The organism is Psychrobacter sp. CLB018 (genome assembly GCF_041222815.1).
GTDB lineage: Bacteria > Pseudomonadota > Gammaproteobacteria > Pseudomonadales > Moraxellaceae > Psychrobacter > Psychrobacter faecalis.
This window is the reverse complement of record NZ_CP166085.1, coordinates 3056587-3114257: the sequence shown is the minus strand read 5'-3', so window position 1 is coordinate 3114257 and position 57671 is coordinate 3056587. Positions and strand designations below refer to the sequence as shown.

The window sequence follows — 57671 nt, the reverse complement described above, 5'->3', positions numbered from 1 at the left end:
GATATTAGCGCAAATCGTTTATTACTTTAAAGCCTATTTTGCCGTTACTACAAGCAACGATGAAAAAGTCAGCTTTAGCGTGCCATCAGGTAACTTTGGCAATATCTGTGCCGGTCATATCGCTCGCGAAATGGGATTGCCAATCGAGCGTCTAATCGTTGCGACCAATGAAAACGATGTGCTTAACGATTTCTTTAATCAAGGGGCCTATCAGCCGCGTCCGACTGATAAAACTTACGTCACCTCAAGTCCGTCGATGGACATCTCTAAAGCTTCCAACTTTGAGCGCTTTGTCTATCTACTACTCGACAAAGACAGTGCCCGTGTCAGTGAATTATTTGAAGGGGTGAAATCTGGCCAAGGGTTTGATTTGTCTGACTTGATGAAGGTGGTCAATACCCGTTATGGCTTTGCTGCGGGCAAGTCCACCCATAGCGACCGCCTACAAACTATTAAGGTACTTTATGAGCAGCATGGTGAGCTAGTTGATCCGCACACGGCTGACGGTATTAAAGTTGCTAAAGAATTACAGCGCGAAGGTGAAGTGATTGTTTGTGCCGAAACAGCATTACCGGTGAAATTTGCTGATACTATCTTTGAGGCGGTTGGAGAGATAGAAATTGCGCGTCCTGCGCATACCGATGGCTTAGAAGCCTTACCGCAGCATGTAGTAGTATTAGATAATAATGCTGAATTGGTCGCTGAGCAAATTCGTCAGCATGTGACACCAAATCCAGCTTAGGCAGCTTATTTTTATTAACCGCTTATCAAAATTAATATCCAGTTATCAATAACTAAATTTAGGTTACGCCATTGTAATAAGATGTTTATGATTGTGTTATGGTATATATAATTGTAATATTGAAAACGGCGTCGGTAAGTCATTATTAGGCTAGGCGATTTTTTACAACTAAACCCGTCAATCATACTGAATAGCTGCTTTATAGACATTATATTAGCGGTATATATTGTGGATATAACAATGAAGATGAGCTTAAAGAAGATAGCAAACGCACTATTACTGACGGCATTTAGTGGTGCAATGCTGCTGACCACTGACCACTGCCCACGCCAATAATCCACCGCCTACTATTAAGGCTGATGCGCCCAATCGCTATATCGTCAAAAAAGGCGATACCTTATGGGATATCTCAGGGCGTTATCTAGACAGTCCTTGGCGCTGGAAAGAGATTTGGGCGACCAACAAGCAAATCAAAAATCCCAACCTTATTTATCCTAACGACGTTCTTATCCTCTGCGTGATTCAAGGTAAAACCTTGGTCGGTGTCGATACCGACCAAGGTTGCGCAGGGGTTGAAAAACAATTGACTGGCAATGTGGTTGCCAGCTCAGTTACTGTGACCTCTACCGCTAATAGTATTCCGCCTATTCCATGGTCTGCTATTCAGCATTGGCTCGACAAGACCATCATTGTTAATCCAGCAGATTTTAATACCACCCCATACATTTTAGCCTCAAAAAAAGGCAATTTAATTACCGCTAGTGGCGATAAAGTCTATGCCAAAGGCGTACCACTTATCGTTGGCCAGCGTTACGGTATTTACCGTGAAGGCGAAAAGTATGTCGAGCCTAAAACACAAAAAATTATCGGTTTAGAAGTGACTCAAGTCGCTACCGGTCTGGTCACGTCTACCGAAACCAATGGCGTGACCAGCTTGCAGCTTATCGACAGCTATGGCAAAGAAGTGCGTGAAGGCGACCGCGTTTTTGTGGAGCTAAATAATTCAATACCGCCAGTATTTTATCCAACGCCAGCAACCGTTAATCGCGGCGGTATGATCGTCCGCGTGATGGATTCTATTAGCTCAGCGGCTAAGGGCAGCGTCGTTGCGATCAATTTGGGCAGCGCACACGGTGCCAAACCTGGTGATGTATTGACCGTTTTTCAAAAAGGCGCGGTCATACGCGATATCAAGGATAATGACACGCCAGTCCGTTTACCAAGCGAGCCTACTGGTATGGTAATGGTGTTTAATACCTTTGATAATATCAGCTATGCGTATGTGCTTGATTCTGAGCTACCGCTCAATGTCGGTGATCAGCTGTTACCACCGCCGTATCTATAATAAGTTCGATATCTCTAATAAGTATAATGCTTATTCTTTGAGCTAAAAGTTTAACTTAAACTAAATGAGCTAGATGATTATGACCGCAGTCACTTCTCTTTTATCCGCCTAGCAGCGTGCCGTTTTAGCGCTGTGGACTGAAGTGAATGCGTCATTATCAGCATATCATAAACTCATCTCTAACTTTGGCACGGCAGGGTTTGCTTGGAATGCTAAAGTAGAGGCATGGCGTCAATTGGGCATTCATAGTACCCATCTTAAGCGTCATGAGCAGCCAGAACAAACGCTCACTACTATCGATAAAATCCAGCAAGCATTGTTAGACGGAAAATACGGTCTTTTATTTGCTGACCAGCCTGACTATCCAGCGCAGCTGCTAGAAATATACGACCCACCACCATTGTTATTTTACCGTGGTGATAAAGCGCGTTTGCAGCAAGCGCAAATTGCCATCGTTGGTAGTCGCAAACCCACCGCCCACGCGCAAAAAATCACCTTTGATATGGCACAATACTTAGCGCAAGCTGGTTATATTATCACTAGCGGTCTTGCGATGGGTGTCGATAAGCGCGCCCATTTAGGTGCTTTAGCTCAGTCTGATACTGAATATCAAGGCCGTACGATTGGCGTGATGGGAACGGGGATTGATGTCAATTACCCCAATCATCATGATAAATTATTTAGTCAGATTATTGACCAAGGCGGCTGTATCGTCAGTGAGCTACTACCGCACACGCAGCCACACAAACACACTTTCCCGCGCCGTAATCGTCTAGTTGCAGGACTTAGCCTCGCGACCATTGTCACTGAAGCGACCATTCAAAGCGGCTCACTGATTACTGCGCGCCTAACCTCCGAGCAAGGTAAACAAGTTTTTGCCATTCCAAGTCATATTGATAATAGCAATGCCGAAGGCTGCCATCATTTAATACGTGAAGGCGCAACGTTGATTTATCATCCGCAGCACGTCCTTGAAGATATTAATAATCAGTTGGACTATAGAGCGCATACCTATCAGCCGTCATCTAATGCAGAGTCTAGTATTGAGCAAGCAACTCTTAGCCAAAGTACCAATTCTCTAAATACAGAGACGCTCTCTAGCAAAAGTATTAATCAATCGCCACAATCTAATCTCAAACCTTCTTCCCATACTAGTGTTATTCCTGAGCATTTAGCGCTCATTTATGAGCAACTTGATTGGCATGGGCAGGATTTAGATGCGTTGTTAAATACTACTGATATGTCGGCCGCGCAATTGATTGGGCAACTTATGGAGCTGGAGTTATTAGGCGTTATCAGTGTACAAGGTGGGCGTTATTTGCGCGTGTAGTTTTATTTTTAATCAAAACGCGATTTTAAGAAATCTTTAAACCTGCTGTTTTACCCATCGTTTAAGTTGTATTATATCTCCTCATACTTTCCTTTCTTATTCCGCTATGTCTACATCTAAAGCTCTTATCACCGATTCTGTCATCGAAGCTGCGCATTGGCTCCAACAAGGACAGCTGCTTGCTTATCCAACCGAAAGCGTTTGGGGTATCGGCTGTGACCCCTTCAATCAACAAGCAGTAGAGCAGCTTTTGGCTATCAAACAACGACCGTTAGAGAAGGGCATGATTGTGGTCACCGATAGTGTCAGTCGACTTAAGATGTTGTTAAATAGTCTAAATGAAGATCAACGCCAGCAAGTGTTAGTCAGTTGGCGTAACGATACTGATTGTGATGTCGATAGCCAGCAGGCCCATACGTGGTTATTACCGTTATCAGAAAACTTACCCGTTTCTATCCCTGCGTGGATTACCGGTTCCCATCATAGTGTGGCGGTGCGGGTGATTGACCATCCTTTGGTGCAGCAGCTGTGCCGTCAAGTGGTGTCCGTCCATAATCCCTATGGCTTTGTCGTTTCGACCAGCTGTAACCCGTCCGGTCAGCCGCCTGCTTTAACACTCTCACAAGCACAGGCTTATTTTTCTAATAGCAATGAGCAAGTTGGCTATCTAAAGGGCGAGACGCTTGGTTATCAGCTCCCTAGCCAAATCAGCGATGCTCGAACGGGTCAAGTGATTCGTTAGTAACCATTTAAAAGCTAATATTTTTTATATTAGTAGTTCAGTCCTCTATTTATACCCAATCTTACTTTACGCCTTATACCTACAATTCATCTCTTGTTTTTGTAGATGGTTTTTTGTCACACTGAGAAAAAGGCAAGACAACTATAAGGATAAAAAGCGATGAATATTCTAATCAGTGGTGGCTCGGGATTTTTAGGTAGCGCGTTTAGTGAAGCAATCATTAAGCGCTATCAAAAAGATGATAAAAAAGTGCAGATTACGTGGCTGACGCGCGATGGTAAGCAGGCGCATCCTAATGATATTAAAATGATGACCTATGATGAGCTGGTGAAGTCAGATAAAAGCTTTGATGTTATTTTGAATCTAGCAGGCGCAGGGATTGCTGATAAACGTTGGAGTGACGCGCGTAAAGAGCAATTGCTTGCCAGCCGTATCAAACCTACTGAGGCGCTACTGGATTTTATTGCGCGTAGTAATAGCAAACCTAAGCTACTGGTTAGCGGTTCAGCGATTGGCTGGTATGGTCCTCAAGGTGATAAGTCTTTGACAGAAAGCAGTGGTTTTAACGCTGATTTTTCGCATAAACTCTGTGACGACTGGGAACAGTTGGCGCTAAAAGCTACCGATTACGGTGTCCCTGTTGCTATCGTACGCACTGGTGTGGTTATCCATCCTAAGGGCGGTATGGTCAGTAAATTATTAACGCCGTTTAAAATGGGTGTCGGTGGTCAATTGGGTGACGGTAAGCAAATTATGAGCTGGATCAGTCGTACTGATTGGGTAAGAGCGGTAATATTTATCATTGAGCAACATCTTAGTAGTCAGAGACAGCAAGTGAATAGTATTGATAATACTCTAACAACAGCAAACGCTACGCCAGCGCTGGTTTATAACTTGACCGCGTCCAACCCTGTGACCAATCATACTTTTACTAAAACGCTTGGCGCATGGCTACATCGTCCGACATTTTTTACTTTACCAGCATTTTTATTAAAGCTGATGTTTGGTGAGATGTCGACCTTGTTGATTGATGGGCAAAAGGTGCTGCCACAAGCGCTACTGGACGCAGGTTTTGAATTTGAACACACAGCTTTAGAGCATGCACTGGAGCAGCAAGGGTGAGTTTTTAGAGGTATGTTTCATGTGAAACAATGGATTTAAAACAACGTTTTTGAAGCATTGATTTAAAAATAACGTTAAATTACTAAGTGCTTTATATTTCTAGTTCTATAAAGTTTCAATAAACCATCATGCTGTCTACAACAGGTAAGAATATTGGCGTACTATAAGCCCGTCTTTGTCTGATTCAATTTTATCATGTGGCCTTTTATCATTCTTACCCAGCTGCTCGCCCTGATGAGTAGCGTGATATTTTACTGGTTCTTTCAACCAAAACAGCGCTTAGCTAAAGCCGGTTTGTTTTTAAGTATTTTTATTATCAACAATGTTTTTCTGCTCTACGGCTTGAGTGAATTTTGGCGCGAGCGCTTTCATGTCTATCTGGTTGTCGGCATTTTACAAGGCTTTATGTTTTATGCCGCATTAATAACTGCGGTTATTGCCTTGGTCTATGTTTATATTCTTAAACAAAAACTCCGGCCAAAACTTATACGTGCCGTTGCAGCGATAACTTATATTGGTATTGTGGGCTTGGCGGTATTTAATGCCTATTCACCAGTCGTCCATCGTCTAAACGTCACGACAGATAAGCTGCTTAAGCGGCCGCTGCAAATTGCTTTGGTGTCTGATACGCATTTGGGTAGATGGTTTGGCAATCGGCAGATAGATAAGATGGTGAGGCTAATTGATGCCCAAAATCCTGATGTCGTGGTCATCGCAGGCGACGTCATGAATGATTCTACTGACGCTTATGATAAAACCAATATGCATGCGCACTTATCAAAAATGACAGCGCCGCTCGGTGTTTATGCCACTTTGGGAAATCACGATTATTCTGGTAACGAAGTGGCAATTGCCAAGGCCGTTGAACGTGCAGGGATACAGGTAATTGATAATAAAAGCATTTGGTTAGACGATTCAGTGTTGCTGATAGGGCGTTCAGATGAGACAGATCCCGCACGTCCTGCTGCGACAGATTTGCTTAGTGAAGTGAGGGCGGATAAACCAGTAATATTTTTAGAGCACAGCCCTGCTGACTTGGAGCAAATAAAAGGTTTGCCAATTGATTTGCACCTGTCAGGGCATACGCATGGTGGGCAGATATTTCCTTTAACGATATTACTAAAGTGGTTTACGCCGCTGGTTTATGGGGCTAAGCAGGTTGAAGGCACGCAGTTTTTGGTGACATCAGGTTACGGGATTGGCGCAGTACCCTTTAGGCTTGGCACGCGCTCTGAGATATGGATGATTACCTTACAGTCGGCGCAGTAGTAGTTATCCCAGCGCTCACAAGTATTGAAAAAGCAGTCGCTATAATCCGCTAATTTATAAATACCGCCACAACCCAGCAAACGCTTTATCAAAATATTATCTCGCTAGGAATTTTCATGCGCTACGCATTTATTATCACTATTATTGTCCTGCTGCAGCTGTTTAGTTTTGGCGCAGCGTGCAGTCTAGAATGGTGGCTACAGCCTTGGAGCTCGCCTTTATTAATACAGGTGACTTGGCTTGCTGTCTTTGCGATTACCAATATTCTTTTGCTGCTTAGCGTCACAAAATCATTTGCTAGTAGCTATCGCTGGATAAGTGCTTGGATGATGGTGATGCATTTTATGCTACTAACGGCACTATTGAGCAGTCTATTATATGGTGGTTTTTGGCTTTTACATGCTTTGGGTATTCCTACTTTTTATGATACAGACGTAATTAGTATTGGCTTACGCATTTTTGCCCTAGTTTTCTTTATAGGCCTATTTAGCTATACGCTGTATAACGCTTACGTGCCGGCAGTGCGCGAGCTGTCTGTCAAGATTAATAAGCCGCTAAATTACTCGCTGCGTGTTGCAGTAGCCAGTGATTTGCATTTGGGCCGTTTATTTGGCAACAAATCTATCGAACGGCTCAATGACATTGTGCAGCGCTATGAAGCAGACATATTGTTGATGCCAGGCGATATTATGGATGATAACACTGAGGCGTTTGCTCAATACCATATGGCAGAAGATTTGGTGAAGCTGGTGAATAGTTTGCGCTACGGTGTCTATGCGACGTTAGGTAATCACGATTTGTACGGTCACGAGCAGCCAATTAGTAAAGCTTTACAAGCTGCTGGCGTGCAGTTGCTCAACGATGAAGCGACTTGTCTGTCGCATCAAGGCCAGCCGATCTGGCTTGTTGGACGTTTTGATAATCATAAACGGCAGAGGGTAGCAACGACCGAATTGCTCAAACAAGTGAATACTACTGAGCCAGTGATTTTATTAGATCACCGACCGAGCGATATTATGGCGCATAGTCAATTACCGATTGATTTACAGGTTTCAGGACATACCCATAACGGGCAAATATTTCCGGCTAACTTTATTGTAAAGGCCATCAATCGTTTGGGTTATGGCTACGAAAAAATCGGTAAAGGTCACTTTGTGGTATCGTCAGGTTATGGGTTTTGGGGCATACCTTTTCGTTTAGGCTCACGTTCTGAAGTTTGGCTCATTACGTTAAACGGTCAGCCCAATTCATAAAAACTATCTTTATCATATTAATGTCCTTGACGATTTAGTTGTCATAAGTCCTTAATTGCCCATTAAACGCCAACCTCACTTTTTAGTGATAACGGCTATTCTATTTCTTAGGCTGCTAATAAATTTTGTGTACTTATAATGTCACGTACAAAACCAGCAAAGCCATGGATAATATGATTGGTTTCCTGCTCAAGTCCTTGGTGCACGCTCATAAAATGAATAAAGCCATGCGGCGCACCGTAGACCGTATAAGTTTGGACAGCTCTACCATAATCTTCTAACTGCTTGGCATACGCAAACGCCTCATCACGTAAAACGTCCAATTCTGCTGCAACGACATAGGTCGGGCAAATTTGTCGATTGTCACCGAGCATAGGCGACGTCAAGATATGTTGACGTGGCAGCGGACTATTTTCTAAACAAGCCGCATCAAAAACCGCCACATCGGCGTGATCGAGCAATAACCCTTCGCCGTATAGCTCCCAGCTTGGATAATCATTTTCGATATCTGTCACAGGGTATAAAGGCATTTGTGCCAGTGGCTGCGGCAGGCGCTGTAATATCTCAAACGTTTTTTGCCCATCAATCCCTAAGTCTTGCCATGCTTTTGCAGACGGCGTGATGACTTGTTGCGCAATCATGGTTGATAAGCCGCCGCCTGCACTATCTCCTGCCAAAACAATACGTGACGCTAGTGCCCCGAATGATTGGCAATTATCAGCTAACCAAGCATAAGCGGCAATACAATCTCTTAACCCCGTAGGCGCAGGATGTTCAGGCGCTAGGCGATAATCGACACTGACCACTGGCCATCCTGTTCGCTCACAGACAGCATGACAAAACTCGTGATGGGTGTTGATGTCGCCAATACAAAAGCCACCGCCATGGAAAAATAGCATGACGGTTTCATCAGGATTGCGTTTGGCTTTCTTTTTAAAACTAAAGCCTGCTGCGTTTACTTGCTTTTGATAACAACGAACCAGCATATCGCCATCATCAGCGTTGGCAATCGTCTTATCTTCCCAATTGACGCTAGGTTCATTTTTCTTAGTAAAAGGTTTTATCGTGTCGAATAAGGATGAGCTTGCCTGCTGCCAAACTCTTGGCGTTTGCATAGCAACGGCGTCAGTGGCAAAGCGTTTACGCAGCTCGCCCATCTCTGAGAGCTGTAAAGGGGTTTTAAGCTTGCTATTTACCGCCAGAATCAAACGCAAATGCGCATCAACGTGTTCATACTGCTTAGCCGTAGGTCCATCTAGATAACCAACCAAGCTGTCTAATACTGTTTCTGGCAAGAGACCGATACTTTTCATTGCATAGTGCAGCAAATGTGGCTGATAAGTCGTCAGCAAATTGTGATGCAGTACTTTATCTCTAATGGATAGGTGCTCGCTGTCAATGCAGGATTGCCTATCGTCAGTGCTTATTTGCAAAGGATTGATGGGCAACGGCTCATTTTCAACATTCTCTGAAGGGTTGTTTGATGAGTTAACAGATGAATGCTGACGTTTTTCTTGACCTAAAGACGTAAGGTTTAGTGTCCTTACTGCTTTATTAAGTAAGGTGTTGACTGATAATGTCGCTGAATAAGGCATAACACCTCCCATAAATGATAAATTATATTTGTAATTATCATAAGATAGGCAAAAATAAAGTTGAGTATTCTTTGGTAAGAGTGTGCAGGCTAATAGTAATTTATCTGGCTTAACTGACGTTTTTTTGTAGGTTTTGTTAGTGAAATGAATTACTTATTGACAATAAGCGTAAAGGGAATAAGGTTGTTTTAAAGTAGGTAATCATCTCAAGCATCACCATATCGTTATCATGGGTTAAGGCAGTATTCATAACCAGCGATAAAAATTCTACACAGTAGGCTTGAAATTTACCCTCATCACCTTTATTAATCAGCTATCAGAAGGTAGTTAAAAGTTATTGCTAACCATAGGTGATTTATAAAATCACGGTTTGGCTAATGGTCGATTATTTCATTGTCTGGCCAATTTATGGTGTTGTTTTCTAATCCATCATTATTCAGTTAATAGCCTTATTCATAATTATATAAAGGAGCCATCATGAACGAGCAGAATAATAATCACGAAAATATTGATCAAAACGTGCCACACGACAACGTTTCGCATGACAATGTCGAGCACGATGATAGTATCTTAAAAGAAACGCTAGAAGAGTTTAATCCACAGCAAAACTCAGGGGAAGAAAGCACTATCGAAAACGATATCGATTTAGATACTTTTAAAGCCCGTATCGCCGAGTTAGAAGGCGAGGTCAAGCAAGCGAAAGAAGGGACAGCGCGCGCCAATGCTGAAGCTTACAATGCGCAAAAACGCATGGAGCAAGAAGCCGATAAGAGCAAAAAATTTGCCCTGCAAAAATTTGCCAAAGAGCTATTAGAAGTGGTCGATAATTTAGAGCGCGCTATCGAAAATGCTCAAGCAGATGATCCTGTTATCGAAGGCGTCAGATTGACGCATAAAGCATTATTAGATGTCTTAAACAAAAACGGCGTAGAAGTGGTTGAGCCACAAGGCGAGAAATTTAACGCTGATTTGCATGAAGCAGTTGGTATTGATCCAGAAGCTGAAGCCGATACTGTGGGTACAGTACTGCAAAAGGGCTATAGTCTGAACGGTCGTTTGCTGCGCCCCGCAATGGTTCGTGTTGGACAATAGGTTCTGCCAGCTTAACCATTTAAAATTAATATTTTAAATAATAAGTCTTTAACCACGCTAAACCTTACTATTAATAAGGGTTTACACAAAAAATCACATAAAAGACATTTTTTGCCGGTTAAATGACTTGAAATAATACAGCGCCAAACCTATATAGAACAACAAGTGACCGTCTAGTATCTGCTAGATTAGGTCTGATGAGATAAATAGCTTATTTAAAAAATAAATTAGGAGCAATTAATTATGGGTAAAGTAATTGGTATTGACTTGGGTACAACGAACTCATGTGTCGCAGTGATGGAAGGTGATAAAGTTAAAATCATCGAAAATGCTGAAGGTACACGTACCACACCATCGATTGTCGCTTACAAAGATGACGAAATCTTGGTCGGTCAGTCAGCAAAGCGTCAAGCGGTGACCAACCCAAACAACACTTTATTTGCCATTAAACGTCTGATTGGTCGTCGTTTTGATGACAAAGTGGTACAAAAAGACATCGGTATGGTGCCTTATAAAATCGCTAAAGCCGATAACGGTGATGCATGGGTTGAAATTAACGGTAAAAAATTAGCGCCACCACAGGTTTCTGCTGAAATCTTGAAAAAAATGAAAAAAACAGCGGAAGACTATCTTGGTGAAAGCGTCACCGAAGCTGTTGTAACAGTACCTGCGTACTTTAATGACTCACAGCGTCAAGCAACCAAAGATGCGGGTAAAATCGCTGGTCTTGATGTAAAACGCATTATTAACGAGCCAACCGCTGCCGCACTTGCTTACGGTATGGATAAGAAGCAAGGCGATAGCACCGTTGCCGTTTATGACTTGGGTGGTGGTACTTTTGACGTATCAATCATCGAAATCGCTGACGTTGATGGCGAGCAGCAGTTTGAAGTATTAGCGACCAATGGTGATACCTTCCTTGGCGGTGAAGACTTTGACTCAGCGTTGATTGATTATCTGGTTGATGAGTTCAAAAAAGACCAAGACGTCAACCTAAAAGGTGACTCGCTGGCGATGCAGCGTTTAAAAGAAGCCGCTGAAAAAGCAAAAATCGAGCTATCAAGTGCCCAAAGCACTGAAGTCAACCTACCATATATCACTGCCGATAGCAGTGGTCCTAAGCATTTGGTTGTCACTATTAGCCGCTCAAAACTTGAGAGCTTAACGGAAGATTTAGTACAACGCACGATGGGTCCTTGTAAAACTGCCCTTGAAGATGCTGGTCTAAAAGTTGGCGATGTTGATGACGTCATCTTAGTTGGTGGTCAGACTCGTATGCCATTAGTGCAGCAAAAAGTACAAGAATTCTTCGGCCAAGAGCCACGTAAAGATGTGAACCCTGACGAAGCGGTTGCCGCTGGTGCTGCGATACAAGGTGCGGTATTGTCTGGTGACAAAACTGACGTCCTATTGCTTGACGTAACACCATTGACGCTCGGTATCGAAACCATGGGCGGTGTCATGACGCCAATCATTGAGAAAAACACCATGATTCCAACTAAGAAATCACAAGTTTTCTCAACGGCGGAAGACAACCAGCCAGCCGTAACGATTCAGGTGTATCAAGGTGAGCGTAAAATCGCTAACCAAAACAAACAGCTTGGTCGTTTTGACTTGACGGATATTCCACCAGCGCCACGTGGTTTGCCGCAAATCGAAGTTACCTTTGACATTAACGCTGACGGTATCATGAACATCTCAGCGAAAGATAAAGGTACTGGTAAAGCGCAAAGTATCCAGATTAAAGCGGATTCTGGTTTGTCGGATGAAGAAGTCGAACAAATGGTGCGTGATGCTGAAGCCAACGCTGCTGAAGATGAGAAATTTGCTAACCTTGCGCAGGTACGTAACGAAGCAGATGGTCGTATTCATGCGGTACAAAAAGCGCTAAAAGAAGCTGGCGATAAAGTCACTGAAGATGAAAAATCAACAGTAGAAACTGCCATCTCTGAGCTTGAAGCGGCTGCTAAAGAAGATGATTATGATGATATCAAAGCCAAACTTGAAGCGCTAGACAATGCTTTCTTACCAATCAGTCAGAAGATTTATGCTGACAGCGGTGCTGGTCCAGAAGGTATGGATCCAAGCCAGTTCCAACAAGGCGCTGAAAATGCTGGTAACAACAACCAAGCGGATGACGATGTCGTTGATGCTGAGTTTACTGAAGTTGACGAAGATAAAAAATAAGCTTAATTAAAGCTTAAATCGACGTTGATTTCATAATAAAAGGCGTATCTTTCGGGATGCGCCTTTTTAATGTTGACTCTCAGTCGCTGTTAATGAGTAGGGAATATTACTCAAACTAGGTTATTGTAACAAAAGATTTCATATCTAGCCCTTTGTAACCCAAGGGCCGACAAACACTTGCAAAAGTTAACTTTCTTACCATTAAACACTGACAGAGTTTTTGACATGGTTTGTTACTATGTATACATCGTTAGCAAACAAGGCGATATGGCTAAAAAGCCCACATAAATAAATAACTTGTTTGTCCAAATTGATTTTAAGGAGCTACACATGAAAACTCTACAAAAAACTTTACTAGCCCTAGCTGCAGGTTCTTTACTAAGCGTAGGTGCACAAGCAGCCGTAGCATACGGCAATGGTTATACTGGCCAGCCATACGTTGGTGTAAAAGTCGGTCAGTTTGACCTAGACGTAGATGGTGCTGATGATCCAACTGCTTATGGCGTATACGGTGGCTATAACTTTGATCCTAACTTCGGTATTGAAGCTGAATATGTAGGTTCAGATGATGCTGATTATCGTGGCGGCGATATCGATGCCAAAACTTACGGCGCTTACGGTACTTACCGTTATGCATTCCCAAATACTGGACTATACGCTAAAGGTAAATTAGGGGTTGCCAGAACTGAAGTAGAAGCCTCTGGTACAACTTTAGGTTTATATAACGGTACAGATAAAGATACAAGCCTAGCAGGCGGTGTTGGTCTTGGTTACTCAGTCAATCCTGACTTCAGCGTTGAAGCAGAATATGACAAACTAGGTAGCGATGCGGATCTTATGACTATCGGCGCTCATCTTAAATTCTAATTAACTGAACATTAAGTTCTATATTAATGAAAGAGTTAGATGATAAGCAAAATAAAAAACGATCACTTAGGTGGTCGTTTTTTTATGCCTATAACTTTTAAGGCGCTGTTTGATAACAAAATGTGCTACATTGAAAGCTAGAATGATAAAGATAGGGAATGAGCAATTATGGAGATGCTTTGGATGCTTGAACCGTGGCACTGGCTGGTATTAGGCTTTGTATTGCTAATCATTGAGATGTTTGTACCGACGTTTGCCAGCCTGTGGTTTGGCGGAGCGGCTATCATCGTGGCTGCTCTTGCGTGGTTGCTACCCATTTCTGTATCGATGCAAATCATTATTTGGTTGGTGCTCTCGGCTATCTTTTTATTGGCTTGGTTTAAATTTATCAAACCATTATCTGTCGATCGCACCAAAGCGGGGTTGGGCGGTAGTGTCATCATCGGTGAAACTGGGATGATTATCGTCGCGCCGCAGTTAGAGCGCGCAGGCGTTGTACGCTTTAGTGTACCTATCGTCGGGGCTGCTGAGTGGATGTGCCGTACGAGCGGTGAGCAAGTCGCCGTCGGCGATCGCGTGATAGTGACGGATATCGTAGGTAATGAGCTGATTGTCAGTAGTATGCAAGCGCAAGCAGTTATTAATAAAAATAGTTAGGCATAATAATAGAGGTGCAACATGGAAAGTTTTAGTATTGTCATGATCGTTTTGATTGCATTGGTCGTGTTTACGGTGTTCAAAGGCGTGCGCATTGTTCCTCAAGGGTATAAATGGGTGGTGCAGAGACTCGGTAAATATAGCCAAACCCTAGAGCCGGGATTAAATTTAATCATTCCTTATGTCGACGATGTGGCTTATAAAGTGACGACCAAAGATATCGTCCTTGATATTCCCTCACAAGAAGTCATTACCCGAGATAACGTGGTCATTATCGCCAATGCCGTTGCTTATATTAATATCGTGCGCCCCGATAAAGCGGTTTATGGTATCGAAGACTATGAATACGGTATTCGAAATCTAGTGCAGACGTCTTTGCGTTCAATCATTGGTGAGATGGATTTAGATAGCGCCTTGTCAAGCCGTGATGAAATCAAAACCAAGCTCAAGTATGCCATCTCAGAGGATATTGCCGATTGGGGTATTACCTTAAAGACGGTAGAAATCCAAGATATCAATCCCTCGCAAACCATGCAAGCCTCGATGGAAGAGCAGGCGGCGGCAGAGCGTTTACGCCGTGCTACCGTCACCCGTGCTGACGGGCAAAAGCAAGCGGCTATCTTAGAGGCAGATGGTCGCCTAGAAGCGTCACGCCGAGATGCGGAAGCGCAAGTGGTATTGGCGAAAGGCTCAGAAGAATCTATTCGTCTGATTACTGCTGCAATGGGCGACGAAGAAATGCCGATTGTCTATTTACTTGGCGAGCAATATATCAAATCGATTCGTCAGTTAGCCGAATCTGATAACGCAAAAATGGTGGTATTACCGGCTGACATTCTAAGTACCATAAAAGGTATGGTAGGTGATAAGCTTAAGGTTTAACTAAGTATGCTTTAGGCGTATTTAAATTTGTTAGAAAAATAGTCAGTGAGCGTTTTACGTGCTGACTATTTTTTTAACTTTTAATTGATAGCTAATCAACTTTTTAGCGTGCATTACTCTATTTTTAATAACAATAATAATTCAAGGAAAATAATAATGGCTAACGAAGATATCAATAATAAAATGACGGCTATAAATGAATTTGTGCAAGGTAGCCCGTTGCCTTATAGCGAGCTTGATGCGTCGCATATCAATGCCGCTTATCCTGAGCAGAAATTAGAGATTCGAGGCGGCGGCTACGGCTCAGATGCAGCGGCGCATCCAACCAATGCCAAGCAATTTTATGCCCTGACCGACCGTGGTCCTAATGCCGACTTTGACGGAATTGCCGGTAAAGGTAAGCAGTTTCTTGTGCCAAATTATACGCCGTCTATTGGGTTGTTTGAATTGCAAGCTGACAGCAAAATTATCAAAGTAAAAGAAATAATTCTAAAAGATAGCAATGGCAATCCTATCTCAGGACTACCAAACCCCAAGGCTTTTGGCGGCACCAATGAAGTACCTTATGATGTCAATGGTCAACCGATGACAGTCAACCCGCAATTGCCTTTTGATGCGGTAAGTAATCCGATCAAAACTGATATCAATGGTTTAGACCCTGAAGGACTCGCAGCGCTGCAAGATGGCAGCTTTTGGGTCAGCGATGAGTACGGTCCGCACCTTGTGCATTACGATGCCAATGGCGTAGAGATTGCGCGTATCAATGCGTTTGCCAATGATGAGCGTAATAATGTGATGGTTGATGCTAAGCCAATCTTGTTACCGACGGAATTTAGCAAACGTCGTGCCAATCGTGGCATGGAGGCGTTAACCATTACGCCTGACCAAACGACGCTGGTCGGTATCATGGAGTCCTCTATGGACAATCCCGATAAGTCAGGGCGACTCTCTAGTTTGGTACGTATGGTAACGATTAACTTAGTTTCAGGACAAATAGCGCAGTATTTATATCGATTGGATAACGCAGCGCATGTGACCTCTGGCATTGTGGCGCTTAATGACCATGAGTTTTATCTCATTGAGCATGATCGCAAATTCCCGCTCCAAGATAAGTCAGCACAAAAACTCATTTATAAAATTAATATCGCGCAAGCAACAGATATTGCAACCATTGCAAATGATAAAAGTGTTAAACAGAATGATAGACTGGGTTTGACAGTGAATGGGCAAACGCTTGAGCAGCTGATTGCAGAAGACGAAGAAAACTGGCAGACCCTTGAAAACTTAAACATCACGCCTGTTAAAAAAACCTTGGTCGTCGATGTGCTGGCGAGCTTAGATTACCCACATGATAAGCTTGAGGGCTTATGGTTAAGACAAGATGGTTCATTGGGTCTACTCAATGATGATGATTTTGCGATGACAGATACCGATATAATCAATCCAAAAAGTAGCGTCGAGCAAAAGTATCTCGATAAAGAAAAAACCATTGAAGATGCCAATCGCTTATATATTGTTATGCCGACTGAATAGAGTAGATTGGTTTTTTTATCAATACTTATCGTATTACAGCCAATAAAAAGACCTCGCATTAGCGAAGTCTTTTTTATTAATAACGTATAAAAAAGTTTTAAATTACTTTAGAGAAGCGGTTTTTATGTTTTTTCTCAAGATACTCATCGAACACCATAGCGACATTACGCCCTAATAGACGACCTTTTGGCAGGACGCGAATACCAGCGGCATCCATGTCAATCAAGCGGTCCTCTTGCATCGCGCCCAATTGCTGAATTTCATCGATAAAGTAAGTAATAGCATCGATACCAAATTTCTGATTAACGTCTCTAAAGTCGATATAGTCGTGACAAAGTAAATTCATAATCACGTATTCACGCAGACGATCTTTAATCGAGGTTTTAATCACATTGACCGCTGGCATGATCGCTGGATTATCACGCGCCGCATCGATATTTTCTTTATATACCTGCAAATCCGTATGGTTTTGCAAAATATAGCTGCTATTGGCGTTAGAGATTTGGCTGATTGACGACACGCCAAAGCCTAATAAATCGCAATCGCCCATGATGGTATACCCCTGAAAATTACGATGTAATTTGCCTTCGCGCTGGGCGATAGCAAGCTCATCGTCAGGTTTGGCAAAATGGTCGATACCGATATATTGATAACCGGCCTCGCTCAAGGTATTGATGGTATTACCGAGCATGGTAAGCTTCTCAGCTGGCGTCGGTAAATCTGCCTCTCTGATTTGGCGTTGCGATTTAAAGCGCTCAGGCAAATGAGCGTAATTGAATACCGATAAACGATCGGGTGACATCTCAATAACACGGCGTACGGTCTTGTCTAGAGTCGTTGGCGTTTGATGCGGTAAGCCGTAAATCAAATCGACGTTGGTAGAATGGAAGCCCAATCTACGCGCTTCAGCAAGCACATTCTCAATCAGTTCAGCAGAGTTGATACGGTTGACGGCGATTTGTACTTTTTCGTCTAAGTCTTGTACGCCTAGACTGACACGGTTAAAACCAAGGTTACGCAGTACCGTTAGTGTCTCGTCGCCAAGCTCACGCGGATCGATTTCAATAGAGTAATCGCCTTGGTCTTCTGGCAAAAATTCAAACTGGGTCTGCAAAAATTCCCAAAGTTTTATCAACTCATTATCTTGTAGAAAGGTTGGCGTACCGCCACCGAAATGCAGCTGCTTAACCAGTGGATTTTTACGATCGGCTGGCGTTTTTAATAGGCTACGTTTGTGCTTGATTTCCGCCATTAAATATTCTAAATAATCTCCAGCGTCGCTGTTCTTTTTGGTGATAATTTTATTACAAGCACAGTAGTAGCAAAGGTGACGACAAAACGGAATATGGAAATACAGCGATAAGGGCGCATCGGCTTCGCGCTCTTGCAGAATCTTAGTCTCCAGCCCCTCAGGCATCGGTGAAAATTCTAATGCGGTCGGGTAGGAGGTATAACGCGGCCCAGAACGATTGTATTTATTGATAATCTCTTCATCGAATGCTGGTAGCTGTTTGCTGGTAATGCTGCCACGGGTACTGGCATAGGGATTGGGCATCTCAACCACAGGGCGTGCAGTCGTAGGCTGCTCGTCGGCATGAGCGAAAGATTTTTGGTCGCTATTGATATCGGCTGGTTCTGACATGCGAGATTCCTCGGTTTAACTGTATAAATCGCCACTTAAGTAATAAGTAGTATAACAAATCAATAGTCATAGTGGCATGGACGGTAAGTTTTCGTATATACCCATAAAGTTGTATTGCTATCTACAATAAAAAAAGACTTCAGGATTACCCTAAAGTCTTTTTTATTATAATCAATAATTTAGCTAGAACTATTCTCTCAATTTAATCACTTCACCAACCGCTTGTTTGGATATTTCGCTCTTACTAAATGGCAGACGAATCCACTCTTTATCTGAATAACGGCGCGTCTGATCACGATGATAAGGGCGCGTCGTATCTCCTGCTTGTGAGTAGGCAAGCAGCGCCTCTACAACAGGACCTTTACTATCAAAGGTCACTGACTGCATATAGGTTGGGCCATTGGTCACTGGACCATAAGTGCCATCGCTGTTTTGACTTGAGCTTGCGACATTGAAGACGCCTTCACCACCAAAACCACCATGCATAGGAATCTTTTCATTGTTCTTGCCTGCATCAATAACGAACTGCAAGCTTCCTAATGGCGCATCAAGCGCAATAGTTCTATCATTAAAATATTTGATTGAGTCGCCAAGCGCAGTACGTGTCTTATCATTGATGATTAAGTCACGAGGGGTGTTAATGGGATCTGCCTTATTAAATGGAACACCAAAACCTGCATAATCACTCACACCAAGATTGGTCCAAAACTTTCTAAAGACATGAGCGCCTTTACTATCGAGATTATCGCGGCGATCCCAATTGCTTAGTACGTTACAAGCTTGGGTTGCGTCAATGCTGCCACCGTCTTTTAAAGGCAATAGAGGGTTAGCGGTACAATCTGCTAAGACATCATCGAGCACTAATTCGGCTGCATAACTGCGGTTGCCATAGACGACTTGTTGTAGCTTATCTAAATCAAAATTATGGCCACCAAGTCCATCTTTATTGCTCAGTCTATCTAATACTTGGGTAAATGCCATTCTGGTACGTAAAGATAGCGGTGCCGCGTCTTCAGAAAGCGGTAACAAATCACGTCTTAATAATGGGGAGAATCCAGTTAATGGTTGTTCTGCATTACTGAGCCAATAACTATCGTTTGAATTTAGGACATAATCATCACGAATTAAAAACGGTAATTTTGAGCCGCCAAAGATACCCGCTTGAGGAGAATCGGCGTCCGTATCCCACTCACAGGCAGCCGTACTACCATTAAGTGCAGGTAAGTCTGCGGCAATCAAAAGAGGAAGAGCAGCTCCAGCGTCAGCACTACAAGCTACTAACTTTTCTCTAGTGACATTAGGTACCGTTGAGATATCGGCGTAAAGCGCTTTACCGTTACGGTCAGTAGCAATGGTATTGACAAACCCTAGGCCTAGAATTTTTTGCATTCTATCGACGAGATCTCCAACGCTAGTGGCCATATTCATACTGCGCCACTGATTGAGGGCTCTTGGGTTCTCAGAGGCAGCATCACGGATAGTATAAACAACGTTATTAGCATCACCCCATGCTGGTAAGCGAGGATCAAGCAGTTTTGCATTGAGTATTGGCCCATAATGTGAAACATAGATGTTCCGAGTTATTGTTTGATTGTTTGGCATCTTAACAATGACTGGAACCGTTTCAATATCACGTTGTTCAACCTTACCGTCGCTGTTGACATAATTGTATTTAAAAGGACTACCGTTGACTAGACTAAGCTGATAAAGGGTAAAGCGCTTAGCAGTCGATACCGTATGGCTCCAAGCCACGTCTTTATTAAAGCCGATGTTGATAAAAGGTTGACCTTGCTGAGCGGAACCCATCACATCAAGCTTACCTGGTATTGTTGTATGAAATTCATAAAAACGCTGAACGCCTTCCCATGGTTCATGTGGATTTCCATACATTACGCCACTATCAGTACCTGTTACCTTACTACCAAAGGCATAAGCATTACTACCGCCATCTAATACGTTGATAGTTGTCATATCGAATTTTTCATCCGACTCTGCTATAGGTTCAGGGCTACTCATTCTAGAGCTTCCCATGACGATACCTGACGCTGGAGGAGCTACTTGTGCGATTTGTTTGACGAAGTTAGAGAGTCCACCGCGTAAATTGGCTTTGCCATATAGAGCCAACATATCGTCAATATTGATTTCGCGAACCCATTCAGCGCCTGCACAGGCAGGGTCTTCAATATTTTTGACCCCTTTGTCACGCAAATAGCGATTGTAGCCAGCGGCATAGCCTTTGACCGCATCAATCACTTCAGGGTCTTGAGCCCCTAGAAAACCCGATCGTCGTTCAGGAGAGTTATACCAAGTGTAGAAAACATCGCTATTCTCATTACCCTCAGCACCCAGATAGCGCATACTCTCACCCTTAGCGATTACGATTTCACGTGCTAAGGAGCAGATATTGTCTTCGGCAAAAGCATACCCGACGCCATAACCCAGACCTTTATAATTTTTAGCAGTGATGTGCGGGATACCAAACTCAGTGCGCTGGATATCCGCCGCATAAGTACTATCACCAGTGCCATCGTCTATATTGCCGTTAAAATTGTCGTTATCCGAACAGCCAAACAGTCCCAGAGAGACTGCCATCGTCAATAGCGTGAGTGTGCGTACACGCCGATTAAGCACATTAATGCTCATAAGCTTACCCATCCATGGTTAATTACGATTTTATAAAGCGCTAACGAAAATCACCGCCAAGCTTTATATGTCAATAAAATCCTTTTATTGCCATGCTTTTATCTGTCTTATTTTCTATTTTTTTGAATGAAATAATAAATAAGAAAAATTAAAAACATTTATCAATCATATAACACTTTTAAATATCTATGCTAGCGAATAAATCGCAGAATTTAGGCGCTGATATTTTGCTTAGTAGTAGTCAGAAATGAGTTTTATCTATTAAAAAATAGGCTAGAAATAATAAGGTTTAAACGGATTGATAAAAATAGAACACGACATTTGCGCGCTGATTGATAATGCTCTATTATCGATTAATCTTTATAGTAGGAAACGCTGATGTCGTTCGCCCAAGTCTATACGCGTTCAGTCGTCGGACTGCACGCGCCGCAGGTCATTATCGAGGTGCATTTATCACAAGGCTTGCCAGCGCTGACCATTGTCGGCTTGCCTGCCGCTGCTGTGCGCGAAAGTAAAGACAGGGTGCGCTCGGCGATTTTGAATTCGGGCTTTCAATTCCCTAATCGGCGTTTGACGATTAATCTAGCACCGGCAGACTTGCCAAAAGATGGTGCAAGATTGGATTTGCCAATAGCCATCGGTATTTTGGCCGCCAGTGGACAGCTTGAGCCAGAAACGTTATCAGGGTTTGAGTTTATCGGCGAGCTTGCACTCAATGGCGAGTTGCGGCAAGTGAGTGGTAGCTTGGCGGTTGCTCGAGCGATGAAAGCAGAGTCGTTAGTGGTAAATTCTACCAAACCTTCTACAAAATCTGATGAACAAGAATCGCGCCAGTTACGGCAATTAATAGTACCGATTGATAATGGCGCGGAAGCCAGCCGTGTCGAGGGGGTGACGATATTAGCGGCGCAAAACTTAAAGGCAGTCTGTAATCATTTGCAGTCGCTCACAGATTCTAGCCTTATAGATGAGCGCTTAGAAGTCGTGCAAGCAACCGCTGCGCAGAGTAAAGTTGCTTATAAAGTTGATTTGGCGGATGTTAAAGGTCAGCATCATGCTAGGCGGGCGTTAGAAATCGCCGCCGCTGGTGGCCATTCGATACTGTTTACCGGACCGCCGGGTTCTGGCAAGACGTTGATGGCATCACGGCTACCCACTATCTTGCCAGACTTGAGTGATGAAGACGCATTAGAAGTTGCCAGCACCTATTCAGTGGCAGATAGCGACTATGATTATGGTACGCGGCCATTCAGGCAAGTTCATCACACCATATCTGCAGTGGCGTTGGTTGGTGGTGGTTCTCGTCCCAAACCTGGCGAGATCACCCTTGCTAACAAGGGAATTTTATTTTTAGATGAATTACCAGAGTTCGATCGTACGGTGTTAGAAGTATTGCGTCAGCCGTTAGAGGCCAAGCAAATAACCATTAGCCGTGCCAACTCGCAGCTTACTTTCCCCGCAAACTTTCAACTGGTAGCAGCGATGAATCCTTGCCCGTGTGGCTATGATGGTGACGGCTCAGGGCGATGCCGCTGCCGACCTGAGCACATTAAACGCTATCAGGATAAGCTATCAGGGCCATTACTTGATCGGATTGATTTGCATATTACTGTGCCAGCGCTACCGATTGCTGATTTACAAAATGCGCAGGCTGGCGAAACCTCTGAGCAAGTCCGCACACGAGTCGCTGCCGCGCATGAGCGGCAGTTAAAACGGCAGAAAAAGGTAAATAATGAGCTTAGCCCCAATGAGATAGATAAATATATTCATTTGGGCGAGGCCGAGCAACAGTTATTACAGCTTGCACAGCAGCGTCTAAATCTATCGGCGCGCGGCTACCATCGGGTATTACGCGTTGCGCGCACCATTGCTGATTTGGCAGATAGCGAATGCATCACCAGCGCCCATGTCTCTGAGGCGCTAAGCTATCGTAGCAAGTGATTTAGCGCTTAAAACCTATCGGTAATGGCACCTTCTGAGGCACTGCCAACGGTTTTGGCGTATTTAGCCAGTACGCCGCGCTTTATATTTGGCTCTGGAGCGATCCACCTGCTTAAACGCTTCTCAATGTCTACTTCGCTGATATTTAAATTGATTTCATTATTATCGGCATCAATGGTGATGGTGTCGCCGTTTTCAATAATGGCAATCGGGCCGCCAACCATGGCTTCAGGGGTGATGTGGCCAACGACAAAACCATGACTACCACCAGAGAAGCGGCCATCGGTAATTAAGGCAACATCATTGCCCAAACCGCGCCCCATAATAGCAGAGGTCGGCGACAGCATTTCACGCATTCCGGGGCCACCTTTTGGGCCTTCGTAACGAATAACAACCACGTCACCCGCCACCACGGTGCCATCTAAAATGGCGCTCATGGCCTTTTCTTCTGAGTCAAACACCCGTGCTGTGCCCGTAAATTGAGTGCCTTCTTGACCACTGATTTTTGCTACCGCACCGGTTGGTGCAACGTTGCCGCGTAATATACGCAAATGGCTGTCAGCTTTAATGGGATTGTCGAACGGACGGATAATGTCTTGGCCTTCTGGGTAATCTTTTACGTTAGCTAGATTTTGAGCGATGGTGTTGCCATTAACGGTTAAGCAATCACCGTGTAGTAACCCTTTTGCCAATAAGCGCTTCATTAATGGGGCGATGCCACCAATCTCGATGAGCTCTGACATGAGGTAACGGCCTGATGGGCGTAAGTCGGCCAACACAGGAACGCGCTTTCCTATTTCGGTAAAGTCATCAATATTTAGCTCGACACCAATGGCATCGGCCATAGCCAGTAAGTGCAGAACCGCGTTGGTTGAGCCGCCCAATACAATCACCATGGTAATGGCATTTTCAAAGGCCTTGCGCGTCATAATATCGCTAGGCTTGATATCATTATCAAGGAGCCATTGGATCGCTTCACCGGCTTTTCGGCAGTCTTCACGTTTTTCCGGAGAGATAGCTTCTTGCGCCGAGCTACCGGGTAAGCTCATGCCAAGCGCTTCAATCGCTGATGCCATGGTGTTGGCGGTATACATGCCACCACAAGAGCCAGGGCCTGGGATAGCCGTTCTTTCAACTTCTAAGACTTCCTCTGCTGTCATATCGCCACGGGCATTGGCACCGACGGCTTCGAAGACAGAAACGATGTCGGTGTGGTTTTTACCCGGCTGAATGGTACCGCCATAAATAAACAGCGAAGGACGGTTTAAGCGCGCCATGGCCATAATACAACCCGGCATATTTTTATCGCAGCCACCGATAGCAATGATCGCATCGTGACCTTGGCAGCCCGACACGGTTTCAATAGAGTCGGCAATCACTTCACGCGATACTAAGGAGTACTTCATACCTTGGTAACCGTTAGCAATACCGTCAGAGATGGTAATAGTATTAAAGATAATCGGTTTGGCATAGGCCAAATAAACGCCTTTGGCCACTTCATCCGCTAAGCCGTTAATATGAATATTACAGGGCGTCACTTGGCTCCAAGTCGAGGCAATACCAACTTGTGGGCGCTTAAAATCCTCATCGGTAAAACCGACAGCACGCAGCATAGAACGAGCAGGAGCTTTTTGGATGCCATCGACCAAAATAGCGGAGTATTTTCTGTTGCTGTCATCTTTTTTAATCATTCTCTGTCTCCAATAGCGTACGGTTTATTGGCTTATTTAAGCTTAAGTACCGCTTAATCATACGCTAAAGCGGTTATAAAAACCTAGTACTCCAACACTTACACTGGATTATTCGCCCATAACTCTCGACACTTTACTATACTTAACCCCAAGCATACCTTTAATGCTCGCTTAGACGTCCCTGACGTTTTATAAAAGGATTCTTCCATTAATGAAAGCCAAACCGCCTTTTGCTCATACTTATTGGTTTCCGCTTGTTGCGTTGTATTCCGCTTTAACGCTACCTTTATCAGTGGGTGGTCAGCTCGGCTGGTTTACTGTCCCTGCAGGCTTGCAGTACGCTTGGGGTCACGGTCATGAAATGATTTTCGGTTTTGCTTTACTGGTGATTGCAGGTTACCTTGCTGGCCCGCAACCAAAAGCTTATATCTTTACTGTGATTGGGTTATGGCTAGTGGCTAGGTTGAGTTTTTGGTTTGCGCCTATTTTTCTGCGAACGGCTAAGAAATGGCGAAACAAATCCGCGGGGTTTGTGCTAGTAGGCTTAGGTATTGCTGCGGTTGGTTTTCATTTGGCTATGCAAAGCAATCAACCCGATGACTGGCGTCTGAGGTTGTTATTAGAAACGGTATTATTGTTAAGTATCTTAATGTTTTATATGGGGGGCCGAATAATAGCGTCAGCGTTGGCAGGGCATTTTCAGAGTCAAAACCGGTTCTTAAAAGACCGTGTGCAGCCCAGGTTTGAAGGCAGTGTTTTAATTCTGCTGTTTTCAGTATTGGTGTTAAATCTACTGCCTTTTGCTTGGGTAAAATTCACTATAGCAGCTCTTTTACTGCTCAGTGCGCTGCTTTGTGTGGTTCGAGTGCTGCGCTGGCGACCGTGGTGGAGCTATGGGCGTGCTGATCTATTGGCTATGCTTTTGGGATATAGCTGGATTATCGTGGGCTGGGTAGGTATCGCCTTAAGCTTGATAACGGCCAATTTTCCGATTACCAAGGCTTTGCACGCGATTACTATAGGGGCACTTGGAACGCTCACCTTCACAGTGATGTCGCGAACTCGATCACACCGAGTATTGCGTGACACGAACGCCAAGCCTTTTGTCTTTGTCTTAGCGTTATTGATAACCGCTGCCGCATTATTGAGGCTTAATCCCACTTGGTTAGGATATTCTCAAAGTATTTTTTTAGCGGTCTGCTGTTGGAGCTTTGCTTTTATAGGACTGTTTTTCTGGTTAATATGGTTAAACAAGGTGGAGAAAAAAGTGAAACGGCAACGACAATTAATGCAGGATAAGTAGGCGCTTAGATAAAGTGTTAATTATCATATTAGTCTATTTATCACTGTCGATGACGAGAATTACAGCGTCACTTTAACTACAATATCAAATCCCTATCAAAAACGTTATACGCCCAACAGTTCTAATAAGCCAGAAAACTCATCAAACGCAAAGTTTGGCTTACTATCACGAATATCGACACCATAGTTATAACCATATGAGAGCCCAATGGTATCCACGCCCGCATTTTTCCCCGCTAAAATATCATTAATCGAATCACCAATCATAAAAGCGTCAATAGGCGCAAACCCAAGCGCCTCACAAACGTGTAATAACGGCGCGGGATCAGGTTTTTTAGTCGGTAAGCTATCGCCGCCAATCACTTCGCTAAATAGCGGCGTCCAGCCCATATGATCTAGTATTTTAGGAACAAAGCGAATTGGCTTATTGGTCACCAGTGCCAAGGTATAGCCCGCGTTTTTAAGCTGATGCAAGCCGTCGCTCACATCAGGATAAGCCGTGGTTTTTTGACAATCAAGGGCGCCATAAGCGGCAAAAAAGATACGAAGCGCTTCCTCTACCGCATCGTTGTCTAAGCTGTCATCAACAATCACCTGACCTAATAGCGCTCGCTCAACCAATACACGCGCGCCATTACCAATCCAACCTTTAATGGTATCAAGAGCGAAAGGAGATCGACCTAGTTGCTCAAGCATTAGATTGGTGGCATCCGCCAAATCAGGAACGCTATCGATCAGCGTACCATCAAAATCAAAGATGAGAAGCGGTTTTTGTTGTGAAGTAAGTTGCGGTGTAATGGGCGCTGGGGCAAGGTTATTGGACATCATAAAAGCTCTTATTATTAATTTAGGATAAAGCGTAGCACAATCAAGCGCCTGAGGTCATTGTGATTCATGGTTGTCATTTTTATAACCGGTTATTTGAAGTCTTTATAGCGTGCGCGATGTTCGGATTTCATTCTAAGATAGTCTGCGTTTTCGCGGCATTTATCCCAAGTTTGCTTAAAAATACGCGCTGACTCTGCTTTGATAGGGTCTTCAACCTGCCGTGGTAGATCTTCACGGCCATGGGCGCCGCTTTGACCCTTTTTATCGTCAGGGACGGGTCCTTTGTATTTCTTGCCACCTTTGTGGTTGGCGTAGCGGCGGGCGCGGGTATAGCCCATTTGAATAAATTTGCGCGCCATATCGGCACCAACAAAGTCATCGGCAGCCAGATAATCTAAAAACATCTGATAAATGGTTTCGCTGCTTTCCTTTGCCATATCAGGGGTTGCAAAGCGCCAATGCGGCAATATTTCCGACTTATAAGGTTCGACCAATAGCACGCCTTGCTCACCGCGACCGACGCGATATAGCTCAGGGTGCGCGCGCAAGTCTAGGTTTTTATAATCCAAATCATAATCAAACTCTCTCATAGTTTTACCCTTTTACTTTGCATTAATCGTTTTAGTATAGAGAGAGTTTATCCTTTAAAAACAGCCTAAAAGTGTTATGAATTAGTGCGACTAACAGTTGTAGTAAATAGCTATCCTTATAATTTTTATTAAATTTTAACCATAAAAAAAGCCCCAAACAGTAATGTCTAGGGCTTTTTGGAATGTTTAAACGAATGGTGGCTCGAGGCAGGTTCGAACTGCCGACACACGGATTTTCAATCCGTTGCTCTACCGACTGAGCTATCGAGCCGTCTTCGTTGAGGCGCTATTAAACTAAATATAGGCGTTACTGTCAAGTGATTTTTGCATAATAAGTGAGAAAAGCCTATAAATAATCGAATATCAGCCAAAACTAAGCTTTTAACCTCGTATTTAATCCTTAGCGCGTAGGAGCTCATACTCGCTCATAATACGGTGAATATCGGCATCGACTGGCACGAACTCGCGCACACCTTTTTTCACTTCGGCATCATAGACCAGTTTGATAAATTTCGCATCGATAGCGCGCCCACGATTTTGGCTATGAACAGTAAGATATTGCAAGCGCTTGGCATCGGTTTGCCCATCATCAAAGCAAGCAACCGCGGCGATAGGCTTATCATTAAACATGCCGACATACAAAGTCTGACCACGCTTAAAACCTTGCTCAACGAGGTTTAATACCTCTGCGCCACTTGGCTGATTGTCATCGCTGTCATATAAGGCATGCAGACGCTCTGATAACTCGTTCTCGCGGGCAGGGTTTTTAATTAGGGGCGCATCTAAGCTATTGATGGCGATCGCTTCTAAAGGCATAATCGGTTCCTATAAGTGTTTACCGCGTCGTAACATCGAATGTAGCGTTGAGGGATCAGCGCGGGTGATGATTGATAATACTGAACGCACTATTTTAGCAGAATAGGGCGATTTTGTGCGTGGATTACTGCTTGGTCGTGGCAGTAAATGCTAGGGTTTGCTATGATGAAGATAGACAATGGTTTATACGCCAAAAACCCAATATTCTACCTTTTTAAATAAGCTTTTTAGTAAACATTGACCTCACTTTCAGCTTAACTTTTATATTTCTTAGACGCTAGTAAGAATGCTTTGGGCGCTTTTTCGCCCTATTTTATTGACCGCTTTTCATTTATAGAGAGTAGCCATGACAGCCAATTCTACCGAACAAAATCAAAATTCTGCTCAAAATCTTTTCGGTCATGCCGCACGTACGGCGACCGTTACGCGTAATACTGCTGAAACGCAAGTCACTTGTACGGTAAACCTTGATGGTACCGGTCAAGGCACTGTCGATACTGGCGTACCATTTCTAGACCATATGATTGACCAAATCAAGCGTCATGGTCTGTTTGACTTAGATATCAAATGTACCGGCGACACCTTTATCGATGATCATCACAGTGTTGAAGATACGGGTATCACGCTTGGACAAGCGTTCAATAAAGCATTGGGCGATAAAAAAGGCATCCGTCGTTACGGGCATTTTTATGCGCCACTCGATGAGTCACTGACGCGCGCGGTGGTTGATTTGTCAGGCCGTCCAGGACTTCATATGGACATTCCGTTTACTCGCTCGCACGTTGGTAACTTCGATGTCGATTTGTTTAGCGAATTTTTCTACGGCTTCGTCAATCATTCATGGATGACGGTGCACTTGGACAACCTCAAAGGTAAAAACAGCCATCACCAAATCGAGTCAACCTTTAAAGCGTTTGCTCGTGCGCTACGTATGGCTTGCGAATATGATGAGCGTGCGCTGAATACCTTGCCATCGACCAAAGAGGCTTTTTAGATGAGTCGAACCACAAAGATTGCATTATTAGATTATGGCATGGGTAATTTGCACTCGGCCAGCAAGGCGTTAGCAGCGGTCGGGGCAGAGGTTTCTATTACCAATGACCCAAAAGTGGTCGCGGCGGCTGATAAGATTTTCTTCCCCGGTGTCGGTGCGATGCGCGATTGTATCGCTGGCATGCATGAGGCAGGGATTGATGAGGTCATACGTCAAGCAGTATTCAATAAGCCTGTTATGGCCATCTGTGTGGGCATGCAGGCGTTGTTTGAGCAGTCCGCTGAGAATGGTGGTACAACATGCTTGGGCATCCTAGATGGCAGCGTAGAAGCGTTTGACCCTACTTGGAAAGATGAGCAGGGGGTTACCATTAAGGTGCCGCACATGGGCTGGAATACCATCAGCGGCATGGATTTTGCTCATCCGCTGTGGAATGGCATCGAAGACAATGCGCACTTTTACTTTGTACATAGCTATTACTGCGCGCCTAGCGACGATGCACAAGTGGCGGCCGTTTGTGATTACGGTCAGCCGTTTTGTGCCAGTATTTTGCAAGACAATTTATTTGCGACCCAGTTCCATCCAGAAAAAAGCCACACCGCGGGTCTGCAGCTATTAAAAAATTTTGTCGATTGGGATATTTAACAACTATACTTTAAATATTTCTTCAATAAGAAGGTAGATTAGCAAATGCTTAATCTACCTTTTTTATTCTCAATGTATAATTAGCTGTTTTTCATTTATACTCAGTTACTTTTTACCTCTTTTACGCGGAATAAAATCGTGGACTTTTATCTCTTTAAAAACGGTGTCGTCGATGCTACTGGCTTAGACAAAGACGCCTTACATATCTATGTGGGCATTGGCGTCTACCTATTAAGTTTACTTTTGCTGCGTCCAATTTTTAAAAAATACAGCGTTAGAGCCTTTGTCGCTTTGATTTTGGTGACCGCCATCGCTCTATTGGGTGAATATTTGGACAATCGCCAGACGCTTACCGAACTTGGTGTGGTAGGGTTAAAAGCAGCAGAAATAAAAGCCAGTATCCATGATATCGTGAATACCTGTCTGCTTTCTTACATAATCTACGGCCTTACCGTATGGACAAAGACATTTCAGTCAATCAATACCGTCAAACCTATGATTAAACGGCAGAAAAAAACGGACTATCGCTAAGTCCGTTTTTTATTCCTTTGACGAGGAGCTTCTTCAAGGCTTTTTAAAACGCCAAATCTAAGCAACTCACCATTTACAAAGCTTACGAAAGTCAAAAAACTCTGGTCTATTTAATGCGTTATGAGTTTGCTACCTTACAATCAGAAAGGTAGCGACAGGCAATTATTCTATCTTTTCTAACTATCAATCTAATATAAGCAATAATAAAATAGGAAAATTTATGAATATCTCAGACCTTAATATCAGTGACATAGTAGACAAAGCCAAAGACACCTTAGGTTTAGAGCCGCAAGAAGCCGAAGATGGCGCTTATACCCCTTCTAAAGCTTCGCTTAGATTGGCAGCGCCTAACAAAACCAACTACGATCATAGCGAGTACGAAGCGCCATATACGGGCAACAAAAAAATCCTGATGGTCTGTACCGAGCAGCAGTACATGACCATGGCAAATGATAAGAAGTTTAAGACAGGCAATCATCCGGTTGAGATGATGGTGCCGTTGCTGCATTTTAAAAAAGCAGGGTTTATGGTAGATGTTTTTACCCCAACCGGGGAGTCTGTCAAAGTCGAGCAGTGGGCAATGCCAGAGGACGATGACGACGTCAAAAAAATCTACGCGGAATATGAGTCTAAGCTTAAAAGTCCAAAAAGTATCGCCGATTTTGTCAAAAATGATATGGTAAATAGCGAGGATTACGCAGCAATCTTTATCCCCGGTGGTCATGGGGCAATGCTGGGCTTGCCTGAAGATTATAACCTTGGCGAGTTGCTACGTTGGGGTTATGACAAGGATTTATTTACCTTAGCGATTTGTCATGGACCGGCGGCTTTATTGGCGGCCAATTTAGCAAGTCCTGATAGCTCTGATAAATCTAATGGCGCTGACAATACTCATAGCGCCGATAAAGACGATAACGCCAAACGCGACTTTATTTTTAAAGGTTATAAAATGGTAGCGTTCCCGACAGCTATGGACAAGCAAATGCCAAAAATTGGTTATTTACCCGGTACGATGCCTTGGTACTTTGGCGAAAAGCTAGAACAGTTGGGCGTTACGATTACCAATAAACTGGCGACAGGACATACCCATCAAGACAGAAAGCTGATCTCAGGCGATGGCCCCTTGGCGGCCAATGACTTTGGTAAAATGAGTGCTGAAGCTTTGTTAAAAGCGCTGCGCTAAACCGTTTAGATTCAGTCATAGCACAAAAAAAACGGACTATTTATAAGTCCGTTTTTTGTTTTTATGATTCAATATCTTTATGATTCAATATCTTTATGATTCAATATCTTTATGATATAAGATTTAGTCTTTCTGACTGTTAGCCTTATCATAAAGCTCACGTACCACTTCACCAATCACTCGAATACCATCAATCAGCGTTTGCTCATCAGCAGCGATACTCATACGAATACATTCATGGGCATGTTTATAATTACTCACATCAACACCAGGGAAGAAATACTCACTTGGTACGATAATCGTGCCTTTGTCTTTGAGAATCTCATACAGCTCAGTGGTGCTAATCGGCAAGTCTTTAAACCATAACCACAAAAATATCGCGCCCTCAGGCTTATGAATCATTAACGGATAATCACCCAGCGCTTCTTTTAATAGCTTGACCGCTAATGTCGCTTGCTGTTGATAAAAGGGTTTAATCTCATTATCCGCCAACTGCTTGATACGGTCATCGTTCACCAGTGGCGTCGCAATTGCCGCACCAAAACGTGTCGGCGCTAGATTGACCACCGCATTCATCGCGCTGACCGCTTCGATGACTTTCGCATCGGCAACGATAATGCCGGTACGCATACCGGGCAAGCCAATTTTAGACAGGCTAAAGCACAAAATCGTATTATTATCCCAGTTTAAATGCGCGTCAGAGTAGATGATATTCGGGAAGGGCATACCGTAGGCGTTATCGATGATCAATGGAATGTCATAACGTTTGGCAAGCTCGGATAAATGCGCCATTTCCTCATCGGTCAACACATTGCCCGTTGGATTGGTCGGACGCGAACAGCAAATCGCGCCAATGCGACCTTCCGTCAATGCTGGCAGGTTCTCTAACGCGTCAAAATCCACCCGATATTTAAAAAACCCTGCTTCGCCATCGTGAGTGACTTCATCGATATGCGGCAATACGGCGGCAAAATGCTGACCTTCAACATGGACGTCACTATAACCAATATACTCAGGCGTCAATGGCAGTAAAATAGATTTATCTACCGATTGATTTTCGCCATCATTAAATGCGCCGCCAAATAAATTAAACAAATAGAAAAAAGCATTCTGCGAACCATTGGTCAAAGCGATATTTTCTGCGCTCAAATTCCAATCATAATGACGATTAAAGAAGCTGACCAAGGCAGCGATAAAGGCAGCGTCACCCTGCGGATTGGAGTAATTTGCCATACTAATAATCGCGCTACTATTGGCCTCATCAGCATCGTTATCATTACCAAGCGCTTTATAAGTCTCTAAAAATAGCTCATTGACGGCATCAATCTTGGCAGGGTTACCACCGCCCAGCATATTGATAGGCTGATCGCTTTTTAGCGCATCGCCCAAATCATCCATCAATTGTGAGATACCAGTTGGCTGGGTAAATTTTTGACCAAACTTTGAGAATTTCATAAGGCTACCGTACTTTTTTAAATGGTTTATGAGAGCTATATCTGAATGCTGGGACGCGCATTAGTATAGCAAATAGTCAGTTTTAAACGAGCTGGAATATTAAGAATGACTGACATTCACAATATCGACTGTTAAATCATCGCCCGTACCCGCGCCATAATCCCGCGTCCAATCACCAATCGCACATAAATAATGGCAATGGCAAATAGCAAACCAACTAACGCTACACCGCCAATACCCAAACTTGCCCACGGCACACTAAAGCGCAGATTAAACCATTGGGTAATAGCAGCCCATGCACCGATATTAGCGATAATAACCGCAAATAAAGCGGCACTAATGCCAAGTATGCCAAGCTCTAAGATATTGAGCATATATAGGTCACGCTTTTGCATACCGAGCAGTCTAAATGAGGCGCTGTCTTTCATGCGGTCTTGGGAGGTAGAGAGTAGCGAGCTAATCAAAACCATAATACCCGTCAATAATGCCAGTAAGGTGAAGACGTAAACCAAACGGCTCATTTGCACCACTAACTCTTGGACTTGCTGCGCGATAGCCGTGCCGTCGATAGTGGTCACAGCAGGAAACTCGCGTACCAGTTTACCTTGTAACTTTGGAATATCTTCCGCTGCGACATGAGCGGTGGCAAATTGGATTTGCGGCGCAGCAGATAGAACCGCTGGCTCAAATAAGAAGTAAAAATAGGGGCTGGGTCCTTTTTCATAGCGCGAGCGGATACTGGTAATTTGCCCGACGATTTCAATCCCTTGGATATTAAAACGCACCTGATCGCCCATGCCGACATTTAGCAAGCTGGCAGCAGTATCCAAAATTGATAATGGCGCAACGGTTTGTGCTGAGTCGTTATCTGCAGTCTCAATAGGCGCATAAAGCTTGTCGTTTTCTACAGCATCAGTAATGAGTTCGGTATCCATCACCGTATCGGCGTAGCTTAAATTAAACACACGCGCAGGGTCATCGAAGCCGTCAGTAGGTTCGATATCTTGAACAGGAACATCATTAGCCGTGACGACACGCGCACGAATGACAGGATAATAGCTCACAGGCGCAGCAATGATGTTATCAATCTCGTCGTGCTGGTCACTTTGAATATCGAGCAAAAATAAATTGGGCGCATCTTCAGGATAGGCATTAATAAACTGGGCATTGATACTATGATTAAGTGTAGTGATCAAAGTTAAGACCGCCACTGACAGTGATAAAGTGACAAAGAACAATGCTGACTGATTGCCTTTACGGGCAAGGTTATGGATAGCAATACGCTGCATCCAGCTGATATTAGAATGCTTGGCAAACTTAGTCAGCAGCCATAACCAACCGCGTGCCAATAGCCAAAATATCGCGACAAAAGCAGTTAAGCCTACTAACAGCTGCGCACCTAGTAACAGAGAATTGACTTCATAAGCGAAAAACACATAGAGACCAACTAGCATCAATCCATACCAAAGTAACGGCAGACTCCGATACCAAGGCAGATTTTGCGAGTTTGTGCTTGCACCTTGATTAAGCAAAGTCGCAGGCTTGGTGCTACTTAACGTGCTTAAACCACGCTGAGCAATCAGCAAGGTCAGCACTAGCGCGATAATAATGGTTTTAATGGCGCTAATTGGGTTAATAGCTAAACCAACATCCGCTGGCAAGATAGCAATCAGATACGGCTGACCGACTTTCAGTAAGCCAAAACTCACGATAACCGCGGCCACACAGGCGATGATAGTAGTAACAATCAATAGCTGATAGTAGCTGCGTTTTAAGGATTTAAGCGGCTCACCTAATGCCAAGCGAATGGCATTACTAGACTGCTGCTTGGTCACAAAAGCCGTGATGACGCCGTACATCGCCACTGCTGATAATAATAGTACAGCAATGACGAGCAGCTTTAAAAACATCAAAACGTTGTCAGAGATACGCGAGACAGAAGTATCTGCTGACTCGGCATCAGAGAGCTCAATATCAGGATAATTATTGAGTATTTGCGTCAGCTTATCTCGCTGTTCTGCTATTAACTCTGGCTCACCTGCCAGCTCGATACGGTAATTAATACGGCTACGCTGCCCTAATAAATTAGTTGCTGCGAGCGCATCCTCATGCATCAAAACGCGCCCACCAAAACCAAAGGCCGTCAACGGGCGGTCAGGCTCTTTGGTTAGCACATCACTAATCATAAACTCAGCATCACCAATGGTGATTTGGTCACCGACAGTGGCGTTTAAGCTGTTCAATACTTCGGGTGCGACGACGACATTCGCAGCGCTTAATTGTGTCCAAAGAGGCTGCCCTGAGGCAAGCTCAGCGTCTCCATATAATGGATAAGCCGGCGAAACCGCTTTGACGCTGGCAAGTAAAGTTTGTTCATCGGTCACTACCATGGCGCTAAACTGATAGTCATATACAATTTGCGTATCAGCGACCGTCTCTACTTGTGCTAATACCTCGCTTGGCCAATCTTGCTTACTGTTTAAAATCAAATCGCCGCCAACGAGCGCGCGCTGATTATCATTGATATAGGTATCAACAGACTGTTGGATAGAATCTAAAGTCAGGTAAGTGGCAAGCGAAAGGACTAGCGTGATTAAGAATAAGACGGGATAGATCCAGCGCTGCCACCAGCTACGACTTAAGGCTTGCGCGCCCAAGTTTTTTGAAATTAACAGACGGTTAAATAGTTGGCTTATGATGCCACGCGAATCATTCGACTCATTATCCATGTTATCCATTGATTTTTGATCCATCTATCATACCGTCATGCATGGTAATGACACGATCTGCCATCTCCGCTAGTGCGGCATCGTGGGTGACCACGACCAATGCAGAGCCAACTTGCTGGCGTAAATCTAATAACAGCTGCATCACTTGACTGGCATTTTGCTCATCTAAGTTACCGGTTGGTTCATCGGCAAAGACAATTTTTGGCTGCGACACCAACGCGCGGGCAACCGCCGTTCGCTGCTGCTCACCGCCTGATAATTGGTTAGGCAAGCTATCACGCCGATGCCCTAAATCAACCGCTGCAATCAATTCGTTGACGCGTGCTTTATTCGGACGGCGGGCAATATCAAGCGGAAAGGCAATATTCTCGCTGACAGTTAATGTCGGTAATAGATGAAATGACTGAAAAACAAATCCCATCTCGCGTTGACGAATGACCGCCAGCGTATCTTCATCAAGGCTGCTTAAGGTTTGTCCCGCTAACTCAACCGAGCCACTATCAGGATAATCTAACGCTGCCAGTAGTCCGAGCAAAGTCGATTTGCCCGAGCCGGATTTACCCATGATGACCACAAACTCGCCCGCATCGACATGGATATCGACGTCTTTAATAATGGATAATGATTGGTCACCGACTTGGACGGTTTTATTGAGTTTGGAGGCGGTAAGTAGTGCTGTGTTATTGGCTGTAGCAATCATTGGCTAGTCTCAGTAGGCGTGCTAGGTTTCGTTGCCGTATCGGTATGGGCTGCTTCTAGCTTTTCGATTTCAGGTTGCAGAATTGGCAAAATATTGTCGTTGACGATAATGCTATAGCCTTCCTTGGTTGGATGAATGGCATCGGCTTGGTTGAGTTTGACATCACCGCCCACACCGTCTAAAAAGAACGGAATCAGCGTCACATTCATATCTTTCGCCACCCTTGGATATATCGCAGCAAACGATTCGACGTAGTCAGAGCCAAGATTGTCATAAATTTGCATTCCGCCCAAGATAACTTCGCTTCCGCTGTCTTGAAGGCGTTTAATAGCGGTGCGAATATTGGCTTCGACCGTTGCCACATCAATACCACGGATGGCATCATTGGCACCGATGGTCAAAATGGTAATATCAGGTTTGGTTTGCAATACCCAGTCCAGTCGATTGACCAATCCAGTACTGGTTTCACCGCTTAATCCTGAATTGATTACTTTGACATCCTTGTAGCCCATCTCTTTTAAGCGAGCTTCTAGCTGCGCGGGGTAATTGGCATTATTATCAACGCCAAGCCCTTCGGTCAACGAATCGCCCAATGCCAAGATGGTTAAAGGTGCTTGCTGCTCAGCTGAATGTTTAGATGGAGTAGATTCTTGCTTTTGAGGTTCAGCCATTGTCGTATTGACGGCCGGATTATTATTTTGAGTGTTGTCAGCCGTATTGGCGTCAGGCTGCTGTTGACAACCGCTAATAGCGATTGCGAGGCTCAAGGCGGCGACCGTGAGCAAACGCTGCGGTAGGCGAGAGGGTGTGTTTATCATGATTCTGCTGTCCTAAATACAATAAATTCAGTCTAGCAGAATCAGGTAAGCCGCAATATGGTACAAAAGTTAATTGATTGACGCCGAAGGTTAATTGATTGAAGATAAAAATTAAATCTTTTTACCATCGACCATTAGCGGGCGGCTAACCAGCCAAGCAAACCCCACGTTGATAATCATCAGTACTAGCATGATGAATAAGGGTAAATCCCAGTTGTCCGTTGCTTCGTGCAACCAACCGGTGCCAAGTGGACCAAAAAACGCAATCAGATAACCAATGGCTTGCGCCATGCCCGACAGCTCGCTTGATTGATTGGCGGTATAAGTACGCATCGAAAACAGCATCATACTTAAAGTGAAAATCGCCGAGCAGCCCATGCCCATCAGTCCTGACCATAGCCAAGCATAATCGGCAGACAGATAAGTGAGACCCAAGACGCCAAGCACGTTTAGTGACGCAGCAAAGATGGCCAGCGCTTGTATAGGACGCCCGCGGTTGACGAGCCACGTTAAGCTTAAAATAGCGACGGGTGCCATAAATTGAAAGACGGAAGCCATTTGTCCCGCGCTCACCGCTGACAACCCTTTACTTAGCCAAATCGATGGTAAGAAACTGGCGACGGTATAAAAAAGCAAGGACTGTAAACCCATAAATACCGCAATTTGCCAAGCAAACGGCGTGCGCCACATCGAAATGTGCGATGGTGCTTTCTCGCCTGCCGCAAGCGGTTTGATGGGCTGATGATTTGATGAACCCAAACGCAGCCGTAGCACTACCCAAATGATTAAGGCAAACAAGCCTAAAATCGACCAGCCACCCAGCGCCCATTGCCAGCCAAATTGCTCAGATAACGGCAAAACCACGCCTGCGACAATCCCTGCCGAGACGGTCATGGTAAGACTAAATAAACCAGTAATCAGCGGAATATGGTTCGGTGTGCGCTGCTTAATCACCGGAGCAGCAAGCGTATTGGCAAAGCCAATTGCCAATGTCAATAGTAAGGTGCCGCTTAAAAAGCCTATCCAAGTCGGAATGACGCTACGAATAACCATACCTGCGGTTAATAACGCAATCATCGTGATCAGCGTATTTTCAAGCCCAAAACGCTTCCCAATCGTAGGCGAAATAAAAGCCCCAAGCGCAAAGGTCAGCATCGGCACCGCACCAAGCCAACCAATTTGGGTTTCGGAGATATCAAGCGCCCCTTGTACCACCGGTGCAATAGAACCCAGCGCCACAATCGGCGCGCGCATATTGGACGCCAATAAAACCATAGCACATAGCACCAGCCAAAAAATAAAGCGCGATGAGGGCAGCTTTAGGTTTGCTGGCGCATCTGGTTGAGACTGGGACGGTATATCAGATTGCAAATTAGGAGAGGTAGACATAGCAGCACGACTATTAAAATAAAAAAAGGACACGTCATTTATAAGCACTGACTCAGCAGCACTTATAAATAACCCCAAGGCCCGTCGATAAGACGGCGCTCAAGACCACATATTAGAATATAGAGTATAAAAACACTTGCAGAAAGCAAGTCATATGAACTTGCTACCCCATTTATCAGGGTAAAGTTAGTATATGAATAGTGAAGTTTTGGCTTTGCTGATAGCGCTTATGATAAACAGGCTTTTATATAAACGCTAAAGCAAAAATAGCGTCAGTCACCGTTAGTTTGCAAGGTTAATTGCAAAGGACTCGACGCTATTATAAGAATAGAGGGCGGCTAAATACTACCAACGTATGGTAACAAATAGCAGGTTTATACCGACTTGCCTAATTGCGCAGCCTTTAGCGCGGTTTCTTGCTGCTGGTCAACCAGCGATTCGCATTTATTGGGGTCGTTACCACAAAATGAGCAAAACTCATCACCCATCAATTTTGCCACACCACCGCACGAGCCTCTAAGCGGCTTTTTTTTGACCATATAACCGATGCCCATAAAGATAAAAAACAGCATAAAGACGGTAAAGGTAACAGCAAGCATGGGAAGCAATTGGTTAAGCATAGAGATAACCTCTCGTTTAAAATATGAAGCAGCCATCTAAGCAATGACTTACTTATAGTATAGCAAAAATTTGCCTCGCCCGTTTGTGCTTAGCAGGTTATTACAGTCTAGACGTTTGATACTAAGACTTTTTATCGGCGCGTAAGGTTTTCATCGCCGGCGTTTCGACCACTTGCCAATCATCAACGCTGTCGGTCGCCGTGTCTGCTGCAACACCTTTTGCCAAAATGACAAATAAAGCTGCGATATTGTGCTCTTTCGCCGTAGCCAGCGCTTTTCCATAAGGCATGGCGGTCAAAGCCGTTGCCCACGCATCCGCCAGCGCCACCGTTTCTGCAGCGACCGTTACTGATGGCGCACCGCCTACGATTGGCTCACCTGTGGTTGGGGCAATAGTATGGCTATAATGCTTACCATCGAAAACAACGGAGTTGCGATAGTTGCCAGAAGTAGCAAGCGCCATGCTAGCGCCATTATTGATAGGCTGGCGAATCACCGCCATTGCTTGCCGTGTACTTACTGTACTGCCCTCAATGGGTGCATCAATAGCGATTTGCCACGGCTGCTGCTGGGCGCTAACGCCTGAAGTCGCCACTTCGCCGCCAATCTCAACCATATAGTTGCGAATTTGATAAGTGTTCTTAAGCACATCGGCAATGACGTCGACGCCATAACCCTTAGCCACCGCCGAAAAATCAAGGCCAACGCCGTCTTTGGTTTTATAAATGCTGTCATCTTTTTGAATGACACTGTCAAAATCGACCAAGGCTTTCGCTTGCGCAATCTCAAGCGCCGTTGGCGGACTTTGTAAGCGCTCAACCGTCATGGTACTGCCAAAGCCCCAAGTTTCTATCAAAGGCATTACCGTTGGGTCAAAAGCGCCGCCCGATAGCTCATAAACTTGCCTTGAGGCTTGCAACACATGGCTAAAATCGGCGTCGATAGCAATCGGCGTATCTTTGCCTAATTGGTTAAATTTAGAAATAGTAGAGTCGGCTTGATAGGTCGACATGCTGTCGTTTATATCTTGCAAGCGCTTATCAATTGCTGCTTGTATGGCAGCTTCATCAGCGCCTTTGGGTAATTGATAACTGATGTGGTAGCTGGTGCCCATGGTCTCGCCGCTAAGATTGTCGTAATCGGGCTTTTGCTGGCAGGCGCTAAGCATGAGTACAGAGCTGATAGCAATGATGGTTAAAGAGGCGGATTTTAGGGGTTTGTTAGGAGTAAGAAAGGTGGTTAAATTTGTCATATAAGTCATCACAGCTTGATAAAGCGAAGGGGTGAGTGGGGGCGTTAGTTTGCAGGTAATAAACTAAGCAAGCTAAGCGTCGCCTATTTTACACCCCTTGTTACCGATAAGGCCAATTTACGACTAACGTACGACTTAAATAACTACGACTCGAGAAGATACGATTGAACCTGCCTGTTTTTATTTAACCTGTGACTCACGAATAAGCTTATATAGCTTCGGCGGCGATAAACGATTGACTCTAGTGGCAAGCTTTTCTTTACTGCCAGCAACGATGACATATTCTTCACCCTTAGTCAGGGCTTTGACGACTTGCTTGGCAAAGGCGGTCGCAGTAAGACCTTTATTGGTGGCGTCATCCATTGTCCCTTGCGCACTACCATCACCAGTCAAGGCATTGATAGAAATATTGGTTTGAATAAACCCTGGGAATATGGTCGCGACCTCGATGCCTTGGTCATGCAATTCTGCGCGCAAGCTGTTTGCCCACATATGGATAGCGGCTTTGGCAGCACCATAAGCGCCGCGATATTGGGTACCCAGTAAACCTGCCACGCTCGATACCATGACAATTTTGCCGCCACCTTGCGCAATCATATCGGGCAATACCAGTCTGGTCAGCCGTGTTTGCGCGAAATAATCTATCTCCATCAGCTTACGTTCAACTTCCTCGGTCGTTTCCATGATAAGCGCGCGTTGACTGATGCCCGCATTATTAATCAACCAATCCACTTTTTCAGTTTTAGCCTTGATTGTTTCATAGGCTTCTTTTGCTTGCGCGGCATCGGCGATATCAAAGGGAACGACGATATGCTTTTTGCTGTTTTTGCAGCGATTTTTGACTGTCTCTAATTTAGCTTTATCACGGCCACTTAAAATAATGCTGGCACCACGTTTGGCAAAGGCAATTGATAATGCTTCGCCGATACCGCTAGACGCGCCGGTAATCCAAATGGTCAAATCTTTCGCTTTGGTTTTCATAAGAATCCTTTCTGATTGAAAATGGTTTATTTAGCGCATAAAAAAAGAGCCTCCATTGAGACTCTTAATTTATCATATATTTTTAGCTTAACGATACTTGTTGAATAAATAGGTGTTATCAACCGATTTAAATAACTCGCTTAACCACCAAAATCATCAAGCATGATGTTTTCATCTTCCACGCCCAAGCTGTGTAGCATGTCGATTACCGCCGCGTTCATCATCGGTGGCCCGCACATGTAGTATTCACAGTCTTCTGGGTTTGGATGGTCTTTAAGATAGTTTTCAAGCAGCACGTTATGGATAAAGCCGGTTGGACCTTCCCAATTGTCTTCAGGGAGAGGGTCAGACAAGGCCACATGCCACTCAAAGTTATCAAACTCTTCTTCTAGCTGATCATAATCTTCAACGTAGAACATCTCACGAATCGAGCGCGCGCCATACCAAAAGCTAATCTTACGCTTGGTATCTAAGCGTTTAAGCTGATCGAAAATGTGCGAGCGCATCGGTGCCATACCCGCACCACCACCGACGAAAATCATTTCAGCTTCGGTGTCTTTGGCAAAAAACTCACCATAAGGACCAGAAACCGTCACTTTATCGCCAGGGACGAGGCTAAATACCCAAGAGGACATTTTGCCCGGTGGTATACCGTCAGGGCCGCGAGGCGGTGGACTGGCGATACGGATATTAAACTTAATAATGCCTTTCTCGTCTGGATAGTTGGCCATTGAGTAAGCACGAATAACTGGCTCATCAACTTTTGACACATATTTGAAAATGTCGAACTTTTCCCAATCTTCGCGGTATTCTTCGTCAATCACAAAGTCTTTATAATGCACTTCATGCGGCGGCGCTTCTAACTGTACATAACCACCCGCACGGAAATTGACTTCCTCGCCTTCTGGAATTTTAAGCACCAATTCTTTAATAAAGGTGGCAACGTTATCGTTCGAGACAACTTCACATTCCCATTTCTGTACATCAAAAAACTCAGGGTCAATCTCAATTTTCATGTCTTGCTTTACCGCAACCTGACAGGCAAGACGCATGTGGTTACGGATTTCGCCTTGGGTAAAATACCCAGTTTCGGTGGGCAGGATAGAGCCGCCCCCTTCGATAACGCGGCAACGACACTGCGCACAGGTACCACCGCCACCACAGGCCGAAGATAAGAAAATACCTTCGCTTGCCAATGTTTGTAGCAGTTTTCCGCCCGCGGGTGTCACGACGTCATTATCGGGATTATCATTGATATGGATAGTAACATCGCCTGAACTGACCAATCTTGAGCGCGCTGCCAAAATAATGGCAACAAGACCCATGATGATCACGGTAAACATAGCAACGCCACCAATCGCCGTAGCGTAATCCATGGTAGGTATCCTTAATCTATGGAGTAGGGGAGCGAAAAAACGTCTTTGCGTTTTTTGAACCCCTACCGAATAAATGAATTAAATAGGTCAAAGTGCTAAATAGGGTTTAAGCTTAGCGGTTTAAATTGACATACCGCCGAAAGACATAAAGCCAAGTGACATCAGACCAACCGTGATAAAGGTAATACCAAGACCACGCAGCGGCGCTGGAATGTCTGAGTATTTTAGCTTTTCACGGATACCCGCCAAGGCGGTAATCGCCAATGCCCAACCAAAACCTGCGCCGACGCCGTATACCATCGATTCGCCAAAGTTATAATCACGCTCAACCATAAACAGTACGCCACCTAAAATGGCGCAGTTAACGGTAATCAGTGGCAAAAACACCCCAAGGGCGTTATACAGACTCGGGACGAACTTATCCAAGAACATCTCTAAAATCTGTACCACAGCGGCGATCAAACCAATATAACTGAGTAGGCCCAAAAAGCTTAAGTCGATATCAGGGAAACCTGCCCATGCCAGCGCACCATTTTTTAAGATGAACTGAAACAAAAGGTTATTTAGCGGTACGGTAATCGCCATCACGACGACCACAGCGACTCCAAGACCAATCGCGGTGGAGACCTTTTTTGATACCGCCAAAAAGGTACACATGCCTAAGAAGTAGGCCAGCGCCATATTCTCGATAAAGACCGAGGTTATAAATAAACTGACATAGTGTCCCATTAGTGACCGCCTCCTTGTGCCATGCCTTTAGATTGCGGCTTCATTACAAATTCAGCTTCTTCGACCTGTTCAGGTTTCCAAGTACGGATAATCACAATGAACAGAGCAATGATAAAGAACGCTGACGGTGGCAATAGTAATAGACCATTTGGTACGTACCAACCACCATCGTTAGCAGTTTGCAAAATGGTAATACCGAACCAACTGCCTGCGCCCAAAATCTCACGCACGCTCGCGACAAATAGCAGTACCGCCGAGTAACCAAGACCGTTACCAATACCGTCTAAAAAGCTTGGTACTGGTGGATTGCTCATGGCAAATGCTTCGGCACGGCCCATCACGATACAGTTGGTGATAATCAAACCAACGAATACCGACAAACCTTTACTGACGTCATAAGCGACCGCTTTTAAAATCTGGTCAACCACAATAACCAATGACGCAATAATCGTCATCTGCACAATAATACGAATGCTTGATGGGATTTGCTTACGGATAATAGAGATAAAAAAGCTTGAGAATGCCGTGACCAAGGTCAACGCCACACTCATTACCAGCGCATTCGCCACACTGGTAGTAACTGCCAACGCCGAACAAATACCTAAGATTTGCAGGGCAATCGGGTTATTGTCAAAGATAGGCGAGGTTAAAATCGTTTTTGTATCAGCCATGTTATGCCTCCTTACCGTGTGCTGCTGGCACTACTGCGACCAGTTCGGTTGCGGGATGCGTCTGCTGTTGATGTAAGTTCTGACCCAGTTTTTTATACGGACTTTGACTGGCTTTGACTTCTGGATCCGCCACTGTTTTGCCGTTTTGTTCACGCAGCTGGTCTAAGTAAGGCTTATAGCCTTGCTCACCTAGCCAAAACTGAATCATGTTACTGACGCCGCGACCGGTTAAGGTTGCACCACTGATGCCATCTACCCAGTTGTCTTTTGGATTACCGGCTTTAGTCACACCTGTTGCAACTGCGCCGTTTTCATCATAAGAGTGAATGCCGCTCCACATGGCGCGCCACTCAGGCTCCTCGATACGAGCACCTAGACCTGGGGTTTCTTTATGCTCATAGAAACTGATTCCTTTGATGGTATTCATATCACTTTCAAGCGTTAAGAAACCATAAATCGTACCCCATAGACCATAGCCTTGAATCGGCAGCACCACCATTTCAGGCTGTCCCGCGTCATCACTTTTGACATAGACTTTGGCGTATTTAGGAACACGGCCGATACCAGCAGGGTCATTACCGCCCAAATCTTCGCTTAGCGCCTGATTTTTGGTCGCTTGACTGGCATCGTACGCATTGCGATCAGGAATGCCAGCGGCTTTTAGCGCGTCGTCATCGAGGTAATTGCCTTTATTAAGGTCAACGATTTTTACCTCAAAGTCTTTAAAACGCTCGGCCACATCTTCATTGGTATCAGACGCTGGGTCAAACATACCAGCGGCGACTAAGATATTTTTGTTACGGTCTAAGCGCGCGTTTTCAACTTGTGCTGGTTTCAAACCCACAGCCGCCGCTGAGACCAATACAGAGCACACCAAGCATAGCGTCAACGCCACGCTGATGGTTTTTGCATTATTACTTTTGGGCTTGGACATAACGAACCCTCCGTGCTGTTTGGCGCTTGATATTGGCTTGCGTCACAAAGTAATCAAATAATGGCGCAAATAAGTTGGCGAATAAAATGGCAAGCATGATGCCTTCTGGGAAGGCTGGGTTGACGACGCGAATGAGTACGGTCATAAAACCAATCAAAATACCATAAGCCCAGCGGCCTTTATTGGTGTGCGCAGCTGATACAGGGTCGGTTGCCATAAATACTGCACCAAAGGCAAAACCGCCGATGACTAAGTGCCAATAAAACGGCAGGCTCATCATCATATTGTCTTCAGAACCGACCATATTAAAGACTAGCGATGTGGCAATTAGCCCAACCACACAACCTGCCATGATGCGCCATGAGGCAATGCGCGTCCAAAGTAGAACCACTGCACCTAGCAAAATAGCCAGCGTCGATACTTCACCGATACTGCCTTGCATATTACCTAAGAAAGCATCCGTCCATGTGATGGCATTGCCATAAACATCAACGAAGTCTGCTGGGACGACGCCAAGCGCGGCAAGTCCAAGTGGCGTGGCTCCTGAGAAACCATCAACCGCCGTCCATACTGAGTCGCCTGACATATAAGCAGGGTAAGCAAAGTATAAGAACGCACGACCTGATAGGGCAGGGTTCAGGAAGTTTTTACCCGTACCGCCAAAGACTTCTTTTGCCACGACCACACCAAAGATAATACCTAAGGCAACTTGCCATAAAGGAATATCTGGTGGGAGACACAGCGCAAATAGCACAGAAGTCACAAAGAAACCTTCGTTAACTTCATGCCCGCGCACGACAGCAAAGATAATCTCACAGAGAATACCAACCGCAAAGGTGACGATATAAATCGGTAAGAACTGCATGGCTCCGTAGACAAAGCTTGCCCAGATACTGTCTGGATTGTAGCCCGCCATACTGGTGATAACGGTACGCCAGCCTTCAGGCTGTAAGCCAAGCTGCGCAATCGCTGTTAATGCTTGATGACCGATATTGTACATACCCCAAAACATCGCAGGGAAAGTACATAACCAAACGGTAATCATAATACGCTTAAGGTCGATACCGTCGCGTACGTGTGAGGATGCGTATGTCGTTGAGCCTGGTTGACGTAAAAACGTATCAAACATCTCAAAGATGGCGTAGTACTTTTCGTGTTTGCCACCCTTGGTGAAAGACGGCTCCATACGATCGAACATACTGTGTAAAAATTTCATCGTGGTTAGCCCTCCAGCTCAATGCGCGTTAAGTTGTCACGCAAAATATCGCCGAATTCATATTTGCCAGGAGATACAAAGGTGCATAATGCCAAATCTTCTTCGTCCAATTCAAGTACGCCCAAATCGACAGCGCTAACGATGTCTTCGACAATCAAAGCGCGCAGTAGCTGCGTTGGCAGATAGTCTTGCGGCATGACTTCTTCATAGACGCCAATTGGCACCATCGCCCGCGGTGAGCCATTGCTCGAAGTGGTAAAGTTATATTTTTTACCACCAAAAAACTGCGAGATATAGATAGGCAATTTAGAAAAGCGATTGGCACCAGCGGTAAAGAAGTGAAACGCTGGACGTTCACGACCTTCGGTTAGCGCACTGATTTGATTATGAAAGCGACCAAGATAATTGGTATTGCCCGCCACTTTGCGACCTGAAAGCACAGAACCCGAGACGATACGGTTCTCGCCAGCTGTAAGCTCACCTTTGGTCAATGCTGCGATATCTGCACCGCGCTCGGTGACCACCAAATGCGGGTTTTTAACCGCAGGGCCAGCGAGGCTAAGCATACGGCGCGTATATAAACGACCAGTAGTAAACAACTTACCAATGGCAATCACGTCTTGGTAACCAATCGTCCACACGGTCACGCCGCGCATGATAGGATGCAAAAAGTGAATGTGCGTGCCAGCCAGACCAGCAGGGTGTTTGCCAGCAAAGCTATGATACTCAGTGACATTATTAGCAGCCGTTTTGGCAACTGGCGTCAGCTGGGCATCGCCATGATGGCAGACAAAGGTCTTGGGGCTGAGGGTTGATAATACAGCAAGTCCGTCATTGAACGCTTGAAGCTGCTCATTAATCAGCAACATCGGGTCAAGCGCTAATGGATTGGTATCCATAGCGGTGACAAAGATAGCGTGCGGACGGGCACCAATATCGGGGGAGCGGCTATAAGGACGCGTGCGAAAAGCGGTCCATTCACCAGAGGCAAGCAGTTGGGTTTCAACGACTTCAGAATCTAGGTCAGCAAGTTGCTGGGAGTCGTAGCGCTGAAATTCTACTTCTTCACCGTTTGGGTCGACCGCAATCACAAGACTTTCAAAAACACGACGCTCACCGCGATTAACGGCGACGACCTTACCAGCAGCAGGGGCAGTGTAGATAACGCCAACCCGTTTTTTGTCTTCAAAAACGGGCTGACCTTTAGCTACGATGTCGCCTTCTTTGACATTCATCGTGGGCTTCATGCCCACATAATCATAGCCAACAAGTGCTACATAGGCGGGTCTGTGCTCAGATATCTCGCGGGAGGGTTCACCAGTGATGGGTAAATCCAAACCTTTTTTGATGGTAATCATAAGCGAAAACTTAGTCCATAGTCTAAAACGATACCAGACGTCCTGTTTGGTATATCGGCAGCATGGATAACAGCGTCATCAATAAAGTGCTTTATCACTCCCAAAAAAGGGCGTGAAAAAGTGCTCTAGACATAACACATCATCATAACTACAAGTAAGAGTATTAACGCTGACCTTAGACTCCTTAACAACACGTTAATGTCTTATTCGAATGACCAAAGTGACGACTGGCTACCAAGGTGTATCGTAAAACTCACAAATCTAACCGCGTCCTCAACGAGGATGACAGTAGATAAAATACAGTTTTACCATACGATTTATTAAAATCTTAAAATTTGTCGTATCAGGAATCATAGGGTTATTAAAATTTACGCAGCGCTATTCATACGAGTGAATATAAATGAGGCATCAGTGATTTGTTCATACTTTATGAAAGCTGTCTTTGTGAAAGCTATCTAAGTGCTGGTTAATGACCTATGATTACAGGGTAAACTCAATGTCTTGATAAGCTCAGCATTAATTTAGTGCTAATGGGGTGCTCATATTTACCTTATGCTGATTGCAATCGTCAATAGGTAGCAGACGATTAGGTTTTATCATACAAATACAAATTTACCTAGGATTATACGCTAAACTGACCTAAAATTGCCAGTTGGTAAATGAATTTACCTAATGTTACGAGTGTTTCCTTCGGCTAAAACTTATGGTTATGATTGTGATTACGGTGATGGGTTCTTTACCATTTTTTAACCAAACTTTAACTCGTATTCTCATTTACCACTGCCATTTTTAATATTTAATCAATTTTCCCTAATAGCTGCTTTTAATTTGCTATGCTAAATAAATTTTATGTAGTCGCCCTTTGATGGGCTTGGATACTTTTTTCACTTTTGAATTTTTCTTATTCAAATTGTTATTATTCAACTATTTTTAATCGCTGATATCGTTTTATAAGGAATGCTGTATGTGTGCTGTCCCTGTCATTATCCCCGCTATTGATTTAAAAGATGGTAAATGTGTGCGTTTAAAACAAGGCCGTATGGAAGACGATACGGTATTTTCTGATGATCCAGTCGCTATGGCGGCGCGTTGGGTCAATGAAGGCGCGCGGCGCTTGCATTTAGTCGATTTAAATGGCGCATTTGATGGCATCCCAGTACACAAACAAGTGGTCAACGACATTGCCAAAGCTTTCCCCAAGCTGCCGATTCAATTGGGCGGCGGTGTGCGCAATATGAAAACCATCGAGCAGTATATTAGCGCAGGTTTGACCTACATTATTATTGGTACCAAAGCCGTGGAGGATCCTGACTTTGTGACCGAAGCCTGCCGCGAGTTTGCTGGACACATTATTGTCGGTATCGATGCCAAAGATGGCATGGTTGCCACGCACGGTTGGGCAAACGTGACCGATACCAAAGCTACCGAGCTTGCCAAGCGTTTTGCTGATGTTGGCGTATCGTCAATCGTTTATACCGATATCGCTCGTGATGGCATGATGCAAGGCGTCAATGTCGAGCAAACGGTTAATTTAGCGCGTGAAGGCGGCTTGCCGGTGATTGCGTCAGGCGGCGTCACCGATATGAAAGACATTGAATTGCTAAAACCTTATGGTGACTGTATCGAAGGGATTATCACTGGCCGCGCGATTTACGAAGGCACCTTAGACTTGGGTGAGGCGCAGCTTTATCTAGATGGTAAATAGTTTTTAGTCGCCATGTCCAGAGAGCGTTATTGGAAATGTGATATAAAGCTAGAATAATAAAGGGATACTTATGGCAGCGTATGTTGACCAGCCTCAATTACGTAGGCTACACAGGTTAAGCCAGCGCCAGTCGCGTATAACGATAAACGTCTACGCTCAGCTGTTATTGCTATTAAGTATCTTTTTAAGTGTTCTTTTAAGCATGCCAACTTATGCGGCTACAGACAGCAGCACAAGTGAGAGTATTATACTCAATAATGAGGCTACTGAAGATAGTACAGCTGACAGTGGGACCAGCGCTCAGACGCCTAACGCCCCAGCTATAAACGCCCCACCTGCCAATGAGCCAAATAATAGTCTAAATAGTGCCATCACTATTACCCCTGCTACGCCAAGTACTTCTGACACTGCGCCCGCGCCAGTTGAAAAACCGCCAGTTATCAGCGGTGAAAGTACTAATAATGCCCAAATCGAAACCACGCCAACGCCGTTAAAAGACAATGATATCCAGCAACGTATCAGTGGCATTTTTTCAGAAATTGACGGCTTGCAAGCAGTAAGTGTCAGCGTCAACCAAGGGGTTGTAACCTTAACCGGTGAGACGCCTAACGAGAAAAAAGCCCAGCAAGCGATTAATCTGACCAATCGCTTAACCGACGTGGTGACGGTAGAAGATAGAATCAATCGCACCCTTGATGTGCAGGATAATGTCTCGACTGTTTATCAGAGTCTCAAAGCGCAAACCAAAAACCTAGTCAAAGCGTTGCCGCTACTACTCGTAGGGATTGTTTTATTTGCCTTAGTGACGTGGTTTGGCAGTTGGTTATCCAATCGACAAAAAATGTGGCAACGTCTTACGCCAAATCCCTTTGTCGCAGAGTTACTTGCCCAAACCGTTAAAGTCATCTTTATCATTTTCGGTCTTATCTTAGCGTTAAGTTTGATTGGTGCTGAGACTATCTTGGGCACGCTGCTTGGTGGGGCAGGTGTTATTGGTATCGCCGTTGGTTTTGCCGTCAAAGACACCATTGAGAACTATATTGCCTCGCTCATGCTCAGTATCCGCCAACCGTTTCGCGCCCGCGACCATATTTTGATTAACAATCAAGAAGGCATCGTGGTGCGCCTAACCTCACGCGCCACGATTTTAATGACCTTAGACGGCAATCAGTTACGTATTCCTAACGCTGAAGTCTTTAAAGCAACAATTTTAAATTACACCAAAAACCCCGAGCGCCGTTTTACCTTTGAGCTCGGGGTTGATGCCAACGACGATCCGCTTGCTGCGATCAAGGTAGGTATCGATGCCATCTGTCAGTTGGGATTTGCCTTAGATAAGCCAAAAGTCACGGCGGTTATCAAAGAAGTCGGCGAATCAAACATCGTTTTACAGTTCCAAGTATGGGTCAATCAATTGGAGGCAGATTTCTCCAAAGCCCGCAGTATCGCCATTCGCGAAACCAAGCATGCCTTAGAAGATGAAGGTTTTACTTTACCCGAGCCCATTTATCAGTTGCGCTTTAACCATAAGCTAGAAAAAGCCTTTGAGCATTTCCAAAGCAGTCAAACGAACGATAAATCACCAGCGGAAACGACGGTAACGCCGCACATTTCTGCAACTGATAAAGCGTCTGATGTATCTTCTGCTACTGGTACTAGCATTGAAGATAAAGATAAGAAACAAGCAAAGGCGCGGGCCAAGCATATCTTACAAGGTCGCAATGCCGACGAAGTACTCGATGCGCGTCCTGACCAGAAACTAATGGAAAAAGTTGAGCAAGAAATTGCCGAAAATTCAGATGAAACCGACCTATTAAGTAACAACAGTCCGCAAGAATAGCCCAAAAGAGTGGCGTTGAAGATTATCTATTAAAAAATGATTACTAACTATAAAAGTCGGCATAAAAAATGCAACGAAACGTCTATCTACCTTTTATCGACATAGACGAGATATTTTTTATGCAAATCAAACATCTGATTATTTTTGCTTTGGCTGGTATCGTTATTCTCGCAGGGTTTAATATGATCAGCGGCAGCCAACGTGAAAAAAATAGAGAAGCGTTAGCCGCTAGTAGTGTCGCAGAACAAACTGACATTAACGTAGCTGAGAGTAATACTTCAGATATCGCAAGTCAGCCGTTAGGGCAGCAGCCAAAAGCTATCCTTGATAAAGCAAGCACGCAGATAGAACAAGCGGAGCAGGTCAGTCAACAACGCCGCGAGCAAATCGCTAATACGCAATAGGAGCTTTAAACCTTAGAGTTATTATTGTTTAGAATTTTAAGGCTGAAATAAGTGGCGTCTTAATAACAGCATCTAATTAATCGCCCTTTAATGAATACAAAAAAAAGACTAACGATAATGTTAGTCTTTTTTTAATCTTAACATTTAGGCAACGTTAGCTTTTTTTGCTGGTGCCTTTACCACGGCTGCTGCTTCTTTTAGAAGGGGGTTTATTCGCCGAAGTTTTGTTAGCAGAGCTCTTACCAGCCGAATTGTTCTTTGGCTGATCGCGTTTGGTTTGATTCATTTGGCTTGCTTGTAGCTTAGCTTTAAGATCAAAGTCGATTTGTAGCAGGTCCATATTAACGCCCGCTACTTTTACGCGAACCAAATCGCCAAGCCCAAATACCGTGCCTCTGTCTTTACCGATAAGCTGTTGTTGCTGCTCATCATAGACAAAGAAGTCGTCGCCAACGTTGGAGATGTGCACGAGACCATCGATATATAAGTCGGTCAAAGTCACAAATAAACCGAAGCTCGTCACAGTCGTCACCACGCCATCGAACTCTTCGCCGACATGATCTTTCATATAATGACATTTGAGCCAAGATTCCACATAACGCGATGCTTTTTCGGCGCGGCGCTCGGTATCTGAGGTTTGCGTGCCAGCATCTTCAAGCGAGAAATCCATTACTGGCTGCTGGCTATTAGTCACTTTCGCTTTAATCGCGCGATGCAGCATTAAATCAGGATAGCGGCGAATCGGCGAGGTAAAGTGGCTGTATTCATCATAAGCCAAACCAAAGTGACCGATGTTGTCAGGCGCATAGTTCGCTTGCATCATCGAGCGTAGCAGCATGCTGTGGATGCTAATCGCGTCAGGGCGGTCTTTGGTAGCTTCGATGATACGCTGATAATCTGCTTGCGTTGGGCTTTCCTCAGGGAAGCTTAAGCCAAAGTTTTTGGCATATTCATGAATGCGCATTGACTTTTCGCTATCAGGCTTATCGTGGTTACGATATAAGACAGGCAACTCATGTTTTAGGGCAAAGTTTGCTGCACAGGTATTAGCAAGCAGCATACATTCTTCGATAAGCTTTTGTGCATCGCCGCGCGTACGCGGTAAAATCGCTTCGATGCCACCTTTTTCATTAAACTTAATATACGTTTCGACTGTTTCAAACTCCATGGCATGGCGTTCTTCACGTTTTTTTAGCAGCAGCTCATACAATTGATGTAAGGTATCGACCGATTTTTTAACATCTTTATTAGCCGTTAATGATTCAGGAACGCTTTTATCTTTTGGATTGGCAAGGTAAGCATTCACTTGGTTATAAGTCAGGCGCGCTTGTGAGTGCATAACGCCCGGATAAAATTCGTAGCCTGTGACTTTACCAGCACGCGATATCTTGATATCGGCAACCATACAGAGACGGTCAAGGTTGGGGTTCAAAGAGCATAGGCCGTTAGACAATACTTCTGGCAGCATCGGAATCACGCGATGCGGAAAATACACTGACGTGCCGCGCTCGTAAGCATCTTTATCAAGTGGTGAGTTTGGCGTGACGTAATAGCTTACATCAGCAATCGCTACTAAAACACGATAGTTACCGCCTGAGCGTTTTTCGGCAAACACTGCATCATCAAAGTCGCGCGCGTCTTCACCGTCAATAGTAATAAGAGGTAAATCGCGCAAGTCTGTACGACCTTTCAAGTCTTTTTCGGTCGGCTCTTGATAGCTATTGGCCTGCTGTAATGCCGCTTCGCTAAAGTCTGACGGGATATCATAGTTGAGTAGAGTCGTCTCAATAATCAATTCACGGTCATTATCATCAGATAAGACTTGAGTGATTTTACCAGTGGCAAACTCGTGTTGGTTTGGCCAATCGATAATATCGACTTTGACTGGCGCACCTTGTTTGGCATCTAACGCTTGCACGTTTTCTTCAGTGACGGTAATCGGCTGATGGTTATTTGGGCTACCAAGCTCAACGCAATAACCTTCTTCATCATGCGCCAATGTACCAATAAAATTGTTTTGGCGACGCTCAACGATATCGACAATACGCCCTTCGGTACGACCGCGATTATCCGTAGAGGTGCCAACCGCCTGTACGGTATCGCCATTAAATACCCAGCGCATCTGCTTTTCATGCAAAAACAAATCAGGCATATCGCTCAATATCACAAAGCCAAAGCCTTTAGGGTGAGCTGACACGGTGCCAGTGACGATATCGTGTTCGGTTACAGTACGATAGCGATAAGGACGCCCGTCGCGGTTTACTTGCCCATCGCGCGCCATTGCCTTTAGACGATTGCCTAAAGCATCAAATTGGTCAGGGTCATCAATATTAAAGGCTTTTGCCAATTGTTGATGCGTGACTTCACCGTATTCATTAATCGTACTGAGTATCAGTTCGCGACTAGGAATAGGGTTAACGTATTTTTGTGCCTCACTCGAGGCGTTTGGATCATTCCAACTCATAAATTACCGTATCTATTTTTTAAAATTATTAATAAGTGCTATCTTAACACGAACAACGCCGTAATATCTTAGGTCAATTGTCTTATGTGTATCAGATAGCAAGTAGCTGCTAGCTTGTATCGCTAACAGCCTTCGACATGCGAGCCAATCAAATATCAATATCGACCGTATTTGATTGATTGGTTATCTTTTTAGTATTTAATTCTTTCGATACTTCAAGGACAGTCGTTTGATTCGACTTATCGAGATATTTCTGCGCTTTATCAACTTCGGCTGTCAGAGTATTGACCGTTTGCTTCATATTTTCTAACGCCTCGATTTTATAATTGCTAATCATATCCATCGTTTCATAGACGTTATTGAAGGCGTTTTGGAGTTTATCAAGCTCAATCGTGCTACTGGTTGCCTGCTCATGAATCTCAAGCGATTGACGTTTGAGCATCGCAGAGGTTGATTCAATCAAGCTGCTGGTCGTTTTATTTAGCGCGGTGATTTGATCGAGTACCAGTTTTTGATTGGTCATTGCTTGAGCAACCACCACTGCCGTACGTAGCGCCGAGATCGTCGTCGTCGTCGCGCGATCCACACCTTTAATCAGCTCTAGGTTGTTTTTACGAATGGTATCAAGGGCCAAGTAACCTTGTACGTTTACCGCCAATTGCGTTAAAAAGTCGGTATTTTTTTGCCGTACATAAAACAGCATTTCTTCTTTAATAATACGCGCTTTTTCGGGGTCAGTGGCTTCAACGGCATAAACCTTTTGCTCAAGCTGTTCATCGATTTTTTTGCCAACATAAATGTATTGGCGAATCGATTGCATCAGCTCCCACATATTGACTTTTTCCTGCTCAATCATGGCATTGTCTTTGAGCAGTTCGTCTTTGCCATTATAAAGGCTGGACACCACGGCGTTGATATGCGATTGCGCTGACTCATATTGACGGAAATAATCTTGCACTTTATTACCAAATGGAATCAGACCAAAGAGCTTGCGTGAGCTGGTCAGCTCTTTTTTGCTCGGATCCAAATCTTCAACAATACCGCGCAGCTCAGTCAATGATTTGGCGATAGGTGAGTTATCAAACAAGCTATCATTGAGACTTTTTGCTGGTAAATCGAGCATACGGTTTGACACTTGTGCCGATTCGCGAATTTCTTTATTGCCCAAATTATGGATAGATTGCACGTTTTGCTGAAACTCAGCGCTGTGTACTGAGTTGTTAATCACGTGATCGACAAAGGCATCGACTTTAGCATCAAGTTCAGGAATCTGGCTTTCGTCCAGTTTCACCATTTGATCCGCTTCGCTTTTTTGTATTTCTTTCACCGGCTCAGGAGCGGTTAAAGTGATGCTTGGCGTTGAGGCGTTTTCGGGCGGGGTCAATTCTTGCATAAAATTTCCTATAATATCTAAAAATGGGATTCTTTACCGACGACGTTATTTATCAATGACACTATTTATTGACTATTAATTGTCATTAACTATTAATTGTTAATGAATAACAGTTTTTGCTAAGCGCTTTTATAGTCGTGGTTTCAATTGTTTTTATTACCCAATGATTTTTATTCGAATGAGATATGTGTGATGAGATAATCTTTAGATTAACTGGTAATGAAAAGGTTGAGAAGATGGGTTTTGTAAACTGAGGTTTATAAAGCGTTTATAGAGGAATTTGGCTTATCGTACTTAGCTTTTTTATATTTAATGGGCGTATTCAGTAATAAATATGAAAAAACCATCAATATCCCGGAGTATATTGATGGTTAAGAGTATAACTATCTATAATAACGAGCTGTCTGTGTTAGTTAATTGATTATATTAACTAACCATCACATCGATTTACAGCCACTACTCGCTATAATCCACAGGTGGATTATTTTTTCTTAGTAGGTCCAAGTAGCATACCCATTTGACGGCCTTCCATCTTAGGATACTGTTCGACGTTTGAGATATCAGCGGTATCTTCAATGATACGATCAAGTTGTTTACGTCCAATCTCTTGGTGCGCCATTTCGCGGCCACGGAAACGGATACTGATTTTAACTTTATCTTGGTTTTCCAAGAAGCTGACGATTTTTTTCAGCTTAACTTGATAATCCGCCTCTTCAGTACTAGGACGTAGCTTCATCTCTTTTAGCTGGGTCTGTTTTTGGTTCTTCTTCGCTTCTTTCGCTTTCTGCTTTTGATCATAGAGGAAATGTTTATAATCCATGATTTTGCATACTGGCGGCTTGGCTTCAGGAACCAATTCGACCAAATCTAGATTTTCATCACGCGCCGCTTTCATCGCGGTTTCGATATCGACCACGCCCATTTGCTCGCCATCTTCTTTAACCAAACGGACTTCTTTAGCATTGATATCTTCGTTGATGTTCAAACGGTTTGACTGTTTAATAGGTATTACTCCTCATCTGTTTTTGGGGTCTGTCGGCCTTTTTTGCTGACAGCAGTCTGTACTAAGCTAATAAATTCTGCAACACTCATGACGCCGAGGTTTTCACCTTCACGAGTTCGGACGTTGACACTGCCCGTTTCAACCTCTTTATCCCCTAATACTAGCATATAGGGAACGCGTTCTAATGTTTTCTCTCGTATCTTAAATCCAATCTTTTCGTTACGCAAGTCACTCGTCGCTCGCAAACCTGCATTTTTCAGCTCACGGACCACATTTTCACAAGCATCGGCTTGTTTATCAGTAATATTCATCACCGCCACCTGTTGCGGCGCAAGCCATACAGGCATCCAACCGGCGTAGTTTTCGATCAAGATACCGATAAAACGCTCAAACGAGCCTAAGATTGCACGGTGCAGCATAATTGGGGTTTCGCGCTCGTTTTGCTCATTGACGAATTCGGCATCAAGGCGCTCAGGCATATTTGGATCAACCTGTATCGTACCGCACTGCCAGACACGACCCAATGAATCCTTTAGACTAAACTCAATCTTCGGACCATAAAATGCGCCTTCACCCGGTAGATATTCCCAATCAAGACCTGAGCTATCTAGGGCATCTGCCAAGGCTTTTTCGGCAAAATCCCAAGATTCATCGCTACCAACGCGTTTTTCAGGACGGGTTGAGAGCTTCATAATGATATTATCAAAACCAAAGTCTTCATACACCGCAAGGGTCAGTTTAATAAAATCCGCAACTTCTTGCTGAATTTGTGCTTGCGTACAGAAAATATGCGCATCATCTTGAGTGAAACCACGTACACGCATCAAACCATGTAATGAGCCAGAGGGTTCGTTACGATGGCACGAGCCAAACTCCGCCATACGTAGCGGCAGTTCACGGTAAGACTTTAAGCCTTGGTTAAATACTTGTACGTGACATGGGCAGTTCATTGGTTTTACTGCATAATCACGGTTTTCGCTCGAAGTGGTAAACATATTGGTGGCATAGTTACCCCAATGGCCTGAACGTTCCCACAAGCTGCGATCGACGATTTGCGGCGTTTTGATTTCCTCATAACCATGGTCATGCTGCACTTTACGCATATATTGCTCAAGTACCTGATAAATAGTCCAACCATTGGCATGCCAAAACACCATACCCGGCGCTTGCTCTTGCATATGAAATAAATTTAACGCTTTACCAATCTTACGG

The 57671-nt window shown here is 44.4% G+C and carries 47 protein-coding genes, 1 tRNA gene and 1 pseudogene (2 of these 49 only partly in view); 23 read left to right on the top strand and 26 right to left on the bottom strand.

Features of this window, described 5'->3' with window-relative positions; all coding sequences use genetic code 11:
• From thrC to AB8P72_RS13230, 8 genes and pseudogenes are all read left to right on the top strand, one after another.
• Nucleotides 1-742, top strand: partial view of a threonine synthase gene (gene thrC / locus AB8P72_RS13265; RefSeq protein ID WP_068405029.1) — the 3' portion only. It extends 680 nt beyond the left edge of the window; 742 of the gene's 1422 nt are visible here — the last part of the coding sequence; its start codon lies off the left edge, out of view; the stop codon is at nt 740-742.
• A 313-nt stretch (nt 743-1055) separates the two neighbouring features.
• Nucleotides 1056-1196: pseudogene (locus tag AB8P72_RS13260) on the top strand (LysM peptidoglycan-binding domain-containing protein); the annotation flags it as partial.
• 63 nt (nt 1197-1259) lie between these two features.
• Nucleotides 1260-2087: a peptigoglycan-binding protein LysM gene (locus AB8P72_RS13255; protein ID WP_369957866.1), complete on the top strand. Its 828-nt coding sequence runs from the start codon at nt 1260-1262 to the stop codon at nt 2085-2087.
• Between the two features lie 130 nt (nt 2088-2217).
• Nucleotides 2218-3417: a DNA-processing protein DprA gene (gene dprA / locus AB8P72_RS13250; RefSeq protein ID WP_369958301.1), complete on the top strand. Its 1200-nt coding sequence runs from the start codon at nt 2218-2220 to the stop codon at nt 3415-3417.
• Nucleotides 3418-3523: 106 nt separating this feature from the next.
• Entirely contained in the window at nt 3524-4159 is a 636-nt protein-coding gene (locus AB8P72_RS13245; RefSeq protein WP_068405023.1) for an L-threonylcarbamoyladenylate synthase, read from the top strand.
• Between the two features lie 159 nt (nt 4160-4318).
• Nucleotides 4319-5281 carry a TIGR01777 family oxidoreductase gene (locus tag AB8P72_RS13240; RefSeq protein WP_313205946.1) on the top strand — a complete coding sequence of 321 codons (963 nt, stop codon included), beginning with the start codon at nt 4319-4321 and terminating at the stop codon, nt 5279-5281.
• Nucleotides 5282-5476: 195 nt separating this feature from the next.
• Nucleotides 5477-6550, top strand: a complete 1074-nt coding sequence (locus AB8P72_RS13235; RefSeq protein ID WP_313205945.1) for a metallophosphoesterase — start codon at nt 5477-5479, stop codon at nt 6548-6550.
• Nucleotides 6551-6666: 116 nt separating this feature from the next.
• Entirely contained in the window at nt 6667-7803 is a 1137-nt protein-coding gene (locus AB8P72_RS13230) for a metallophosphoesterase (protein WP_369957865.1), read from the top strand.
• A 107-nt stretch (nt 7804-7910) separates the two neighbouring features.
• Here the strand turns inward: AB8P72_RS13230 and AB8P72_RS13225 are convergent, their stop codons facing one another.
• Nucleotides 7911-9398, bottom strand: a complete 1488-nt coding sequence (locus AB8P72_RS13225; protein WP_369957864.1) for an alpha/beta hydrolase — start codon at nt 9396-9398, stop codon at nt 7911-7913.
• A gap of 477 nt (nt 9399-9875) precedes the next feature.
• Between AB8P72_RS13225 and grpE the strand changes: the two genes are divergently transcribed.
• From grpE to AB8P72_RS13195, 6 genes are all read left to right on the top strand, one after another.
• Nucleotides 9876-10490 (top strand): nucleotide exchange factor GrpE, encoded by a 615-nt coding sequence (gene grpE / locus AB8P72_RS13220; protein ID WP_068405014.1) that lies wholly within the window; start codon nt 9876-9878, stop codon nt 10488-10490.
• 243 nt (nt 10491-10733) lie between these two features.
• Nucleotides 10734-12677, top strand: coding sequence for a molecular chaperone DnaK (dnaK, locus tag AB8P72_RS13215; RefSeq protein ID WP_068405012.1), 1944 nt, complete (start codon nt 10734-10736; stop codon nt 12675-12677).
• A 330-nt stretch (nt 12678-13007) separates the two neighbouring features.
• Entirely contained in the window at nt 13008-13544 is a 537-nt protein-coding gene (locus tag AB8P72_RS13210; RefSeq protein ID WP_068405010.1) for a porin family protein, read from the top strand.
• 168 nt (nt 13545-13712) lie between these two features.
• Nucleotides 13713-14201 carry an NfeD family protein gene (locus AB8P72_RS13205; protein WP_227514939.1) on the top strand — a complete coding sequence of 163 codons (489 nt, stop codon included), beginning with the start codon at nt 13713-13715 and terminating at the stop codon, nt 14199-14201.
• Nucleotides 14202-14222: 21 nt separating this feature from the next.
• Nucleotides 14223-15083 (top strand): SPFH domain-containing protein, encoded by an 861-nt coding sequence (locus AB8P72_RS13200; protein WP_068405008.1) that lies wholly within the window; start codon nt 14223-14225, stop codon nt 15081-15083.
• A gap of 156 nt (nt 15084-15239) precedes the next feature.
• Nucleotides 15240-16616, top strand: a complete 1377-nt coding sequence (locus AB8P72_RS13195; RefSeq protein ID WP_068404322.1) for an esterase-like activity of phytase family protein — start codon at nt 15240-15242, stop codon at nt 16614-16616.
• A gap of 97 nt (nt 16617-16713) precedes the next feature.
• Here the strand turns inward: AB8P72_RS13195 and hemN are convergent, their stop codons facing one another.
• Both hemN and AB8P72_RS13185 read right to left on the bottom strand, forming a co-directional pair.
• Nucleotides 16714-18258 carry an oxygen-independent coproporphyrinogen III oxidase gene (hemN, locus tag AB8P72_RS13190; RefSeq protein WP_369957863.1) on the bottom strand — a complete coding sequence of 515 codons (1545 nt, stop codon included), beginning with the start codon at nt 18256-18258 and terminating at the stop codon, nt 16714-16716.
• A gap of 189 nt (nt 18259-18447) precedes the next feature.
• The gene (locus AB8P72_RS13185) at nt 18448-20901 is read right to left on the bottom strand and encodes a penicillin acylase family protein (protein ID WP_369957862.1); all 2454 of its coding nucleotides are present in this window, start codon (nt 20899-20901) and stop codon (nt 18448-18450) included.
• 378 nt (nt 20902-21279) lie between these two features.
• On the opposite strand from AB8P72_RS13185, the gene AB8P72_RS13180 reads away from it, so the two are divergent.
• Nucleotides 21280-22842, top strand: a complete 1563-nt coding sequence (locus tag AB8P72_RS13180; protein ID WP_369957861.1) for a YifB family Mg chelatase-like AAA ATPase — start codon at nt 21280-21282, stop codon at nt 22840-22842.
• 8 nt (nt 22843-22850) lie between these two features.
• Here AB8P72_RS13180 and ilvD read toward each other — a convergent pair whose 3' ends face one another.
• On the bottom strand, nt 22851-24533 hold the full coding sequence (ilvD, locus tag AB8P72_RS13175; protein ID WP_369957860.1) for a dihydroxy-acid dehydratase: 1683 nt from the start codon (nt 24531-24533) through the stop codon (nt 22851-22853).
• 211 nt (nt 24534-24744) lie between these two features.
• Between ilvD and AB8P72_RS13170 the strand changes: the two genes are divergently transcribed.
• Nucleotides 24745-25836 carry an NnrS family protein gene (locus tag AB8P72_RS13170; RefSeq protein WP_068404346.1) on the top strand — a complete coding sequence of 364 codons (1092 nt, stop codon included), beginning with the start codon at nt 24745-24747 and terminating at the stop codon, nt 25834-25836.
• A gap of 104 nt (nt 25837-25940) precedes the next feature.
• Here AB8P72_RS13170 and AB8P72_RS13165 read toward each other — a convergent pair whose 3' ends face one another.
• The 4 genes from AB8P72_RS13165 to AB8P72_RS13150 form a co-directional block, all read right to left on the bottom strand.
• Nucleotides 25941-26660, bottom strand: a complete 720-nt coding sequence (locus tag AB8P72_RS13165; protein ID WP_369958300.1) for a phosphoglycolate phosphatase — start codon at nt 26658-26660, stop codon at nt 25941-25943.
• A 92-nt stretch (nt 26661-26752) separates the two neighbouring features.
• A complete protein-coding gene (locus AB8P72_RS13160) occupies nt 26753-27253 on the bottom strand; it encodes a DUF4385 domain-containing protein (RefSeq protein ID WP_200663742.1) in 501 nt (166 codons plus the stop codon).
• A 195-nt stretch (nt 27254-27448) separates the two neighbouring features.
• Nucleotides 27449-27524, bottom strand: a tRNA-Phe gene (locus AB8P72_RS13155).
• A 122-nt stretch (nt 27525-27646) separates the two neighbouring features.
• Nucleotides 27647-28069 (bottom strand): hypothetical protein, encoded by a 423-nt coding sequence (locus tag AB8P72_RS13150; RefSeq protein ID WP_191690798.1) that lies wholly within the window; start codon nt 28067-28069, stop codon nt 27647-27649.
• Nucleotides 28070-28415: 346 nt separating this feature from the next.
• Between AB8P72_RS13150 and hisB the strand changes: the two genes are divergently transcribed.
• From hisB to AB8P72_RS13130, 4 genes are all read left to right on the top strand, one after another.
• The gene (gene hisB, locus AB8P72_RS13145) at nt 28416-29063 is read left to right on the top strand and encodes an imidazoleglycerol-phosphate dehydratase HisB (RefSeq protein WP_068404355.1); all 648 of its coding nucleotides are present in this window, start codon (nt 28416-28418) and stop codon (nt 29061-29063) included.
• The gene (gene hisH / locus AB8P72_RS13140; RefSeq protein ID WP_191690796.1) at nt 29064-29708 is read left to right on the top strand and encodes an imidazole glycerol phosphate synthase subunit HisH; all 645 of its coding nucleotides are present in this window, start codon (nt 29064-29066) and stop codon (nt 29706-29708) included.
• Between the two features lie 138 nt (nt 29709-29846).
• Nucleotides 29847-30239: a hypothetical protein gene (locus AB8P72_RS13135; RefSeq protein ID WP_193030535.1), complete on the top strand. Its 393-nt coding sequence runs from the start codon at nt 29847-29849 to the stop codon at nt 30237-30239.
• 220 nt (nt 30240-30459) lie between these two features.
• Complete coding sequence (locus AB8P72_RS13130; protein ID WP_369957859.1) at nt 30460-31422, top strand: DJ-1/PfpI family protein; 963 nt, start codon at nt 30460-30462, stop codon at nt 31420-31422.
• Between the two features lie 123 nt (nt 31423-31545).
• Here AB8P72_RS13130 and AB8P72_RS13125 read toward each other — a convergent pair whose 3' ends face one another.
• The 14 genes from AB8P72_RS13125 to AB8P72_RS13060 form a co-directional block, all read right to left on the bottom strand.
• Nucleotides 31546-32877: a valine--pyruvate transaminase gene (locus AB8P72_RS13125; RefSeq protein WP_369957858.1), complete on the bottom strand. Its 1332-nt coding sequence runs from the start codon at nt 32875-32877 to the stop codon at nt 31546-31548.
• 131 nt (nt 32878-33008) lie between these two features.
• On the bottom strand, nt 33009-35630 hold the full coding sequence (locus tag AB8P72_RS13120; protein WP_369957857.1) for an ABC transporter permease: 2622 nt from the start codon (nt 35628-35630) through the stop codon (nt 33009-33011).
• Nucleotides 35608-36306 carry an ABC transporter ATP-binding protein gene (locus AB8P72_RS13115; RefSeq protein WP_193030540.1) on the bottom strand — a complete coding sequence of 233 codons (699 nt, stop codon included), beginning with the start codon at nt 36304-36306 and terminating at the stop codon, nt 35608-35610. Before AB8P72_RS13115 ends, AB8P72_RS13120 begins: the two co-directional genes overlap by 23 nt.
• Complete coding sequence (locus AB8P72_RS13110) at nt 36303-37124, bottom strand: arylesterase (RefSeq protein WP_369957856.1); 822 nt, start codon at nt 37122-37124, stop codon at nt 36303-36305. The genes AB8P72_RS13115 and AB8P72_RS13110 overlap by 4 nt, the downstream gene beginning before the upstream one ends.
• A gap of 111 nt (nt 37125-37235) precedes the next feature.
• Complete coding sequence (locus tag AB8P72_RS13105; RefSeq protein WP_193030544.1) at nt 37236-38513, bottom strand: CynX/NimT family MFS transporter; 1278 nt, start codon at nt 38511-38513, stop codon at nt 37236-37238.
• A gap of 374 nt (nt 38514-38887) precedes the next feature.
• Complete coding sequence (gene nqrM / locus AB8P72_RS13100) at nt 38888-39133, bottom strand: (Na+)-NQR maturation NqrM (protein ID WP_068404374.1); 246 nt, start codon at nt 39131-39133, stop codon at nt 38888-38890.
• Between the two features lie 121 nt (nt 39134-39254).
• The gene (locus AB8P72_RS13095; protein ID WP_193030546.1) at nt 39255-40385 is read right to left on the bottom strand and encodes an FAD:protein FMN transferase; all 1131 of its coding nucleotides are present in this window, start codon (nt 40383-40385) and stop codon (nt 39255-39257) included.
• A gap of 180 nt (nt 40386-40565) precedes the next feature.
• Nucleotides 40566-41366 carry an SDR family NAD(P)-dependent oxidoreductase gene (locus AB8P72_RS13090; RefSeq protein WP_193030548.1) on the bottom strand — a complete coding sequence of 267 codons (801 nt, stop codon included), beginning with the start codon at nt 41364-41366 and terminating at the stop codon, nt 40566-40568.
• A gap of 140 nt (nt 41367-41506) precedes the next feature.
• Nucleotides 41507-42742 (bottom strand): NADH:ubiquinone reductase (Na(+)-transporting) subunit F, encoded by a 1236-nt coding sequence (gene nqrF, locus AB8P72_RS13085; protein WP_144297945.1) that lies wholly within the window; start codon nt 42740-42742, stop codon nt 41507-41509.
• A 120-nt stretch (nt 42743-42862) separates the two neighbouring features.
• Entirely contained in the window at nt 42863-43471 is a 609-nt protein-coding gene (gene nqrE, locus AB8P72_RS13080) for an NADH:ubiquinone reductase (Na(+)-transporting) subunit E (RefSeq protein WP_068404382.1), read from the bottom strand.
• Nucleotides 43471-44142, bottom strand: coding sequence for an NADH:ubiquinone reductase (Na(+)-transporting) subunit D (locus tag AB8P72_RS13075; protein ID WP_068404384.1), 672 nt, complete (start codon nt 44140-44142; stop codon nt 43471-43473). Before AB8P72_RS13075 ends, nqrE begins: the two co-directional genes overlap by 1 nt.
• 1 nt (nt 44143) lies before the next feature.
• On the bottom strand, nt 44144-45076 hold the full coding sequence (locus AB8P72_RS13070; protein ID WP_144297944.1) for a Na(+)-translocating NADH-quinone reductase subunit C: 933 nt from the start codon (nt 45074-45076) through the stop codon (nt 44144-44146).
• Nucleotides 45057-46292 carry an NADH:ubiquinone reductase (Na(+)-transporting) subunit B gene (locus AB8P72_RS13065; protein WP_193030549.1) on the bottom strand — a complete coding sequence of 412 codons (1236 nt, stop codon included), beginning with the start codon at nt 46290-46292 and terminating at the stop codon, nt 45057-45059. The genes AB8P72_RS13070 and AB8P72_RS13065 overlap by 20 nt, the downstream gene beginning before the upstream one ends.
• A gap of 5 nt (nt 46293-46297) precedes the next feature.
• Nucleotides 46298-47650 carry a Na(+)-translocating NADH-quinone reductase subunit A gene (locus AB8P72_RS13060; RefSeq protein ID WP_193030551.1) on the bottom strand — a complete coding sequence of 451 codons (1353 nt, stop codon included), beginning with the start codon at nt 47648-47650 and terminating at the stop codon, nt 46298-46300.
• Between the two features lie 964 nt (nt 47651-48614).
• On the opposite strand from AB8P72_RS13060, the gene hisA reads away from it, so the two are divergent.
• From hisA to AB8P72_RS13045, 3 genes are all read left to right on the top strand, one after another.
• Nucleotides 48615-49355, top strand: coding sequence for a 1-(5-phosphoribosyl)-5-[(5-phosphoribosylamino)methylideneamino]imidazole-4-carboxamide isomerase (gene hisA, locus AB8P72_RS13055; protein WP_068408306.1), 741 nt, complete (start codon nt 48615-48617; stop codon nt 49353-49355).
• Between the two features lie 202 nt (nt 49356-49557).
• Entirely contained in the window at nt 49558-51195 is a 1638-nt protein-coding gene (locus tag AB8P72_RS13050; RefSeq protein ID WP_193030553.1) for a mechanosensitive ion channel domain-containing protein, read from the top strand.
• A 119-nt stretch (nt 51196-51314) separates the two neighbouring features.
• Entirely contained in the window at nt 51315-51599 is a 285-nt protein-coding gene (locus AB8P72_RS13045; protein WP_193030555.1) for a hypothetical protein, read from the top strand.
• Between the two features lie 154 nt (nt 51600-51753).
• On the opposite strand, the gene rnr is transcribed toward AB8P72_RS13045, so the two are convergent.
• From rnr to thrS, 4 genes are all read right to left on the bottom strand, one after another.
• On the bottom strand, nt 51754-54063 hold the full coding sequence (gene rnr, locus AB8P72_RS13040; protein ID WP_193030557.1) for a ribonuclease R: 2310 nt from the start codon (nt 54061-54063) through the stop codon (nt 51754-51756).
• A 148-nt stretch (nt 54064-54211) separates the two neighbouring features.
• A complete protein-coding gene (locus AB8P72_RS13035) occupies nt 54212-55456 on the bottom strand; it encodes a toxic anion resistance protein (protein WP_193030559.1) in 1245 nt (414 codons plus the stop codon).
• Nucleotides 55457-55937: 481 nt separating this feature from the next.
• Complete coding sequence (gene infC / locus AB8P72_RS13030; protein ID WP_144297936.1) at nt 55938-56441, bottom strand: translation initiation factor IF-3; 504 nt, start codon at nt 56439-56441, stop codon at nt 55938-55940.
• Between the two features lie 23 nt (nt 56442-56464).
• Nucleotides 56465-57671, bottom strand: the 3' portion of a protein-coding gene (gene thrS / locus AB8P72_RS13025) for a threonine--tRNA ligase (RefSeq protein ID WP_191692435.1). Its footprint extends 728 nt past the window's final position; the window shows 1207 of its 1935 coding nt (coding positions 729-1935); its start codon lies beyond the right edge, outside the window; it ends in the stop codon at nt 56465-56467.

Coding starts and splice junctions, on each gene's coding strand:
- AB8P72_RS13245 (WP_068405023.1), top strand. CDS start 3,524: ATGTCTACATCTAAAGCTCTTATCACCGATTCTGTCATCGAAGCTGCG.
- AB8P72_RS13240 (WP_313205946.1), top strand. CDS start 4,319: ATGAATATTCTAATCAGTGGTGGCTCGGGATTTTTAGGTAGCGCGTTT.
- AB8P72_RS13235 (WP_313205945.1), top strand. CDS start 5,477: ATGTGGCCTTTTATCATTCTTACCCAGCTGCTCGCCCTGATGAGTAGC.
- AB8P72_RS13230 (WP_369957865.1), top strand. CDS start 6,667: ATGCGCTACGCATTTATTATCACTATTATTGTCCTGCTGCAGCTGTTT.
- AB8P72_RS13225 (WP_369957864.1), bottom strand. CDS start 9,398: ATGCCTTATTCAGCGACATTATCAGTCAACACCTTACTTAATAAAGCA.
- grpE (WP_068405014.1), top strand. CDS start 9,876: ATGAACGAGCAGAATAATAATCACGAAAATATTGATCAAAACGTGCCA.
- dnaK (WP_068405012.1), top strand. CDS start 10,734: ATGGGTAAAGTAATTGGTATTGACTTGGGTACAACGAACTCATGTGTC.
- AB8P72_RS13210 (WP_068405010.1), top strand. CDS start 13,008: ATGAAAACTCTACAAAAAACTTTACTAGCCCTAGCTGCAGGTTCTTTA.
- AB8P72_RS13205 (WP_227514939.1), top strand. CDS start 13,713: ATGGAGATGCTTTGGATGCTTGAACCGTGGCACTGGCTGGTATTAGGC.
- AB8P72_RS13200 (WP_068405008.1), top strand. CDS start 14,223: ATGGAAAGTTTTAGTATTGTCATGATCGTTTTGATTGCATTGGTCGTG.
- AB8P72_RS13195 (WP_068404322.1), top strand. CDS start 15,240: ATGGCTAACGAAGATATCAATAATAAAATGACGGCTATAAATGAATTT.
- hemN (WP_369957863.1), bottom strand. CDS start 18,258: ATGTCAGAACCAGCCGATATCAATAGCGACCAAAAATCTTTCGCTCAT.
- AB8P72_RS13185 (WP_369957862.1), bottom strand. CDS start 20,901: ATGAGCATTAATGTGCTTAATCGGCGTGTACGCACACTCACGCTATTG.
- AB8P72_RS13180 (WP_369957861.1), top strand. CDS start 21,280: ATGTCGTTCGCCCAAGTCTATACGCGTTCAGTCGTCGGACTGCACGCG.
- ilvD (WP_369957860.1), bottom strand. CDS start 24,533: ATGATTAAAAAAGATGACAGCAACAGAAAATACTCCGCTATTTTGGTC.
- AB8P72_RS13170 (WP_068404346.1), top strand. CDS start 24,745: ATGAAAGCCAAACCGCCTTTTGCTCATACTTATTGGTTTCCGCTTGTT.
- AB8P72_RS13165 (WP_369958300.1), bottom strand. CDS start 26,660: ATGTCCAATAACCTTGCCCCAGCGCCCATTACACCGCAACTTACTTCA.
- AB8P72_RS13160 (WP_200663742.1), bottom strand. CDS start 27,253: ATGAGAGAGTTTGATTATGATTTGGATTATAAAAACCTAGACTTGCGC.
- AB8P72_RS13150 (WP_191690798.1), bottom strand. CDS start 28,069: ATGCCTTTAGAAGCGATCGCCATCAATAGCTTAGATGCGCCCCTAATT.
- hisB (WP_068404355.1), top strand. CDS start 28,416: ATGACAGCCAATTCTACCGAACAAAATCAAAATTCTGCTCAAAATCTT.
- hisH (WP_191690796.1), top strand. CDS start 29,064: ATGAGTCGAACCACAAAGATTGCATTATTAGATTATGGCATGGGTAAT.
- AB8P72_RS13130 (WP_369957859.1), top strand. CDS start 30,460: ATGAATATCTCAGACCTTAATATCAGTGACATAGTAGACAAAGCCAAA.
- AB8P72_RS13125 (WP_369957858.1), bottom strand. CDS start 32,877: ATGAAATTCTCAAAGTTTGGTCAAAAATTTACCCAGCCAACTGGTATC.
- AB8P72_RS13120 (WP_369957857.1), bottom strand. CDS start 35,630: ATGGATCAAAAATCAATGGATAACATGGATAATGAGTCGAATGATTCG.
- AB8P72_RS13115 (WP_193030540.1), bottom strand. CDS start 36,306: ATGATTGCTACAGCCAATAACACAGCACTACTTACCGCCTCCAAACTC.
- AB8P72_RS13110 (WP_369957856.1), bottom strand. CDS start 37,124: ATGATAAACACACCCTCTCGCCTACCGCAGCGTTTGCTCACGGTCGCC.
- AB8P72_RS13105 (WP_193030544.1), bottom strand. CDS start 38,513: ATGTCTACCTCTCCTAATTTGCAATCTGATATACCGTCCCAGTCTCAA.
- nqrM (WP_068404374.1), bottom strand. CDS start 39,133: ATGCTTAACCAATTGCTTCCCATGCTTGCTGTTACCTTTACCGTCTTT.
- AB8P72_RS13095 (WP_193030546.1), bottom strand. CDS start 40,385: ATGACAAATTTAACCACCTTTCTTACTCCTAACAAACCCCTAAAATCC.
- AB8P72_RS13090 (WP_193030548.1), bottom strand. CDS start 41,366: ATGAAAACCAAAGCGAAAGATTTGACCATTTGGATTACCGGCGCGTCT.
- nqrF (WP_144297945.1), bottom strand. CDS start 42,742: ATGGATTACGCTACGGCGATTGGTGGCGTTGCTATGTTTACCGTGATC.
- nqrE (WP_068404382.1), bottom strand. CDS start 43,471: ATGGGACACTATGTCAGTTTATTTATAACCTCGGTCTTTATCGAGAAT.
- AB8P72_RS13075 (WP_068404384.1), bottom strand. CDS start 44,142: ATGGCTGATACAAAAACGATTTTAACCTCGCCTATCTTTGACAATAAC.
- AB8P72_RS13070 (WP_144297944.1), bottom strand. CDS start 45,076: ATGTCCAAGCCCAAAAGTAATAATGCAAAAACCATCAGCGTGGCGTTG.
- AB8P72_RS13065 (WP_193030549.1), bottom strand. CDS start 46,292: ATGAAATTTTTACACAGTATGTTCGATCGTATGGAGCCGTCTTTCACC.
- AB8P72_RS13060 (WP_193030551.1), bottom strand. CDS start 47,650: ATGATTACCATCAAAAAAGGTTTGGATTTACCCATCACTGGTGAACCC.
- hisA (WP_068408306.1), top strand. CDS start 48,615: ATGTGTGCTGTCCCTGTCATTATCCCCGCTATTGATTTAAAAGATGGT.
- AB8P72_RS13050 (WP_193030553.1), top strand. CDS start 49,558: ATGCCAACTTATGCGGCTACAGACAGCAGCACAAGTGAGAGTATTATA.
- AB8P72_RS13045 (WP_193030555.1), top strand. CDS start 51,315: ATGCAAATCAAACATCTGATTATTTTTGCTTTGGCTGGTATCGTTATT.
- rnr (WP_193030557.1), bottom strand. CDS start 54,063: ATGAGTTGGAATGATCCAAACGCCTCGAGTGAGGCACAAAAATACGTT.
- AB8P72_RS13035 (WP_193030559.1), bottom strand. CDS start 55,456: ATGCAAGAATTGACCCCGCCCGAAAACGCCTCAACGCCAAGCATCACT.